Annotated in this window: 46 protein-coding genes and 1 riboswitch (2 of these 47 cut by a window edge); of the genes, 17 read left to right on the forward strand and 29 right to left on the reverse strand. The window is 72.2% G+C overall.

Translation table 11 applies throughout. From position 1 onward, the window contains the following. Positions 1–643, forward strand: the 3' portion of a protein-coding gene (locus MXD95_RS00425) for a DUF1003 domain-containing protein (protein ID WP_250638466.1). The gene continues 377 nt to the left of window position 1, outside the view; only the last 643 of its 1,020 coding nucleotides appear in the window; its start codon lies beyond the left edge, outside the window; the stop codon is at positions 641–643. Between the two features lie 44 nt (positions 644–687). Next, a complete protein-coding gene (locus tag MXD95_RS00430) occupies positions 688–2,424 on the forward strand; it encodes a D-alanyl-D-alanine carboxypeptidase family protein (protein WP_250638467.1) in 1,737 nt (578 codons plus the stop codon). 12 nt (positions 2,425–2,436) lie between these two features. Here MXD95_RS00430 and MXD95_RS00435 read toward each other — a convergent pair whose 3' ends face one another. Beyond that, positions 2,437–3,159 carry a 2'-5' RNA ligase family protein gene (locus MXD95_RS00435; RefSeq protein ID WP_250638468.1) on the reverse strand — a complete coding sequence of 241 codons (723 nt, stop codon included), beginning with the start codon at positions 3,157–3,159 and terminating at the stop codon, positions 2,437–2,439. 387 nt (positions 3,160–3,546) lie between these two features. Further along, a complete protein-coding gene (locus tag MXD95_RS00440) occupies positions 3,547–4,425 on the reverse strand; it encodes a serine hydrolase domain-containing protein (protein WP_250638622.1) in 879 nt (292 codons plus the stop codon). A 216-nt stretch (positions 4,426–4,641) separates the two neighbouring features. Between MXD95_RS00440 and MXD95_RS00445 the strand changes: the two genes are divergently transcribed. After that, entirely contained in the window at positions 4,642–5,883 is a 1,242-nt protein-coding gene (locus tag MXD95_RS00445; RefSeq protein WP_250638469.1) for an NAD(P)/FAD-dependent oxidoreductase, read from the forward strand. A 74-nt stretch (positions 5,884–5,957) separates the two neighbouring features. On the opposite strand, the gene MXD95_RS28775 is transcribed toward MXD95_RS00445, so the two are convergent. Then, entirely contained in the window at positions 5,958–6,722 is a 765-nt protein-coding gene (locus MXD95_RS28775) for a DUF3017 domain-containing protein (protein ID WP_250638470.1), read from the reverse strand. A 449-nt stretch (positions 6,723–7,171) separates the two neighbouring features. Between MXD95_RS28775 and MXD95_RS28360 the strand changes: the two genes are divergently transcribed. Both MXD95_RS28360 and MXD95_RS00460 read left to right on the forward strand, forming a co-directional pair. Next, positions 7,172–7,798 (forward strand): FHA domain-containing protein, encoded by a 627-nt coding sequence (locus MXD95_RS28360; RefSeq protein WP_250638471.1) that lies wholly within the window; start codon positions 7,172–7,174, stop codon positions 7,796–7,798. A gap of 258 nt (positions 7,799–8,056) precedes the next feature. Then, positions 8,057–8,383, forward strand: coding sequence for a hypothetical protein (locus MXD95_RS00460; protein WP_250638472.1), 327 nt, complete (start codon positions 8,057–8,059; stop codon positions 8,381–8,383). Positions 8,384–8,537: 154 nt separating this feature from the next. On the opposite strand, the gene purH is transcribed toward MXD95_RS00460, so the two are convergent. From purH to MXD95_RS00500, 8 genes are all read right to left on the reverse strand, one after another. After that, positions 8,538–10,223: a bifunctional phosphoribosylaminoimidazolecarboxamide formyltransferase/IMP cyclohydrolase gene (purH, locus tag MXD95_RS00465; protein ID WP_250638473.1), complete on the reverse strand. Its 1,686-nt coding sequence runs from the start codon at positions 10,221–10,223 to the stop codon at positions 8,538–8,540. After that, on the reverse strand, positions 10,220–10,834 hold the full coding sequence (gene purN, locus MXD95_RS00470) for a phosphoribosylglycinamide formyltransferase (RefSeq protein WP_250638474.1): 615 nt from the start codon (positions 10,832–10,834) through the stop codon (positions 10,220–10,222). The genes purH and purN overlap by 4 nt, the downstream gene beginning before the upstream one ends. 348 nt (positions 10,835–11,182) lie before the next feature. Then, the gene (locus tag MXD95_RS00475; RefSeq protein WP_250638475.1) at positions 11,183–11,713 is read right to left on the reverse strand and encodes a helix-turn-helix domain-containing protein; all 531 of its coding nucleotides are present in this window, start codon (positions 11,711–11,713) and stop codon (positions 11,183–11,185) included. Between the two features lie 72 nt (positions 11,714–11,785). After that, positions 11,786–13,294, reverse strand: a complete 1,509-nt coding sequence (locus MXD95_RS00480; RefSeq protein ID WP_250638476.1) for a cell division protein PerM — start codon at positions 13,292–13,294, stop codon at positions 11,786–11,788. 191 nt (positions 13,295–13,485) lie between these two features. Further along, on the reverse strand, positions 13,486–14,406 hold the full coding sequence (locus tag MXD95_RS00485; protein WP_250638477.1) for a single stranded DNA-binding domain-containing protein: 921 nt from the start codon (positions 14,404–14,406) through the stop codon (positions 13,486–13,488). 183 nt (positions 14,407–14,589) lie between these two features. Then, on the reverse strand, positions 14,590–15,462 hold the full coding sequence (gene sucD, locus MXD95_RS00490; protein ID WP_250638478.1) for a succinate--CoA ligase subunit alpha: 873 nt from the start codon (positions 15,460–15,462) through the stop codon (positions 14,590–14,592). Positions 15,463–15,486: 24 nt separating this feature from the next. Next, entirely contained in the window at positions 15,487–16,653 is a 1,167-nt protein-coding gene (sucC, locus tag MXD95_RS00495; RefSeq protein ID WP_250638479.1) for an ADP-forming succinate--CoA ligase subunit beta, read from the reverse strand. A 469-nt stretch (positions 16,654–17,122) separates the two neighbouring features. Continuing rightward, positions 17,123–19,552: a protein kinase domain-containing protein gene (locus MXD95_RS00500; RefSeq protein ID WP_250638480.1), complete on the reverse strand. Its 2,430-nt coding sequence runs from the start codon at positions 19,550–19,552 to the stop codon at positions 17,123–17,125. A gap of 272 nt (positions 19,553–19,824) precedes the next feature. Here MXD95_RS00500 and MXD95_RS00505 point away from each other — a divergent pair, with 272 nt between their 5' ends. Both MXD95_RS00505 and MXD95_RS00510 read left to right on the forward strand, forming a co-directional pair. Then, a complete protein-coding gene (locus MXD95_RS00505) occupies positions 19,825–21,300 on the forward strand; it encodes a carboxyl transferase domain-containing protein (RefSeq protein ID WP_250638481.1) in 1,476 nt (491 codons plus the stop codon). A gap of 334 nt (positions 21,301–21,634) precedes the next feature. Continuing rightward, on the forward strand, positions 21,635–22,543 hold the full coding sequence (locus MXD95_RS00510; RefSeq protein WP_250638482.1) for an esterase/lipase family protein: 909 nt from the start codon (positions 21,635–21,637) through the stop codon (positions 22,541–22,543). A gap of 24 nt (positions 22,544–22,567) precedes the next feature. On the opposite strand, the gene pcrA is transcribed toward MXD95_RS00510, so the two are convergent. From pcrA to guaA, 3 genes are all read right to left on the reverse strand, one after another. Beyond that, positions 22,568–25,189: a DNA helicase PcrA gene (gene pcrA / locus MXD95_RS00515; protein ID WP_250638483.1), complete on the reverse strand. Its 2,622-nt coding sequence runs from the start codon at positions 25,187–25,189 to the stop codon at positions 22,568–22,570. Positions 25,190–25,243: 54 nt separating this feature from the next. Next, complete coding sequence (locus tag MXD95_RS00520) at positions 25,244–26,368, reverse strand: pyridoxal-phosphate dependent enzyme (protein ID WP_374121927.1); 1,125 nt, start codon at positions 26,366–26,368, stop codon at positions 25,244–25,246. A gap of 373 nt (positions 26,369–26,741) precedes the next feature. Beyond that, positions 26,742–28,322 carry a glutamine-hydrolyzing GMP synthase gene (gene guaA / locus MXD95_RS00525; protein ID WP_250638624.1) on the reverse strand — a complete coding sequence of 527 codons (1,581 nt, stop codon included), beginning with the start codon at positions 28,320–28,322 and terminating at the stop codon, positions 26,742–26,744. A 700-nt stretch (positions 28,323–29,022) separates the two neighbouring features. On the opposite strand from guaA, the gene MXD95_RS28365 reads away from it, so the two are divergent. From MXD95_RS28365 to MXD95_RS00550, 4 genes are read left to right on the forward strand one after another with little or no spacing between them, the layout of a single operon-like run. After that, positions 29,023–32,757: a sensor histidine kinase gene (locus tag MXD95_RS28365; RefSeq protein WP_285223465.1), complete on the forward strand. Its 3,735-nt coding sequence runs from the start codon at positions 29,023–29,025 to the stop codon at positions 32,755–32,757. Between the two features lie 51 nt (positions 32,758–32,808). Further along, complete coding sequence (locus tag MXD95_RS00540; protein WP_248820579.1) at positions 32,809–33,231, forward strand: roadblock/LC7 domain-containing protein; 423 nt, start codon at positions 32,809–32,811, stop codon at positions 33,229–33,231. A 25-nt stretch (positions 33,232–33,256) separates the two neighbouring features. Then, complete coding sequence (locus MXD95_RS00545; protein ID WP_250638484.1) at positions 33,257–33,616, forward strand: DUF742 domain-containing protein; 360 nt, start codon at positions 33,257–33,259, stop codon at positions 33,614–33,616. Continuing rightward, complete coding sequence (locus MXD95_RS00550; protein ID WP_250638485.1) at positions 33,597–34,193, forward strand: GTP-binding protein; 597 nt, start codon at positions 33,597–33,599, stop codon at positions 34,191–34,193. Before MXD95_RS00545 ends, MXD95_RS00550 begins: the two co-directional genes overlap by 20 nt. Before the next feature lie 130 nt (positions 34,194–34,323). Here MXD95_RS00550 and MXD95_RS00555 read toward each other — a convergent pair whose 3' ends face one another. From MXD95_RS00555 to MXD95_RS00565, 3 genes are all read right to left on the reverse strand, one after another. After that, complete coding sequence (locus MXD95_RS00555; RefSeq protein WP_250638486.1) at positions 34,324–35,730, reverse strand: ABC transporter substrate-binding protein; 1,407 nt, start codon at positions 35,728–35,730, stop codon at positions 34,324–34,326. Between the two features lie 134 nt (positions 35,731–35,864). Beyond that, the gene (locus tag MXD95_RS00560; RefSeq protein WP_250638487.1) at positions 35,865–36,674 is read right to left on the reverse strand and encodes a hypothetical protein; all 810 of its coding nucleotides are present in this window, start codon (positions 36,672–36,674) and stop codon (positions 35,865–35,867) included. A 2,422-nt stretch (positions 36,675–39,096) separates the two neighbouring features. After that, positions 39,097–40,377 carry a hypothetical protein gene (locus MXD95_RS00565; RefSeq protein ID WP_250638488.1) on the reverse strand — a complete coding sequence of 427 codons (1,281 nt, stop codon included), beginning with the start codon at positions 40,375–40,377 and terminating at the stop codon, positions 39,097–39,099. A gap of 52 nt (positions 40,378–40,429) precedes the next feature. Here MXD95_RS00565 and MXD95_RS00570 point away from each other — a divergent pair, with 52 nt between their 5' ends. Further along, a complete protein-coding gene (locus MXD95_RS00570; RefSeq protein WP_250638489.1) occupies positions 40,430–40,630 on the forward strand; it encodes a hypothetical protein in 201 nt (66 codons plus the stop codon). Positions 40,631–40,817: 187 nt separating this feature from the next. On the opposite strand, the gene MXD95_RS00575 is transcribed toward MXD95_RS00570, so the two are convergent. Then, a complete protein-coding gene (locus MXD95_RS00575; protein ID WP_250638490.1) occupies positions 40,818–41,969 on the reverse strand; it encodes a GuaB3 family IMP dehydrogenase-related protein in 1,152 nt (383 codons plus the stop codon). 270 nt (positions 41,970–42,239) lie between these two features. Next, a complete protein-coding gene (guaB, locus tag MXD95_RS00580) occupies positions 42,240–43,727 on the reverse strand; it encodes an IMP dehydrogenase (protein WP_250638625.1) in 1,488 nt (495 codons plus the stop codon). A 510-nt stretch (positions 43,728–44,237) separates the two neighbouring features. On the opposite strand from guaB, the gene MXD95_RS00585 reads away from it, so the two are divergent. Together MXD95_RS00585 and MXD95_RS00590 are read left to right on the forward strand one after the other, a co-directional pair. Next, on the forward strand, positions 44,238–44,645 hold the full coding sequence (locus MXD95_RS00585; protein WP_250638491.1) for a DUF5319 domain-containing protein: 408 nt from the start codon (positions 44,238–44,240) through the stop codon (positions 44,643–44,645). Between the two features lie 1,242 nt (positions 44,646–45,887). Then, positions 45,888–46,220: a WhiB family transcriptional regulator gene (locus MXD95_RS00590; protein WP_250638492.1), complete on the forward strand. Its 333-nt coding sequence runs from the start codon at positions 45,888–45,890 to the stop codon at positions 46,218–46,220. A 470-nt stretch (positions 46,221–46,690) separates the two neighbouring features. On the opposite strand, the gene groL is transcribed toward MXD95_RS00590, so the two are convergent. Next, on the reverse strand, positions 46,691–48,337 hold the full coding sequence (groL, locus tag MXD95_RS00595) for a chaperonin GroEL (protein ID WP_250638493.1): 1,647 nt from the start codon (positions 48,335–48,337) through the stop codon (positions 46,691–46,693). A 128-nt stretch (positions 48,338–48,465) separates the two neighbouring features. Beyond that, positions 48,466–48,771: a co-chaperone GroES gene (groES, locus tag MXD95_RS00600; protein ID WP_009740479.1), complete on the reverse strand. Its 306-nt coding sequence runs from the start codon at positions 48,769–48,771 to the stop codon at positions 48,466–48,468. Between the two features lie 386 nt (positions 48,772–49,157). On the opposite strand from groES, the gene MXD95_RS00605 reads away from it, so the two are divergent. After that, positions 49,158–49,508 (forward strand): hypothetical protein, encoded by a 351-nt coding sequence (locus tag MXD95_RS00605; RefSeq protein WP_250638494.1) that lies wholly within the window; start codon positions 49,158–49,160, stop codon positions 49,506–49,508. Between the two features lie 103 nt (positions 49,509–49,611). On the opposite strand, the gene MXD95_RS00610 is transcribed toward MXD95_RS00605, so the two are convergent. Then, positions 49,612–49,989, reverse strand: a complete 378-nt coding sequence (locus tag MXD95_RS00610; RefSeq protein ID WP_308301421.1) for a MarR family winged helix-turn-helix transcriptional regulator — start codon at positions 49,987–49,989, stop codon at positions 49,612–49,614. Positions 49,990–50,030: 41 nt separating this feature from the next. Here MXD95_RS00610 and MXD95_RS00615 point away from each other — a divergent pair, with 41 nt between their 5' ends. Beyond that, positions 50,031–50,495, forward strand: a complete 465-nt coding sequence (locus MXD95_RS00615; RefSeq protein ID WP_250638496.1) for an FMN-dependent NADH-azoreductase — start codon at positions 50,031–50,033, stop codon at positions 50,493–50,495. On the opposite strand, the gene rimI is transcribed toward MXD95_RS00615, so the two are convergent. The 5 genes from rimI to glyA form a co-directional block, all read right to left on the reverse strand. Continuing rightward, on the reverse strand, positions 50,419–51,114 hold the full coding sequence (gene rimI, locus MXD95_RS00620) for a ribosomal protein S18-alanine N-acetyltransferase (protein ID WP_250638497.1): 696 nt from the start codon (positions 51,112–51,114) through the stop codon (positions 50,419–50,421). The two genes, MXD95_RS00615 and rimI, sit on opposite strands and share 77 nt — an antisense overlap. Beyond that, complete coding sequence (gene tsaB, locus MXD95_RS00625) at positions 51,111–51,917, reverse strand: tRNA (adenosine(37)-N6)-threonylcarbamoyltransferase complex dimerization subunit type 1 TsaB (protein ID WP_250638498.1); 807 nt, start codon at positions 51,915–51,917, stop codon at positions 51,111–51,113. The genes rimI and tsaB overlap by 4 nt, the downstream gene beginning before the upstream one ends. 92 nt (positions 51,918–52,009) lie before the next feature. After that, positions 52,010–52,453, reverse strand: a complete 444-nt coding sequence (gene tsaE / locus MXD95_RS00630) for a tRNA (adenosine(37)-N6)-threonylcarbamoyltransferase complex ATPase subunit type 1 TsaE (protein ID WP_250638626.1) — start codon at positions 52,451–52,453, stop codon at positions 52,010–52,012. A 157-nt stretch (positions 52,454–52,610) separates the two neighbouring features. Next, positions 52,611–53,780, reverse strand: a complete 1,170-nt coding sequence (locus MXD95_RS00635) for an alpha/beta fold hydrolase (RefSeq protein ID WP_250638499.1) — start codon at positions 53,778–53,780, stop codon at positions 52,611–52,613. A gap of 185 nt (positions 53,781–53,965) precedes the next feature. Further along, on the reverse strand, positions 53,966–55,228 hold the full coding sequence (gene glyA / locus MXD95_RS00640; RefSeq protein WP_250638627.1) for a serine hydroxymethyltransferase: 1,263 nt from the start codon (positions 55,226–55,228) through the stop codon (positions 53,966–53,968). 27 nt (positions 55,229–55,255) lie between these two features. Further along, a riboswitch (ZMP/ZTP riboswitch) is annotated at positions 55,256–55,342 on the reverse strand. 138 nt (positions 55,343–55,480) lie between these two features. Here glyA and MXD95_RS00645 point away from each other — a divergent pair. After that, entirely contained in the window at positions 55,481–55,858 is a 378-nt protein-coding gene (locus tag MXD95_RS00645) for a hypothetical protein (RefSeq protein WP_250638500.1), read from the forward strand. Between the two features lie 97 nt (positions 55,859–55,955). Here MXD95_RS00645 and alr read toward each other — a convergent pair whose 3' ends face one another. Together alr and MXD95_RS00655 are read right to left on the reverse strand one after the other, a co-directional pair. Beyond that, a complete protein-coding gene (alr, locus tag MXD95_RS00650; protein WP_250638501.1) occupies positions 55,956–57,110 on the reverse strand; it encodes an alanine racemase in 1,155 nt (384 codons plus the stop codon). 236 nt (positions 57,111–57,346) lie between these two features. After that, on the reverse strand, positions 57,347–57,671 hold the 3' end of the coding sequence (locus tag MXD95_RS00655; protein WP_250638502.1) for an NAD(P)H-hydrate dehydratase. It continues 1,361 nt past the right edge of the window; 325 of the gene's 1,686 nt are visible here — the last part of the coding sequence; the start codon falls outside the window, past its right edge; the stop codon is at positions 57,347–57,349.

Raw genomic sequence — 57,671 nt, forward strand, 5'->3', positions numbered from 1 at the left:
CGACGACACCGAGTTCCTCACCCGCGAGGTCGCGGGACTTCGGCTCGCGCAGAGCGAGGCCGCCACCCGCCAGTACCTCCGTGGGGAACTCGCCGGACAGCTCGAGGCGTTCCGCCGCGATGTCGAGCATCTGCTGCTCGCCCATCTGCCCCCCGCGCCGGTGGCCTCGCGGACGACAGCACCGGCGGCTTCGCGCGTGCCCGCCGACCCCGCGCCGGCCCACGCTGATTCTGCCGACGCGATGCGGGCCGAGCCCACGCCGGGCGACAACCTGCCAGCCGACGCACCACCAGCCGACGCGTTTCCGGCCGATGCACCACCACCCGACGCGGTACCGCCAGGAACGCCCGGCCCGCGAGCGACGGACGATGGCATTCCGCTGTCCGAGGGCACCCGGACGGATGACGGCGAGACGGGCGACGATGCCGCCTCGGCGACCTGCCCACCCCCCGTTGAGGCCACCCGGACCGGGAATCCTGGTGCCATTCCGGCGGCGCGGGTCCCCGCCCGTGCGAGTGCCCGGACGACGACGGGGCGGGCGCACCATAGGTCGGCCTCGTTGTCCGGGGCTACCCGAAGGGTGGCGGAACGTCCGAAAACAGCGGATTCTCCGCCGGTGGACACCCGGACGCGACACGTGTGAGGACCGACCGCTGCGGGCCGGCCCAAGCCAGTAGCGTTCGGTAGGTGCATGCCGCCCGGTCGTGTCATTCTCGTCCTGCCCCGTCCCGGGCGGCCCGGACGGGCCGCGGGCTGCGGGGCCTCCTCCGCGGGCGGCGTCGGCGCGTCCTGGCGCTGCTCGCCGCCGGCGCCCTGATCACGTTGGCCCGGACCGTCCCCGCTCAGGCCGCGCCCACGCCTGCGCCAGCCCCACCTGCGGCGACGCCTCAGGGCGCGGCCGACGCGAACACGGCCCCGCCCGCGAACCTGACGGCCAAGGACTGGGTGATCGCGGACGCCGACAGCGGGGCGATCCTCGCCGCCTCCCACCTGCACGATCAGGACATGCCGGCGAGCACCATGAAGATCCTCACCGCGTTGACGATCTTGCCGAGTCTTCCGGAGAACCAGACCGTCACCGTCGGCGAGGATGCGTCCAGGGTGGACGGTACGAAGGTGGGGCTGGTGCCGGGCATCGGCTACTCGGTGCACGACCTCGCCACGGCGATGCTGATCTCCAGCGGCAACGACGCGACGGTTGCGCTCGTCGACGCCAGCGGCGGCGCGGCGGCGGTACTGCACCGGATGGGCGCCCTGGCCACCTCGCTCGGTGCGCGCGACACGGTGGCCGGCGACCCGACCGGCCTGGACAGCCCCGGCCAGTTGACCAGCGTGCACGACCTGGCGGTCTTCGGCCGCGCCGCCATCCACGAGCCAACCGTGCGCCAGTATCTGACGATTCGACGGGCATCGCTGCCCGGGCGCGGCAACCAGCGTTTCGAGATCCAGAACCACAACCTGCTGCTCGCCCGGTACGCGGGCACCATTGGCGTGAAAAACGGCTACACCGTCGCCGCCGGCGCCACCTTCGTCGGCGCCGCCACCCGCGGCGGGCGCACCCTCGTCGTTGCCCTGCTTCGTACGGCACCCGAGTTCGACCTCGATGCCCGCGCCCTGCTCGACTGGGGATTCGCCCACGACGGCCAGATCACCCCGGTCGGGTATCTGCCGCACTCCGCCGCCAGCCCGGCGGTCGGTCCGTACCAGGACACCGCACGGCCGGACGGGGCGGTGCGCCCGACCCCCAGGGCCGCCGCCCTGCCCACGCCGCGGGCGGGCGAGCACGGTGGCATCCTCACTCACATTGGCCCGACGACCTGGATCGCTGTCGCCCTGACCGCCGTCGCCTGTCTGGTCACCGTGGCCACCGGGCGGGCGGGACGGCGAGCCCGACGGGCTCGGCAGGCCCGCTACGCGGCGACGCACACACGGCTGGCCGCGATGAGCTCCGACCGGGCTGAACGAGCCGCACGGGAGCCACCGTCGCGGGACCGCCGACCGTCCGGGCCGGACCACCGGCCCGGCTATCCACCCCGGCAGCACCCGACCCTGGATAGCCGGTCGCCGGGCGGGCCCGGCGACCGGCGACCGGTCCCGCGTGGCGACCATCGGCCGGGCACGCCCGGCGATCCGCCCACGGCCCCGGTCCGTCGCCTGCCGATCCGCCCGGGCCCAGCCTGGGACGGCGCCTCCGAGTACGGCCCGCCGGCCCGATTCGGGCACGACCCCCGGACCGCCGGACGGCACGGCGACGGCGTCGCCAGCGGGCCCGGCCCCGCGGACGGACACGACGACGGGTACCGACACGATGATGGGTACGGGCATGACGACCGCGAGAAGTACCCCGAGGAGTTCGCGGACGAGGGCACCGGCGAGCTGTTCTTCGAAACGTCCTACAAGGCCCCGCGCCGCGGACGGTCCTGACCCACGGTCCGGCTACCAGGGACGGCTGGCCTCCGCCGTCCGACCGCCGTCACCCGTGGTCCGCGTGCGGTTCCCCGCCGTGCCGAACGGGAAGAATCGCAGTTCCCGCCAGCGCAGGTCGATGTCTCGCTGATACAAACCGAATCCTCGGACCTCAAACCGGGCCTGGTAGTCGGCGAGCTCGGCATAGGCCCGATCGAGGCCGTCCTCGGAAATATCGTGCGCAACCGTGACGTGTGGGTGGTAGGCGAACGCCAGGGGCCGCTCCAGCGGCCCGGAACGCACCGCCGCAGCCAGCGCCGCGCAGGGCGCCGCCCCCGCGACCAGCGCGACGAACACCACGGGCGACAGCGGACGAAACGTCCCCGATCCATGTAGCCAGATCGCGAACGGGTCGTGCGGCGCGGCGGCGCGGGACAGATGATTTTCGATTGCCGGCAGATCCGCCAGGCGCACCGTGGTCGGGCCGAGCAGTGTCACGTGCGGAACGATCAGGGCCGCGTTTGGATCCCCCAGCCGTTCCCGCCAGTCCTGCAACTGGCCCCGGTACGGCTCCGGAATCCCGATCGCCACGCCGATGTCCGCAAGATCGGCCCCACCGGCAGTCCGCCACGGATCCGCCGCCCGGGCATGGGCCGTCACCGCGGCCCGACCCGCGAACGTGACGTCCGCGCCGTAGGTAGGCACCCCGCCCGGGACTTCAGCGCCATCGGACGGTGTCGGGTATCCGTTCATCCGTTCATCCATGCCTGACCGCATGCCTGGCCACCTGCGCCGGCATGGCTGCGGACCTGGTCGCCCCGGGCACCATCGGTCGCCCCGGGAACGTCCGGTGCCGCGCCACCCACGCTCCCGGCTAGCCCACCGAGAGTCGTCACCCTCCGTATATTTGCGCACGCCCACCCAGGGGCGGCGACCGGGCGTCGGGATCGGTGTCGGCAAGGATGCATGCCGACATCATGGCCCACCAGGGCCGTCCGTCACCCGCGGACCGCCAGACCGAGGATTCCACCTGTGCGGATCACCCGAAAGGGGACAACCATTCCATCCCGAACCGGACGGACGCGCGGGACGTCCGGAACGTACCGCCGAAGAAGCTCCGCGCACGGCCTGCGCGGCTGGTCACACCGCCGGATCCCCCGCCGGGAGCCGCCCTGCCGCGACGACGTCATCCGACAGCGACGGCCACACCTCACGGGCCCAGTCCCCGAAATCGCGATCACATAGAGTGATGCAACTGAGCTGGGCGACGGGGTCCACCCACAGAAACGAACCGGCCTGACCGAAGTGGCCGAACGTCTGCGGCGCGTTGGTGTGTCCCGTCCAGTGCGGCTGCTTGTGGCCGCGGATCTCGAACCCCAGACCCCAGTCGTTCGGGTCCTGGCGGCCGAAACCGGGCAGGACACCGGAGAGACCGGCAAAGGCGACCGATGTTGCCGTGGCGACCATCTCCGGGGACAGCAGGGTGGGCGCCAGCAGCTCCGCCGCAAAACGGCGCAGGTCGTCCAGGGTGGCGGTGACCCCGTGGGCGGGCGAGCCGACCAGACGGGCACCGGTCATCCCCAGCGGGGCGAACACGGCCTCGGCGAGATAGTCAGCGAACGCGATCCCGGTTGCCTCGGCGACCACCGCACCCAGCCGCTCGATGCCGGTGTTGGAGTAGATCCGGCGCGTGCCCGGCGCCGCGAACACCCGGTCACCGCTGAACTCGAGCCCGGAGGCGTGAGCAAGCAGGTGTGCCACGGTCGACGACGGCGGGCCGGCCGGGTCGTCCAGGCCGATCGCCCCCTCCTCCACGGCGATGAGCGCCGCGTAGGCGGCCAACGGCTTCGACACCGACGCCAGCCGGAAGGGATGATCTGCCGGCCCCACCCGTCCGAGCTCCCGTACGCCGCCTCCGTCGCCGTCGCCGCCCCCGCGGCCACCGGCGGTCTCACGACGGAGCACGCAGGCCGCCACCGTGTCGACCGGCCATCGCGTCACCTGTTCCAGTGCGTCCACGTACCGCACTGTACGAATTTCTCCGGCCGCGGCCTCGTTCCTCCAGTCGCGGCCCTGCCGCCCGGACGCACGAACCGGCACCGCAGGGCGCTCGCAGGTGATCCTGGTACCGACTGCAAGACTGAGGACGTGCAGATCCCGCCGTCACCGTCAGGCCCATCCCACTCCGCACGCCCCGTCCCGGCGGGGCCGGCGAAGGATGCCGACACAATCACCATGGCCACGCCGATCGTGCGCGTCGACGAGCCCGAGAACGTCCCCGGCGGGACCATCGACGTTCTCGTCGTCGGCGGCGGCCCGGCCGGATGCGCGGCGGCGCTCGCAGCCCTGCGAGAACGTCCGGACGCAACCGTCGTCATTGCCGACGCCGCCGCCTTTCCTCGAGACAAGACGTGTGGGGACGGCATCGCGCCGCACGGGCTCGACGTCCTGCGCGATCTGGGCGTGACTGACGCGGTGGCCGGCTACCGCCCGGTCGATCGGATGCGCCTGCGCACCCCGGGCGGCGCCGAGGTCGCCACGCCCTCCATCCGGGCAAGCTACGTCGTGCCCCGGCAGGTCTTCGACGCACGGCTGGTGGACGCGGCGAGAGGACGGGGAGCCCAGCTGATCCGCCGGCGGGTCCGCACGCTGGAGCTCACCGACCGCCCGCGGGCCGGTGGCCGCGGACGCGAACCGGTCGTCGTCATCAACGGAGCGCTGTGCGCCCGCGTCGTCATCGGCGCCGACGGCGCGAACTCGGCCGTGCGGCGCGGCCTCGGAATCGCGGCCAACCCACCGGAGGCGATGGCGATCGCCGTACGCGCCTATGCCGATCTTCCGGACACCGGGGGTCCGTCCGAGCAGTTCATCCACATGACCGACGAAGGCTGGCCGGCCTACGCCTGGTCGTTCCCGATCGGGGACGGGCGGGCGAACATCGGCTTTGGCATGCTGCGCTCGCGGCTCGCCGCCGCGGACGACGGGGCCAGCGCGAAGCAGGTGCTGCACCGCACGCTGGAACGGATGCTCCCCCATACCCCGGCTGACCCCAGCACGCTGCGGGCGCACCATCTGCCCCTGTCGACCCACCGGCCGCGGCAGCCGAACGGCCCGATGCTGCTCGCCGGCGACGCCGCATCCCTGATCAACCCGCTGACCGGGGAGGGGATCTACTACGCGGTGCTGTCCGGGATGCTCGCCGGGCAGGCGGCGGCGCGCGCGACCCAACCGGCCGGTGCCGGACGGCTCTACCGGCGTTCCCTGGACGCCGAACTCGGCCGCCATCTGCGGCACACCACCCTGCTCGCCGGCCTCGCCGGACGTAGCCGGACGATGATGGACGCCGCGGTGCGGGCCGCGCGGACCCGTACCGAGCTGTACGACACACTCGTCGAGATCGGTCTGGGGCGGGGCACGATCCCGGCCAGTGCCCTCACCCGGCTGGCCCTGCGGCGCGCGATGACCGGCCTGCGCTGAGCCACGGGCGTCCGCCTCGGCTCAGCTGCCGGGGGCCGGGAGCTCGGGGACCCTCGGGCGCCCCGTCGGGACGTTCAGGGAGCTGGAGCCGGGTACGGCACGGCGGTGGTGAGCGCGATCACCGCCGCCCCCAGAGCCAGCAGCAACAGGGTGTCGAACACCCGGCCCCGGACCGCGAGCAGACCCATCCGCCGGGTCGGCACAGCCAGTCGGGTCAGGCCCGCCAGCACCAGCGTGGCCCCGATCAGCAACAGACCTCGCCGCCACCGGTTCTGCGAGATGAGCAGAAACCCACCGCCGACCCCCAGCAGCACTGCGGCGAAAACCGCCTCCCGGCGCAGCCAGGCCACGAGTGCCGTGCGCTGTCCACGGCGCCGATGTGGCCGGGCGGCGCCCGAAGCCGGACCTTTCGGACTCACCTGATCCGTCAGGTCAGCCGGAGCGATCTGCTCTGACCGGCTCACCTGACCCGCCGCCCCGGCGCTCTTGGCCGGCCGGGAGCCACCGGAGCCTGGGCGGGCGACCGTCCGGGGATGGGTGGCCGTGTCGTCCGCGCCACGCGGCCCGGCCGGATCCGCACCGACCGGCGGATGGCCCGCCGAGGACTCGACGCCGCGGGACTCGGCTGTGCCGCTGGTTCGAGGATAGGGGTCGGGGTGGCGCGACGGTGCTTGCCGCGGCCGCGAGGTGCGCACCGGCTCCGTCGGGCCGCCCTCGGCGTCCTCGCCGTCCCGAGCGTGCGGCGTCCACCGTGGCGAGCGGTCGCGCGCAGCCCGCCCGCCGGGAACACCCCGACCGGCGCCATAACCACTGGGATCGGCGTGGCCACCAGGATCCACCGCACCCACCTCCGGCGCCGGTCATGATCGGCACGAACTGTCCCGTCGGGCCGACAGGAAAACCACCGCTCACTTTCGCCCCGACGCGGCCGGATGGTCGCCGGCCGCGACGTTGCCGATCGGGACGGCAGCCGGACGGAGCCGCGCCCCGCGCGACCCGGGGCGCTACCTATCCAACCAGCATGACCGGTAGCGCGGTCACACGGTACGCGGACGTAGATCCGCCCAAGGCCGCTCCCCGACTGCAGGCAGATCATCCGCAATTCGCGTGTTACCAGCCTTCGACCGGGGATCACGAAGCGAAGACGGGGCAGGCACCCTCTCCCGGGCCCGCCCACCCGCTCGGACAGGCCCAGAAGACTCGGACCGGCCCGGGAGAACGGTATGTGCCCCGGGGTTGCTGGCGCGGACAGCAACCTTCCCACCAGGCGAGAGCGAGGTCGCAGAACGTGGACGGGCCGAGTCTTCGGATTGAGGTCACCGGCGAGGTTTTTCCCCTGCGCGCAGAGGTCACTACAGTGGGCCGCGGGCCGGGTGTCGACGTGCTCCTCGTCGACCCCAGTGTCTCCCGGCTGCACGCCGAGATCATCCGGCGCGGTCCGTACCTCTACGTGTGGGATCACGGCCTCTCCCGCAACGGCACCAGAGTCAATGGCCGGCCGGCCGGGCGGCACATCCTGCGCGACGGCGACGTCGTCCGGTTCGGCGCCGCGGGCGCGCGAATCCAGGACACCCGGCCACTGATCGAGTTCACCATCGAGACGGGCATGGCTCTGGCGGACCGCGAACATACCGCCGAGCTCGCCATGCCCGATCCGCCGGACCTGACCAGGCGTGAATGGGACGTCCTGCGGGCGCTGTCGCGCTCGGCCGGCGCTCCGGGAGCGTTCGTCATCCCACTGTCGACCCGGCAGATGGCGCAGGTTCTGGTCGTCACCGAGGGCGCTGTCAAACAGCATCTGCTGCGGCTCTACCGCAAGTTTGACATCGCGCCCGGGACGAACCGGCGAGGCCGGCTCGCCAACGAGGTGATCCGTCTCGGGCTCGTGCGCCCGGAACCGGTCGACTCCGTGTGACCCGCGTTCAAGTGACCTGCGCTCGACGGTCAGCGGTCGGCCATGACGCACCGTGACTTCCGCCTCGGATGGCCCCTCATCAGGGGCGGAGTCAGGGCAAAGCGGGCGGGCATCCCCCCTATCACATGTCCGCGATCCGATCTGTCACTGCCCCAGGCGAACCCATCGGGCGCACAATCCCGGACACCCCCACCTGTGGGTGCCCAGTGCCCTTAGGGCAGACTTCCGGCCGCGGTGCCCATTCGGGAGGAGCTCGACGTGGCAGAAGAATCGCCTCACAGCAAGAAGCTGCAGGAACTGATGTTCCGCGCCTGGGAAACCTTCGGTGACGCCCGGCATCTGGACAGCGACGACCGCGTGTTTGTCCAGGCGCTGGCCCGCCAGACGGCCGACCGGATCTCGGTCCTGTACGGCGCGAGCTGGCGGGACGCGCTGGACTGGGTCGCTCAGCGCTATGTGCCGACGACCGACACGCCCGGGGGGCCGGCCGCCGCGACGACCAGCCCGCCGGCAACCACCGCCAACGGGAGCAGCTCGGGTGGCCGACGGGGTTCGGCAGCCGCCGAGGCGAACGCCGGCGCCTGACCGCGCGACGCGGCGCATTTCGGAGGGGGCGGGTAGTCGCCACGCCCCCTCCGCGGGTCACATCGTCATGCCGGCCGCACGGCGCGGGCCACCAGGCGGTGGCCCCTGCTCAGGGGGGCGCCGTCCAGTGAGGCCCTGTTCAGTGAGGCGCTGTTCAGTGAGCGAAGTGGCGTACCCCGCTGAAGTACAGGGTGACGCCGGCGTCCCTCGCGGCCGCGATGACCTGTTCGTCGCGCACCGATCCGCCCGGTTCGACGACGGCCCGCACCCCCGCCTCGGCCAGCACCTCAAATCCGTCGGGGAACGGGAAGTAGGCGTCACTGGCCGCTACCGCGCCCTTGGCCCGGTCGGCCGCCCGAGTGACCGCCAGACGGGCAGCATCGACCCGGTTGACCTGGCCCATCCCGACACCGACGGTCGCTCCATCGCTGGCGAGCAGGATCGCGTTGGACTTCACCGACCGGACTGCCCGCCAGGCGAACCGCAGATCGGCGAGCAGCGCCGCGTCGGCGGGCGCACCGGCCTCCAGCGTCCAGCCGGACGGCTCGTCGCCCGGCTCCTCGACAGCGTCCCGCGACTGCAGCAACAGCCCACCGCTGATCGGGCGCAGCTCGATGCCGCGCTGATGCGGCGGGGCGGGGGACTCGAGCAGGCGGATCGACGGTTTACGGGCGAGGATCTCCACCGCGCCGGGCTCGTAACCGGGAGCCACCACGACCTCCGTGAAGATCTCGGTGATCTGCTCGGCGAGTTCGACGGTGACCGGCCGGTTCGTGGCGATCACCCCGCCGAAAGCCGACACCGGGTCGCACGCGTTCGCCTTGCGATGGGCCTCGGCGATCGTCACGCCGACGGCGAGGCCGCACGGGTTCGCATGCTTGATCACGGCGACCGCGGGCTCGGCGAAGTCGTACACGGCCCGGCGGGCGGCATCGGTGTCCGTGTAGTTGTTATAGGACATCTGCTTGCCGTGCAGCTGGCGGGCGGTGGCCAGCCCCCCGCCGGTCCCGTCGTGCCCGGCCTCGACGTAGAGGGCGGCCCGCTGGTGCGGGTTCTCCCCGTAGCGCAGCACGTCGGACCGGTGCCACTGGGCCGAGAGCACGTCCGGCCAGCCGGTCTCCCGGGCGACCTCGTCGGGCGCCACGACGCTGGCGAACCACGAGGACACCCCCACGTCGTAGGCGGCGGTGTGGGCGAACGCCCGCGCCGCGAGCCGGCGGCGGGCCGGCAGGTCGTAACCCCCGTCGCGCACTGCCTCGGCCAGGGCGGCGTAATCCTGCGGGGAGACGACGACAGCGACGGAGGCGTGGTTCTTCGCCGCCGCCCGGATCATCGCCGGACCGCCGATGTCGATCTGCTCGACGGCTTCGTCCTCGCTGGCCCCGCTGGCGACCGTCGCCGCGAACGGATAGAGGTTCACCACCACCAGGTCGAACGGCTCGATGTCGAGCTCAGCGAGTGCGGCGGCGTGCTCGGCGTTGCGCAGATCGGCGAGCAGGCCGGCGTGCACCCGGGGATGCAGGGTCTTCACCCGGCCGCCGAGCACCTCGGGGAAACCCGTCACCGTGCTCACCGGCGTCACCGCCAGCCCAAGGCGGGAAAGTACCTGGGCAGTCGAGCCGGTGGAGACGACCTCCACCCCTTCGGCCAGGAAGGCCTCGGCAAGCACATCCAGCCCGCTCTTGTCGTAGACGCTGACCAGCGCCCGGCGCAACGGTCGACGCCCGGTGGGAATCACCTCGGCCGATCCGCCTGAACCCGCGGCGGCCGGCCCCCCGTCCGGCCCGGGACCACCGGCCCCGCCGCTGCCCGCAACCACGTTCTCACCCGATGACGTCATGATTCCTCCTGACCATGAACCCCTGCCGCCGCTGCACCCGGCAGGTTTCCCGAACGCACGATCTCACCGATCGTCGCGACGAACAGGCCGCGTTCGACCTCCTGGATCCGAGCCCGCAACGACGCCTCCGTGTCTGTCGGATCCACCGGCACCGCCCGCTGGGCGATGATCGGACCGGTGTCGACTCCCTCGTCGACCCAGTGCACCGTCACCCCGCTCACCTTGACATCGGCGGCCAACGCGTCCCGCACGGCAGTGGCTCCGGGGAAGGCCGGCAGCAGCGACGGGTGGGTGTTGATCGTCGGAAACCGCTCGATGACCTGGCGGCCGAGGATCTTCATGTAACCGGCGAGCACCAGCAGGTCCGGGGCGAACGCGGCGATCCGCTCGGCGGTGGCCACGTTGAACGCCGCACGATCCTGATGATCTTCAAGCCGGACGGTGAACACCGGAACACCGACGGCCTCGGCACGCCGTTGGGCGCCGGTGTCGGGCCGGTCGGTGCCGACCGCCACGACCCGCGCGGCGAACCCGGGTTCTTCGGCCGCGTCGAGGATCGCCTGCAGGGTGGTTCCCGCACCCGAGGCGAGGACGACAAGGCGAGCTGCCACAACACACTCCGTAACGCAGACGGGACGGCGCCGAGAATCCCGCAGCCGCATGCAATCCACGGCCGCGCGCACTGCGGCCACCCCGAGAACCCGTGGCCGTCGACCACTCACGGACACCAGCAGGCCTGCGATACCCACGACCCGACGCCCGCCGCGAGCACACGCCGCCGCGCGCGGTATACCCGGATACCCACCCGCCACCTTCGTGGACGAACGGCGGACGAACGGCGACCGTCCGACTGTACTGACTCGGAGCGCTTTGGCGGGCCGCAATGCGTGGCCCGCTCGCTGGCTTTCGCGCAAACCGGCGGCTCTCCGCTTCGCCCGGCCCCGTGGGCCGTCCCGCCGTCAGGCCGCCGGCACCCACCCGGAGACCAGGCCGGCCAGCAACGCCTCGATCGACGCCGTCGTCGGCAGGTCGCCCTCCTCGCCCCGGGCCAGCGCGACCGCCACGGGAAGCAGCCCGACGCAGACGTCACCGCTGGCCTCGGCACCGGCCTGCGTCACACCGGCCGCCCGCGCGTCGAGATCACCGAAATCAGGGCCGTCCAGCAGCTCGCCGGGCCGGCACCGATACAGCTCGGCCAGCCGCCACAATGTGACGGCCGACGGCGCGCGGCCGCCCTTACCCGGCCAGCTCTCCCAGTACGACCAGGCCTTGCCCGTCTTGACCGGGCCGGAGCCGGGCCAGCGCTCGTTCCAGCGGCGGGCGGCATCCTCCTGCGTCCACCCGTGGGCGAGGCGATAGGCCACCAGTGGGCGTAGCCCGTGCCGCGCCTGCAGGCGCGACGCGATTCGGCGAAATGACCAGCCGAACGCCCGCAGTTGGCGGGCCTCGGCGCGAACGTGGGCAGTCGTGACCGGCACGAAGACCTCCATGGCGCTGATCCACTGGAGGTGGACGATAGCCGAGGGGACCGACAGTCCCGGCCGCCGCGACACCCGGATCGGTCAGTCCGGACGGCGCGACGTCCATGTCGCCGGCCGCGAACGCACCGGAGCAAGCCGGCGCCGCCAGAACGACGGCTCGGCGTCCCGGGCCAGAAACGGCCGCTCCGCCCGCCGAACCGCAAGATCGATACCACCCACCAGCACCAGGCCGACCAGCGCGATCTCGCCGCCGGCCAGCAGGCCGCACACCCAGGCAGCGGCCGGCCCGTACTGACCGGCGCCGCCGACCTGCCCGCCCGACTCGCTTCCGGCCAGCCCGCACAACAGCCCGCAGACCAGCCCCGCGAGCAGCACCGTGCCGAGCCTGTCCCGCGAGCGCCACCCGGCGGTCGCCCGGTGCATCATCATCGCACTCACCGCTCCGGCAACGAGCGGCACCAGCAGCAGCAGCGGCCATCCCACCCGGGGCAGGGCACTCGGCGGCAGGGATGCGAGCACCGGCAGATCCGGCGCCCTCGTGACGTGCACCATGTCCGCGCGCACCAGACCGGACCCGACATGGAATCCCGGGCCGAGCGCGTACGACAGCGCCCACACCACCAGATTGGGAATCAGGGCAAGCTGGGTCGCAGCCAGGCCCACTCCACCGAGAACACCTACGTCGAGCTCCCGTTCCGCACCGGCGACCTCGGGCAGGGTGGCGGCGATCACCAGGGCCACGCCGAAGGCCGCGGCCGCGATCAGCGACGCGAAGGCCGCTGTGCCGCACGCCAGCGGCGTCCGCAGCCACCGGGGCAACCGCCGCCAGGCGGTCCGCAGCCGATGACGGCCGGCCAACGCGCCGACCAGCGCCGCGGGCAGGGCCAGCACGATCGTGCCCAGCACTGCCGAGAGCAACGTCGGACGAGCCGGCCCGGACCGCACCGCCAGCGCTACCAGCACGACGAACAATGTCTGGGCGACGACGACCTCCACGACGTCCACCGCGATCCGACGCCAGGGCACCGGCACCGGGGCCGCTGCCCGCCGGACCCCTTCCTGGGGATCGCCCACGGCCGCGCCCGCCCCCGGCCCGCTGGGGCTGCCTGTTCCACCGGCCCCACCCCCACCTGCGCTGGCAGACCTGGCCGCGCCGCCGCGGCCGGCACCGGAGGTCACCGCAGCGCGGTCACCGTTCGTCGCCTGGACGGCGTGGTCGGCGAAGCGCCCGGGCGCGCGCGCGGCGCGGGGGCCGGGCCAGGGCGAGAGGCCTGCCTGCCGATGGGCCGCGCTCAGGGCCGCGAGCAGCGGGAACGGCACAAGCCCGAGCGGACGCAGGGCGATCGCCCCGTCCGAGAGGCGCAGGGTGGCGCCGTGGGCGACAAGCCACAGATCCGCGCCGACCCGCAGTGCCGCGCCCGGGCTGGTCGACGAGCCGGTGTCGGCCCCCCACACCACCAGGACGACGACCTCGATGAAGATCAGGCCTGCCGCCGACGCGGCGACCGCGGCGACCGCCGGCCGGCCGATCCGCAGCCACAGGTGATCGAGACCCGGTCGAAGGGACCCTGACGGGTGGGAGGCGGGCACGTCAGGACGCTCGCATGCGATCAGTCGTCAACCGGTCCAACACGCCGTCCACGACCCGACAAAATGCGGTACGCCCCCCAGGTCCGGATCGAGCCGTCGACCGACGTCCTGGCCGCGGCGGCGAGAGGTGCCCGGTGCCGCCGATGGCGCGGGTGTGAACCGCCGCGCCATCGGTGACCCGCGGCCTGGGCTCAGCGGTCCGAGGAGGGCGGCTGGCCGTAGCCGCCGGCGGGCGGCTGCTGACCCTGCTGACCATAGCCAGGCGGCTGCTGCTGGCCATACCCACCCGCGGGGGGCTGCTGACCGTAGCCGGGCTGCTGGCCGTACCCCGGCTGCTGCTGGCCGTACCCGCCGCCGGTCGGCGGCGCACCGTACCCGCCCTGCTGGGGCTGCTGACCGTACGGCGGCTGACTCGGGCCGCCACTGGCCGGGGGTGCACCGTATCCGCCCTGCTGAGGCTGCTGGCCATAGCCGCCACCCGCGGGCGGCTGACCGTAACCCGCCGGCGGCGGACCATAGCCCTGCGGCGACTGGCCATAGCCCGGCTGCTGCTGGCCGTAGGCGCCGGGAGTCGGCTGCTGGCCGTAGGGCTGGCCGTAGGGCTGGTTGGGCGAGGACTGCCACTGACCCTGCCCCCCGGCTCCACTGCCGGGACGGCCGGGCAGGGGGACCCCGCTGGCCAGCGCGGCCAGCACACCGAACACGCCCTGCACCAGGGAGGCGACGAGCGCGAGGTAGAAGCCGACGCTGGGGCCCGCGTCCACCCCGGAGGGCACGTCGGGAAAGCGGATCCACCGGATGATCAACAGCAGGAAGGCCAGCGCCGAGGCAGCTGGCAGGACCCAGAGGATCGACACCGGGCCGACATCGGGCACCCGCAGGCCCGCGAACAGCCTGGCCGCGAGAACACCGGCGACGGCGAGGACCAGCAACACCGGGAACCACGAGTTGAAACCGAGCCCCCACCCGTTCTCGTGGCCGGTCTGCGTGGTCCCGAAAAACGAGAACTTCGCCGAGTACCACGGCAGAAAGCTCACGATGAACATGACCGCCCCAGCGGCGATCACCCCGATGTCGTTGGTCGCGATCTCGCGACCGCCGATTCGTGCCACGACGGAAACCCCACTTCGTCAGGTCGGTCGGTGTACGGCGTGGTACGCCGAGGCACCGCTCTGGAGTCTCGCAGCAGTGCGGGGATGAGGGAAGCGGTGTGCCTCCCTCATCCCCGTCAACCAGGCGACTCCTCGACCGTCCGACGATGGGTACCGCACGCGGAACCCATCAGACGGTCTGATCTACAACGACCGCATGATGTCAGCCATCAGGCGGGCGGTCTCGGACGGGGTCTTACCCACCCGCACACCGGCCTTCTCCAGGGCTTCCTTCTTCGCCTGGGCCGTACCGGACGAACCGGACACGATGGCGCCCGCGTGGCCCATCGTCTTGCCCTCGGGCGCGGTGAAGCCGGCGACGTAGCCGACGACCGGCTTGCTCACGTGCGCCTCGATGTGCGCCGCCGCGCGCTCCTCGGCGTCACCGCCGATCTCACCGATCATGACGATCGCGTCGGTGCCCGGGTCGGCCTGGAAGGCGTCGAGGGCATCGATGTGGGTGGTGCCGATGACCGGGTCACCGCCGATGCCCACGCAGGTGGAGAAGCCGAACTCGCGCAGCTCGTACATCATCTGATAGGTCAGCGTGCCGCTCTTGCTGACCAGGCCGATGCGCCCGCCCGGGGTGATGTCGGCCGGGATGATGCCGGCGTTGGAGACGCCGGGGCTCGCGATGCCGGGACAGTTCGGCCCGATGATCCGGGTCGTGCCCTTCGACTGGCTGTACGCGAAGAACTCGGTGGTGTCGTGGATCGGCACGCCCTCGGTGATGACCACCGCGAGCGGGATCGCGGCGTCCACCGCCTCGATCGCCGCGTCCTTGGTGAACTTCGGCGGCACGAAGATCACCGAGACGTTCGCACCGGTCTGCGCGATCGCGTCGGTGACGGAGCCGAACACCGGCACGTCGTCGACCTTCTGGCCGGCCTTGCGAGCGTTGACGCCCGCGACGACCTTCGCGCCGGATGCGAGCATCCGCCTGGTGTGCTTGGTGCCCTCCGAGCCGGTGATGCCCTGCACCACGATCCGGCTGTTCTCGTCAAGCCAGATAGCCATCGGTTCGCAATCCCTTCGCGCTCGTCAGGCCGCGGCCGCGGCGAGCTGGGCGGCGAGCTTCGCCGCGCCGTCCATCGTGTCGACCGGCTTGACCACCGGCAGGTTCGCCTCCGCGAGGATGCGGCGGCCCTCCTCGGCGTTGTTGCCGTCCAGGCGGACCACCAGCGGGGTGGTGACGTTCCCGACGATGTCGAGGGCCTGGATGATGCCGTTGGCCACCGCGTCACAGGCGGTGATGCCACCGAAGATGTTGACGAAGACGCTCTTCACCGACGGGTCACCCAGAATGATGGACAGACCGTTCGCCATCACCTCGGCGGAGGCGCCGCCACCGATGTCGAGGAAGTTCGCCGGCCGCTTGCCGCCGAACTCCTCGCCGGCGTAGGTGACCACGTCCAACGTCGACATGACCAGGCCGGCTCCGTTTCCGATGATCCCGACCTCGCCCTCGAGCTTGACGTAGTTGAGGCCCTTCTCCTTGGCCTTCTGCTCGAGCGGGTCGACCGCGGAGACGTCGACGAACGCCTCGTGCTCGGGGTGGCGGAAGTCGGCGTTCTCATCCAGGCTGACCTTGCCGTCGAGCGCGACGACCCGGCCGTCCGCGGTCAGGATGAGGGGATTGACCTCGACCAGGGTGGCGTCCGACTTCACGAAGACGGTCCACAGCTTGGCGAGCAGCTCGGTCGCGCCCTCGATCGCGGCCTCGGGAAGCTTCGCGGCCACCGCGATCTCCCGTGCCTTGGCCGCGTCGACGCCGGCCAGTGGGTCGATGAGGATGCGGGCCAGCGCCTCGGGCTTGGTGGCGGCCACTTCCTCGATCTCCATGCCACCCTCGCGGGAGGCCATGGCGAGGAAGGTGCGGTTGGCCCGGTCCAGCAGGAAGGAGGCGTAGTACTCCTCCGCGATGTTGCTGGCCTCCTCGACGAGCACCGAGTGGACCGTGTGGCCCTTGATGTCCATCCCGAGAATCGCCGTCGCCTTCGCGAAGGCGTCGTCCGGTCCGTCGGCCACCTTGACGCCGCCGGCCTTGCCTCGGCCGCCGGCCTTGACCTGTGCCTTGACGACCACCTTGCCGCCGAGCTCGGTGGCGATCGCGCGAGCCTCCTCGGGAGTGGTCGCGGTCTTCCCGGTGGGTACCGGAACGCCATGTTCGGCGAACAACTTCTTCGCCTGGTATTCGAAAAGATCCACGGTCCGTCCAGTCGGATGCGGTCGTTACGGGGTGGGTTGCGTAGGGCTGCGTAGGGCTGCGTAGGGCTGCACAGAACGCCTGCGAGCCTACTGACGAGCTGGTTGGGGCGCGCGTCACGCGCTGCGTTGCCGCCACCGCCACGACGGCTCCACCACGCACGGCCGGCCGGTCCGGGCGGCTGACCACGATCGGGCCAGTTCCACGGCCTGGCCGGCTCCGAGTCCACGTCAGACCCCGCGATACGGGACAAATGAGAGGAGAGCCTGACGCCGACGGCCCGGCCGGCGCCCGCTCCCCGGCCCGGCCCGGCCCTGATTTCGCGACGCTCAGCGTGACCAGCGGGCACGCGAGGGCGATTCCTGGTGTCGGAGATCACGACACTACGCGGATGTGATATGCCAGAAATCACAGTAGAACAACACCGATCGTGGTCGGCCTCGAACGTTTCCGCGCGACGCTCAAGGCAATTCAGCGCAGGGCGAGAACGACCAGCAGACTGGTCGCCGTCAGCCCGATTCCGGTCCAGCCCAGTCCGATCCCGACGGTGGCGAGTCGCTGCCCCCGCTGGTTGTGCTGGCGGATCTGCGCTCGGGCCACCCGGCCGAGGACGACCGCGGCCACGCTGCCCAACCCGAACAGCCAGCCCAGGGCGAGCACCACCGAGAGCAGGGCACGGCCGTTGAGCCCCCGCTCGGCCGGCTTCGTGGGTGGAAACCGCCGCTGCGCCCCACCCGCTGTCCCGGCATCGGGGCGATCATGGTGCGGGCTCGGCCCGCCGGCTCGGACCTCACCGGATCGGAGGTCAACGAGCGGGCTGGCGCCGGCCGTCGGGACCGGGTGCGGCGTCTGGCCCTGGGACGGGTGGACCGGTGGCGCCGGCAACGACGCCCGTACCGGCGGTGCTGGCAGTGGCAACGGCACCGGTGTTGGCAACCACGCCGAAGACGGTCTCGACGGCACTGCTCGGATCTCCCCTGGCGGCGGGATCCGAGCCGGTACCGGAGCTCGTGCGGGCGCCCGGACCGGCAGCCGCGGGGGCAGCTGACTCGACCGGGGCTGGGCCGGCTGGATCGAAGAGGGCTGGCCAGGCTCGTCCGACGGATGAGGAGCCGGTCCGTCCAGCGGCAGGCTGGGCGGCGGCGAGGGCGTCAGGTCGGAGGGCTGGCCAACCGCTGGCGTCGAGCCCGAGGAGGCGGTCTCCGACGGCCCAGCGGGCGTCGCGAACCTGCCGGACGCCCCGGATTCGCCGAACTCCGTTGGGCGCGGCGGACGCGACCGTGGGGTGGGATCGGGCGGGCGGATCGTCTCCTCGGACCGGGCCGCCGCCGGCCGGCCGCGCGGACGCCGTTCTCGTTCCTCCAGCCAGGCGTCCTCACCCGCGATGGGGCTGCGCTGCGGCGCGGGCCGGGCACGCACCGGCGCCCGCGGATCCGGATCGTCCTCGTCGTAGGTCCATGGCGACACCACAGGTGGCGACGGCGGCGACGGCGAACGGGATGAGGACGACGGCCGCTGTGGCGACCGCGGCGTGTGCGGCGACCGGGATGGCGCCGCCGGGCCACCGCCGCCGCCTGCGACCGACCCGGCCCCCGCCGGCCCCAGGGATCCCGGCCCGACAGCGCCGGATCGAGACGGCGGCAGCGGGCGGGGCGGAGCCGGCGCGACCGGGGGCAGCGGAGTCAGGCGGAAGCTGGGCAGCGGCGGCGGGATAGGCGGTGGCACGGAGGGACGGAACGCCGAGGCCGGGGGGGGCGCACCGACCGGCCACGGCCCCGGCAGGGGAGCGGCACCCGCCGCCGGCGGCGACCAGCCGGAGACCTGCCGGTCTGGAGTTACGCCGCGACCGCCCCTGGCCGCACCGGAGCGTTCCCGCCCCGCCCCGTGCCCGCCCGAGTCCTGCCCGCCCGAGTCCTGCCCGACCGCGCCGACCGCGCCGACCGCGCCGGGAGCCGGGCCGCCGGGCCGGGCACCGGTGGCGGCACCGGCGCCGGGCAGCACGGTGACGCTCTCACCGGGTACCTGGCCGGTCCCGGTCCAGGTTCGTTCGAGGAAGTCACCGGCCACCGCGTCGGCCTCGGTGACACCCTCCACCGAGGTGCGCCCGACCAGCGCCGCGAGCAACGCGGATGCGGTCGGCCGCCGTGCGGGGTCCTTCGACAGCGATCGGTCGACCACGGTGTGCAGGTAGGCCGGCAGTGCGTCAAGATCCGGGCGGTCCCGCTGGACCCGCAGGGCGAGCTTGTCGGGCGAGTCGGCGTGGAAAGGATGCCGTCCGGTAGCCGCGTACGTCACGCAGTTCGCCCAGGCGAAGACATCCGACGACGGTCCGGATGACTCCCCGCGCATCTGCTCGGGCGACATCCAGGCCAACGTCCCGATCACGTGGCCGGTGCGGGTCAGCGTGCTGCTGTCGGTCAGGTGGGCGACCCCGAAGTCGATCACCTTCGGGCCGTCCCAGGCCAGCAGGATGTTGGACGGCTTGAGGTCACGGTGCACGACGCCCGCGGAATGAATGGCGACCAGCGCGTCGGCGAGCCCCACGGCAAGCCCCCGGACCAGATGGTTCTCCAGCCGCCCGCGGGCACGGACGGCCTGCGCGAGACTGATGCCCTCGACGTACTCGGTGACCATCCACGGTGCCGCCGCCTCGGTGTCGGCGTCGAGCACGGCCGCCACCGCGCTGCCCCGCACACGCAGTGCAGCGTGCACCTCCCGTTCGAACCGGCTGCGGAACTCGGCGTCCTCGGCAAGGTCCTCGGAGGCCACCTTGACGGCCACGGCCCGCTGGTCCGGGGTGAAACCGAGATAGACCGTCCCCATCCCACCGGCCCCGATCCGGTTCTGCAGCCGGTACGGCCCCACCTGGCGGGGATCATCCTCCAGCAGCGGTGTGAGCATCGCTCTCCTCACTCCGCCGCAGCCGGGGTAACCGGGGCCGGGACCACCACGGGAGAGCCCGCCCGCGCAGGGGACTGTGAGCCACAGCGTATGTGGATCGCCGTTCGGCGACGGTACGCACAGTACGTCACATTCGTCCCCTTCCATCCGTCATCACGGATCACTCGAGCATCACCCGCGATGCCTGTCGTGAGCGACCCGCTGCGGCGTGTCCTCTGACACCGCGGCTTGCCCACGGGCCGCCGCGCCCCGGCGAACCGCAAGATGCGGACATGGACAGTACGAGCGGAGCCACCCCACCCACGCCCCCCGACTGGCGGACCGCCCTGCTCACCGGGATCACCTTGAGCCCGGCGCCCGCCGGTTCGACCAACCGCCTGGGCTGGCCGGACTACGACGGACGGCCGGCGCTTAGGTGGGGAACCGGCCCGATCGCGGGGGTCGAGGCGGTCGTGGCCGTGTGGGACTTCGCGGTGCACGGCGGAAGCTTCGGGGCGGCCGACGCGGCAGGTTTCGCCGCCGCGGCGAGCGCTGCGCTCAAGGCCCGCCGTCCGCTGGTGTCGTTCCTGCGCAGCGGTGGCACCCGCCTGCAGGAGGGCGTCGCGGGCCTCGTCGGCCTGCCCCGGGTGGCACTGGCACTGGCGGCTCTGGACGAGGCCGGGGTCGGGCACGTCGCGGTGGCGGACCAGCCGACGACGGGCGGGGTCTGGGTCACCATCGGCGCACGCAGCGACCTGCGCCTCGCGGTGCACGGCGCGACCGTCGGCTTCTCCGGCCCTCGGGTGGTCGCGGCCATGACCGGCGAGCCGATCCCGCAGGACAGCCACACCGCCACCGCCGCGGCCGCGGCCGGCCTGGTCGACGCGGCCCTGCTCCCCGAGGCGGTCACCGACTGGCTGCGCCGAGCCCTGACCGCACTGTCACCCCCGTACTCGCCCCCGCCCCCGTCCCCGTCCTCGCCGGGTTCGGCGCGCCCCACCGTGGAGGTAGCCCATCGCGCGACGGCGACCGGCACCGTGGCGGCAACCCGATCGGGCTGGGAACAGGTGCTGGCGACGAGAACCGCCCCGCGCCCGCACGGCACCGAGCTGCTGCACGCGTTCGTGCCGGACGGCGTCGACCTGACCTGCGCCGATCGCCTGGTCACCGCCCGAACCGGCCTGCTGGCCGCAGGCGGGCGGCGCGCGGTGGTCGTGGCACTGGGGACCAGCCGTGGAAGCTCACCAGGACCGGATGGATACCGTCTGTTGTCACGCGCGGCGCGGCTCGCGGACAAGCTCGGCGTCGGTCTGATCACCCTGGTCGACACCCCGGGTGCGGCCAGCGGGCCGCGGGCAGAGTCCGCCGGCATCGCCGCGGCCATCGGGGACGCGATGGCCGCGATGCTGGGCTGTGCCTCGCCGACCGTGGCCATCGTCCACGGCGAGGGAGGTTCCGGCGGGGCACTCGCCGCGACCGTCGCCGACACGGTCGTCATGACACCACTGAGCTATTTCACGGCGCTATTCCCCGAAGGTGCCGCCGCGACCCTGCGGATCCCGGCCGAGCAGGCGGCCAACGCCGCCGGGCTGCGTCCCTCCGAGCTGGTGCGGCTCGGCTTCGCCGATCACCTGCTCGCCGACACCGACCCGGAGACGCTCACCCGGGCTGCCACCGCCCTGCTCACAAGCCTGCACGGGCAGGAACCCACCGCCCGCCGCCAGCTCCGATGGGCCCGCTGGTCGACAGAACTACGTAACAGTCTGTAATCTCTCTGCGTTTCTCGGAACGGGTCGGACGAGTGCGGACGATGCCGGACGCTCGTCCGACATCGGCACAAGCCGGTAGTCCGGCGGTGGACCGCCGTGTTCGCCGTGCCCGCCGTGCCCGCCGCGTCCGCCCGGCGGTGGGCCCGTCCGACCGCTCCGGCGACCAGAACCCGCCGCCGAAGAGGCCGCGAAGCAGGGAGAGTGATCAGCCATCAACGCCCCGTCCCCCGCTGTGCCCGGTCCTTCCACCCCGACCTGGCCGTCGCCAGCGCGCCTGGCTCCCGGGCGCCCGACACCGGTATCGGCAGCACCTGCACAAGCGGGCCAGACCGCAGTGATCCGGACGGGAGGCAGCACCCTGGCTGGGGCGGAGCCGGACCCGGGCTCGTCCCGGTTGCCAGGACGCCGCCTGGCGATCACCGCGAACCTGCTCGCGACCAGCGCGGGCACCGGCGCCCGCGGGCTCGCCGTCGAGGCCGCCTGCCTGATGACCCACCTGGCGCTGTACCCGACGGGTGTGCTGCGCGGGCGCCGCGACACCGACCTGGACGGCGGCTACGCCCTCCAGCGACTCGCGCCGCTGGAACGCGGCCTATGGGTGCATGCACCCGACGCCGCCACCACACCCGTGCTCCTGGTCCACGGGCTGATCGACAACCGATCGGTTTTCGCGAGGCTGCGGCGCCACCTGTGTCGCCGGGGCTTTCGCCGGGTGGTGCCGGTCCAGCTACCCCTGCGCACCGCATCCGTCGAGGACGGCGCGCGGGTGCTGGCGCGGATGGTGGCCCGGATCGCCGGCGACGACGGACACGTCAACGTGATCGCCCACTCGCTGGGCGGCCTGATCGCCCGGTACTACGTCCAGCGGATGGGCGGCGACCGTCAGGTCGACACCCTGATCACCCTCGCGAGCCCGCACGGCGGCACTCGGCTGGCCGAGCTGGTGCCACGGCCGCTGCCATATCCGCTGCTGCGCCAGCTCCGGCCGGACTCGTCGCTGATCGCGGAGCTCGCCGAGCCCGCACCCGGCTGCCGGACGAGGATCATCGCCGTCGCGGCCGCACTCGACACGGTGGTCCGGCCGGCGCAGGCGACCGTGCATCATCCCGATCTTGATGTCGTGAACCTCACCGTGCCCGGCCTTGGCCACCAGTCCCTCGCCTTCAGCGGCGCGGTGGCCCATCAGGTCACCACCTGGCTCGCCGAATCCGCACCCGACGCGCCCGCTCCCACCGCGCGCTGATGCCCCCGGCGCGGGCAGGCGCGGTCAGAGCTTCTCGACGGGGGCGTAGCGCAGCAGGAGCCGCTTCGTTCCGACCTCGGCGCCGAAGTCGATGGTCGCCTCGATCGAGTCGCCGATCCCGGCGAGGGAGACCACCAGGCCGAGACCGAAGCTGTCGTGCGTCACCCGATCTCCCTGGTGCAGTTCGACGACGGGACGCGCGGCCGGACGGGAACGGTTGTTGAACGGCGAGTTCGGCAGCGACCGGCGGGGCGCCGCCGTCCCGCCACCGGCGCCCATGCCACCGCCGGTGCCCCCGGCCGCACCGGATCCACCACCGAGAGCGCTGCCCCCCGAACCCGCGCCCCAGGTACGGGTGGCCGGCGGCGGAGCCGCTTCGGCAAGGCGGCGCCAGTCGATGAGCGCGTCCGGCACCTCGCCGAGGAAGCGGGACGGCGGATTGTAGGCCGGCTGCCCCCATGCGCTGCGGACCACCGAGCGGGTCAGATAGAGCCGCTCCCGGGCTCGGGTGACCCCGACGTAAGCGAGGCGGCGCTCCTCCTCCATCTGGGTGGGATCACCGAGGGTGCGCAGATGTGGGAAGACCCCGTCCTCGAGGCCGGTGAGGAAGACGACGGGGAATTCGAGGCCCTTCGCGCTGTGCAGGGTCATGAGGGTGACGACGCCGTCGGACCCGTCGTCGGTGGGGACCTGGTCGGCATCCGCGACCAGGGAGACCTGCTCGAGGAACCCCGCCAGGGTGCCCTCGGGGTCGCGCGCCACGAACTCCTGCACGACACCGACGAACTCCTGCAGGTTCTCCACCCGGCCCTGAGACTCGACGGTGTCCTCGGTGAGCAGTTCGGACAGGTAGCCGGTGCGCTCCAGCACCGCCTCGACCAGCGCGACCGGGCCCTCGGCCTGCATCGCCCGCAGGCCGGCAAGCAGCGCGACGAACTCGCGCACCGCCTTCGCCGAGCGGGCCGCGATGCCCGGGATCTCGGTCACCCGCTCGAGGGCCGCGCCGAAGCCGATCCGCTCGACCTCGGCGAAACCGGCCAGCGCCGCCTCCGCCCGATCCCCGATCCCGCGGCGCGGGACGTTCAGGATCCGCCGCAGGTTGACCGTGTCCGCCGGGTTGGCCAGCACCCGCAGGTAGGCCAGCAGGTCCCGGATCTCGCGCCGCTCGTAGAAGCGCACCCCGCCGACCACCCGGTAGGGCAGCCCGACCCGGACGAAGATTTCCTCGAAGACGCGGCTCTGCGCGTTGGTCCGATAGAACACCGCCGTGTCCGCCGGACGGGCGAGCCCGGCGTCGGTGAGCCGGTCGACCTCCTCGGCAACGAAGGCTGCCTCGTCATGCTCGTTGTCGGCGACGAAACCGACGATCTTCTCCCCGTCACCGGCCTCGGACCACAGCCGCTTGGCCTTGCGCTGACCGTTGCGGGCGATCACCGCGTTGGCGGCGGACAGAATGGTCTGGGTCGACCGGTAGTTCTGCTCCAGCAGGATCACCGCGGCGTCGGGGAAGTCCTCCTCGAACTCCACGATGTTGCGGATGTTCGCCCCACGGAAGGCGTAGATCGACTGGTCGGCGTCGCCGACCACGCACAGCTCGCCTGGCGGCACCGCCCCGGAGGGCCAGGTGACCGTCCCGCCCGCCGCGTCACCGTCGCCGTCCGAAGGTCCGTCGCCGTCCGAAGTTCTGTCCGGGCCGGCGCCGCGGGCCGAGCCGCTGCCCTGCGCGAGGCCGAAGGCCGCGTCTGCCCGCCGGTCGGACGCGGGGTCGTGGGCCCGCTGGCCGACGAGTTCGCGCACCAGGACGTACTGGGCATGGTTGGTGTCCTGGTATTCGTCCACCAGGACGTGCCGGAAGCGGCGCCGGTAGTGCTCGGCGACGTCGGGGAACGCCTGCAGCAGGTTCACCGTCGTCATGATGAGATCGTCGAAGTCGAGGGCGTTCGCCTGCACGAGGCGCTGCTGGTAGGCGGCGTACACCTCGGCCACGGTGCGCTCGGGGTGGCTCGTCGCCCGGTCGCGGGCCACCTCCCAGTCGATCAGCTCGTTTTTGAGGTTGCTGATCTGTGCTGCCAGGCCGCGGGCCGGATGCCGCTTGGGGTCGAGGTCGAGATCCCGGGTGACCAGGGCGATCAGGCGCTGCGCGTCGGCGGCGTCATAGATGGAGAACGAGGAGCCGAAGCCCAGCCGCTTCGCCTCCGAGCGCAGGATGCGCACGCAGGCCGAGTGGAACGTGCTCACCCACATCGCCCGGGCCCGCGGGCCGACGAGCGCGCTGACCCGCTCGCGCATCTCGGCGGCGGCCTTGTTCGTGAACGTGATCGCCAGGATCTCCCCCGGCCGTACGCCGCGGGCCGCCAACAGGTAGGCGATCCGGTGCGTGAGCACCCGGGTCTTCCCAGAGCCCGCACCAGCGACCACCAGCAGCGGCGCGCCGATGTGGACCACCGCGGCCCGCTGCTGCGGGTTGAGGCCGTCCAGCAGTCCCTCCGCGTCGAGGCGGGGCGACCCGCCCCACCCGCCGGGGGACTCCTCACCGGCTGCCGGGGCGAGTACCGCGGGGCCGAACAGGTCGTAGGGCACGCCTGCGGCCGCACCGGGGGGACCGCCGGCCTCCGCACCACGGGGCTCACCGAACAGAGTGCTCATGCAACCTCGATCATCCGTTCGACCTCGAACCGGGCGGCACGCGGCACCATCCCGTCAGACCACCCTATGGGGGTGACGATCCGGCCTCACCCGGCGGGCCGTCCCGGCAGTGGTCCGCGTTCTGCCGGGCGTCGCGGCCAGCGTCTCCACCCGGGCGGCCACGGCCGGATCGATATTGCCACCGGACAGGACCGCCACCGTAGTCCCCTCGGCCAGCTCGCCGTGCCGCAGCAGCGCCGCGACCGCGGCTGCCCCGGCGGGCTCCACCACAAGCCCGGACCGGTACAGCCGCACCATCGCCGACCAGAACGCGTCCTCGTCGACAGTCACCACGTCGTCCACCAGACTACGGGCGTCCACCAGGCTGAGCGCGAGCGCGAGCGGGAGGCGGCCCGGCTCCCGCACCGCCATACCGTCGGCGATCGTGCGCAGGTCCGTGGTGGGTGGCCGGCGCCCCGTGCGCAGGGCGGTGGCGAAGGCGGGAGCCAGCTCCGACTGGACGCCGATCACCCGGATGCCCGGCCGACGCGCCCGCAGCGCCACGGCAAGCCCGCTGACCAGTCCGCCACCGCCGACCCCGACCAGAACGGTGCGCACATCCGGCACCTGGTCGAGCAGTTCCAGGCCGATCGTGCCCTGCCCGGCGATCACCGACGGATCGTCGAAGGGATGCACGAGCAGCCGGCCCCCCTCGGCGGCGAACCGCGCGGCGGCGGCCAACGCCGCCTCCACCCCGCCCGGGACCTCCTCGACCCGCGCCCCCAGCCGGCGGGTCCGGGCGACCTTGACCGGGTTGGCTCCCGCCGGTACGAAGATCGTCGCCGGCACGCCGAAGGCTGCCGCCGCGTACGCCACCCCCTGGGCGTGGTTACCGGCGCTGGCCGCGACGACCCCGCGTGCCCGCGCCCGCGAGTCGGCGAGCGCCACCCGGTGGTAGGCGCCGCGCAGCTTGAACGAGCCGGTGTGCTGCTCCTGCTCGCACTTGAGCCAGACCGGCACGCCGAGCTCGGCGGACAGATCGGCATCACGCACGACCCGCGTGCGTGCGGCGACACCGCCCAGCACCCGGGCCGCGGCCTCGACCTCGGAGGCCAGACGCGCCACGTCGGCTACGGTCGGTCCCCGCACCTCGGCCGCGGGCGGCAGCGTGGCCGCCTCAACCGCGCGAGGGCGAGTCACTGCCTGGCCCTCGCGCGGCGGAGCCACCGCACGCCCGGCCCCAGCCGCCCGCAGCCCCGCACGGCAGCCACGCGGCGGGGGCGCTGACCGGGGTGTGGACCGGGTGGGTGACGGGACGGTGGAGGCTGGCTCGTCGTCGGCGGCTGGTGCGGTCATGGCGGCCTCTCCGGTGGCGATGCGGCCACCTCACCGTGGCCGCGGCAACAAAAAAGCCCCCCGCCGAAAGACGGAAGGGCTTGGCGCGCGGACCCGGTACTCGGGTGCGCGCCTACGTAATGGCCATCTGCTGCACGGTCACCTTCCCAGGGTGCTCGCCGGAGGCCGGGACGTCAAACGGAGTCCCGGCTCCCGACGGACGATCCAGACGGCGGCGTCACTCCCACTCGATGGTGCCTGGCGGCTTCGACGTGATGTCGTAGACAACCCGGTTGACCTGGGCGACCTCGTTGACGATCCGGTTGGAGATCCGCTCGAGCAGGTTGTACGGCAGCCGGGCCCAGTCTGCGGTCATCGCGTCCTCGCTGGTCACGGCGCGCAGCACGACGGGATGGCCGTAGGTGCGCTCGTCGCCCTGCACGCCGACGGAGCGCACGTCAGCGAGCAGCACCGCGAAGACCTGCCAGATCTCCCGGTCGAGGCCGGCACGACGGATCTCGTCCCGGACCACCGCATCGGCGGCGCGGACGATGTCCAGGCGCTCGGGGGTGACCTCGCCGATGATGCGCACGGCGAGCCCCGGCCCGGGGAACGGTTGGCGCCAGACAATCTCCTCGGGCAGGCCGAGCTCCTCCCCGAGGTGGCGGACCTCGTCCTTGAACAGGGCACGCAGCGGCTCCACCAGGCCAAACTGTAGATCATCCGGCAGGCCGCCGACGTTGTGGTGAGACTTGATCTTAGCGGCGGTAGCCGAGCCCGACTCGATCACGTCGGGATACAGCGTGCCCTGGACGAGATAGTCGATCGTCTCGCCCTCGGCCTCGGCTCGGGCCTCGAGCTCGCGGGCCGCCGCCTCGAAGACCCGGATGAACTCCCGACCGATGATCTTCCGCTTCTGTTCGGGTTCGGTGACCCCGGCGAGCGCGGCGGCGAACCGGTCCGCCGCCTTGACGTGGACGAGCTCCACCCCCGTCGAGGCGACGAACTCCCGCTCGACCTGTTCGGCCTCCCCCTCCCGCAACAGGCCGTGATCGACGAACACACAGGTCAGGGCATCACCGACGGCCCGGTGCACGACGGCCGCGGCCACCGCGGAGTCCACTCCGCCGGACAGGCCGCAGATCAGCCGGCTGGTGCCGACCCGGGTCCGCACGGCCGCCACCGCCTCGTCGACGATGTTGACCATCGTCCAGGTCGGTCGACATCCGGCGCCCGTGTGCAGGAAGTGCCGCAGCACGTCCAGGCCACGCTCGCTGTGCAGGACCTCCGGGTGGAACTGGACGCCGTACAGGCGCCGTTCGGGGTCCTCGAACGCGGCGACCGGGGTCGACGGGGTCGACGCCGTCACCCGGAAGCCAGGGGGCGCCTCGGTCACCGAGTCACTGTGGGACATCCACACCTGCTGCTCGACGGGCAGGCCGTCGAACAGGACACCGGGCTCGGTCACCGTCAGGCGGGTCGATCCGTACTCGGCGGTTCCGGTCCGGGCCACAGAGCCCGCGAGGGTCTGGGCCATCACCTGATGGCCATAGCAGATACCGAGGATGGGCAGCCCGGTCGCAAACAGCGCCGGGTCGACCCGGGGCGCGCCGGGCGAGTACACCGATCGCGGCCCACCAGAAAGGATCAGTGCGGACGGTCTGCGCGCGAGAAGTTCCTCGACCGGCATGTGCCACGGCACGATCTCTGAGTACACATGACATTCTCGGACCCGCCGGGCGATCAGCTGGGCGTACTGCGCACCAAAATCGATCACCAGGACCGTGTCGTACCCCGGACGCCCGGCGCCCGGACGCACCGGGGCCGGCCCGCGGGCGGGTACGCCACTCGCCACCGCATCGGCATGCCGCGGTCTCACGCTGTGACCAGCGTCGTCGCGCTGTATCTCGCTCACCGCGCCAGCCTACGGATGCGCGTCCACCTTCGGGGGGCGCGGGCCAAGGGGCCCGACGGGGCGCCCGATCGTGCCCACAACCACCCAAGAGTGCCAATACCCCAAAGGTGCAATGCCCTGCGGGCAAGCCCGAACACCGGAACAGCCGGTGTCGTAGATGCCTGAGATGCCGGATTTTCCACTGTTGGCTCCTCTGTCCAGTACAAGCCTCTCGGCCCGATGGCGTACGTTGTTGCGTCGTACGCCTGGTTACCGGGACGGTCACGGCGCGCACTCCAGTTACAACGGACACCCGGCCACGAACGGGCTTACGGTGGGCACCTTTCGGATGACGACTTCGTACCGCTATGGTGCTTGACAAGGGACATCCGGGCCCGATACCGAGCCCTCCGGCACGACGTGTTCCGGGGGGCTGGCGGAGAGGTTGCGAAGGTACGTGCGCAGACAACCGATGGCCAGCAGCACGGGCATCGCCGCAGACTCAGAGCCGTCCTCGGCCCAGGGTCTACCCGTGGACAGCGAGGACGGCGCGGCAGGGCCGCATGACGATCGCCCTCCGACATCACCAGGGCCCGCGGGGTCGAGCTTCGGCCGGCTTCGCCACATGGCCACCACCCCCACGAACTGGCGAGTTCGGACGAAGCTGATCGCGATCCTGATCGTTCCGGTCGTCGCGATCGTGGCCTACTCCTCCATCGCGGCCGGTTCGGTGCTGACCAACACCCGCGATGTCAACCGGATCTCCAACCTCACCCGGATCAGCAAGTCCGCGATCACTCTCGTCCAGGCGCTCCAGATGGAGCGGACGTACACCACCGGATTCGTCGCAAGTGGTGACATCGGTTCTCGCAACTCGGACGCGCTCCCCGCACGCAAGGCAGCAGTAAATGATGCCTATCAGGCATACAAGTCGGTGGCTGACGGACGGCGCGGCTCGTTCGGAACCACGACCCGTAACGCGCTTGACGATGTGCGCAACCGGATGGACGCGCTTCCAGCCAAGCGGCAGACGATCCAGGGCCTGGTCGACCCGCGAGCCGTCGGAACCGCATATCAACCGATCATCGACTCACTGCTCCAGCTGCTCCAGCTGATCCCGCAAGGGAATGACGACCAGCAACTCAACGACGGCGTCAGGGCGGCATATCTACAGATCTCCGCGACCGAACTACTGGCGGAGCAGCAGGCGCTCGTACTGCGGCTGATCCAGCAGAGTGACACGCCGTTCCTCGAGTCGGATTTCCGTGAGTTCCTGTCGGCCGAGACCCAGCGTTCCCGCGACCACGACGGCATCGAGGACATCAGGAGCTCCACCCTGCTTGCCCTCTACGAACCGACGGTTGACGCGGACAGCGACGGCGACATCAACAAGACTGAAAACTACGTCGAGCAAATCCTCAACGCGCCCATCGGCCAGGCCCTGAACATCGCGTCGGAGAGCTGGAACCGCTCCAGTCAGGAATCCATCGACATCAGCATCGACGCGACGAGCAGGATGCTCGACGTGGTCGACAGCCGGGTCGACACCCTGCGCGGCACCATCCAGCGTCGGGCGCTGCTGGCCGGCCTGCTGGTCGTGCTCATCCTGGCGGCCGCGCTGCTGGCCGCGCTGATCGTGGCGCGTTCGCTGGTACGACCGCTGCTGGCACTGCGGACCGCCGCGCTCGACGTCGCCGACCGCCGCCTGCCCGACGCCGTGCGCCGACTGCGCGACTCCACCGACCAGAACTTCGACGACGCCATCGAACCCGTCGGTATCGACACCGACGAGGAGGTAGGTGACGTCGCCCGGGCCTTCGACGAGGTCCACCGCGAAGCGGTCCGGCTGGCCTCCGAACAGGCATCGCTGCGAAACAACGTGAACGCGATGTTCGTGAACCTGTCCCGACGCAGCCAGGGGCTGGTGGAACGCCAGCTTCGCCTGATCGACGACCTGGAGAATCGCGAACAGGATCCCGACCAGCTGTCCAACCTGTTCAAACTCGACCACCTCGCCACCCGAATGCGGCGAAACAACGAAAGCCTGCTGGTGCTCGCCGGCACCGACACCGCGCGGCGCTGGACGCACCCCGTTCCGCTCAACGAGGTGGTACTCGCGGCCATCTCCGAGGTGGAGCAGTACACCCGGGTGAAGCAGACCTCGGCCGCGCCGGTCTCCATCGCCGGCAACGGTGTCAGCGACGTGGTGCACCTGGTCGCGGAGCTGCTGGAGAACGCCACCTCGTACTCGCCACCGGTGACCGAGGTACGGGTGACGAGCCACTCGCTCGGGCCAGGCGCCGGCGCGATGATCGAGATCGAGGACCAGGGCATCGGCATGCCCGCCAAGGAGCTTGAACGGGTCAACGAACGGCTGGCCAACCCGCCGGTCGTTGACGTGTCGGTCTCCCGGACGATGGGCCTTTTCGCCGTCGGTCGGCTGGCCGGCCGGCACGGCATTCGCGTGCAGCTGCGCGAATCCTCCTCCGGCGGGATCACGGCGGTGGTGCGACTTCCCGCCCGGCTCGTCACCGGGGACGGTGCCGGCGGCGCTGGAGGCCGGATACCGGCGCTCAACCGGCCCGCCACGGTCCCAGCCATCGCCGCGGGCGACGACGCCGGCCGGCCGGGCATCGACCCGGCCGCCACAGGTCCCGGCACGATCGCGTTGCCAGCCGGAACCGGGGGAACAGCCAATGGGGCGGGCAACGGCCGGCACACTCCGGCCGTTGCCCCCACCGGATCGCAAAGCCTGTTCGACGACACCAGCGGGACGCACCGGTTCCCGAAGACTGGCCCGTTCCCGCTCACCGGACCGTTGGCGATTCCGCCCGGCTCCGACCGCACTGGCCCACACCCGCTGCCGAGCCGTCCAGGCCTCGGGCTCGAGGAGTTCGGCACCACAACGGACGAGCGGCCGGCCCGCGAGCGCGGCATCGAGGATGTTCGCGACCGCGCGACCGGTGCCACCCGCGGGACCGGCGGGCCCGGCCGCACCGGGCCTGGGCACACCGGGCCCGGCTTCACCGCTCCTGAGCTCACAGGTCCTGGCCCTGCTGCCGGTCCCGGACTCACCGGACCTCGCACTGTCCCCACCGACAGGACACCCACCGGACCGACCGTGCCCGGTTTCACCGGGAACGACGAGGATCAGCGTGGGATCATCGACCGCGGTGGGCCTGATGGCCGACCCGATCCGGACGGGCTGACACCCGACACCGAGACGATCGAACGGCGTGGACTGCCCCGGCGTGAGCCGGGCTCGAACGAACCGAGAGATCAGACGCCCTTCAGGGACAGCCGCTGGTCGACCCGCCCCAGAGCGGACGATCTCGACCCGGGGCCGGGTGCGTTCGAGCGACGGTCCGTCCGCGAGCGGCCGGATGCCGCGAACCTCACCACGGGTGTGCGGGGCGCCGAGAGGGCCGAGCGAACCAGCACGGCCGAGGCACCTGACATCCCGCGTGGGCCCGAGCGCCAAGAGGCACCTACCGGCCCACGAACCGGACCGCATCGCATCCCGGCCGAGGAGGATCAGGAAGCGCCAGTGGCGGCCACCGCGGAAGCGGGTGGCGAGATCGATGACGTCGAGACGTCGCCGATCTTCGATTCGGTGTCGGCCTGTTACCCGCGCCGCAGCCCGGTTCCGCCCGCCGCCGGGGCCGCGGCGGCGGGCAGGCCTGGCCATAGCGTGACCCGCCCGGTCACGACGGGCCCGGTCGTGACCGCCGCGGGGGCGGCGTCGGCCGTACCCACCGCGGTCACGGCAGCCACCGCCCCGACCGGTCCGACAGCGGTTCCGGCGCCTCCCATCCCGGCACCGCAGATCCCGGACCAGGCGCCGGAGCCCCTTGCGGCCAGTGCTCCCCTCCCCCGACCGGGTATCGGCGGTGCCTTCGGGCACCGAGTTCCGATGCGTCCGGCCAGCGACCCGCTCACCGGGCCCCGTCCAGCCCCCGTGGACGACCCCGTGGTGGAGGCGCCGCGTACCCCCCGCCCGTGCGCCCCAGAGCCAGCCGCAACCCGCGGTGGCGGCGCAGGCCGCGTCCGGGGCATACCAGGCGGGTGGGCCGCCGACAGGTCCCCAGCACGTGGGGGCACAGCCGGCGCAGCCCGCAGGCCGGGAGGACTGGAGTTCCCCCGGCGACGCCGGTTGGCAGGCAGCCGAGGCGTTGCGCCGACCGACCTCCGGTGGCGTGACCCGCTCGGGCCTACCGGTGCGAGTTCCCATGACCCATCTCGTGCCCGGCAGCGCCGAATCCGCGCCAAGCCGGCGTCCCACCGAGACCTCGTCTCGGTCCCCGGAAGCCGTCGGTGGCCGGCTGGCCAGCTTCTACCAGGGCGTCCGGCAGGGACGTGATGTCGGTGTCGACACCGCGAGGAGCCCCCGTCGTGATGCGCAGGAGGAACGGTGACACCCGTGAGTTCTGATGCCCAGAACCTCAACTGGTTGATCAACAATTTTGTCGACCGCGTGCCGGGTGTCGCCCACACCGTGGTGGTGTCCGCGGACGGCCTGCTGCTGGCCGTCTCGGACGGCTTTCCCCGGGACCGGGCCGACCAGCTCGCCGCGGTCGCCTCAGGGCTGGTCAGCCTGACCCAGGGCGCCGCCCGGGTGTTCGAGGCCGGGGCGGTGACGCAGACAGTCGTCGAGATGGAGCACGGTTTCCTGTTCATCATGGCGATCAGCGATGGGGCGAGCATGGCAGTGCTCGCCGCGCCGTCCTGCGACATCGGGCTGGTCGGCTACGAGATGGCCCTGCTGGTCAGCCGGGCGAAGGATGTCCTGACCCCGGCGCTGCGTGCCGAGCTGCAGGGAACGCTTCCGCGGTGAACGAGCGGAAGCACGGGGAGTCAGGGTGAGTATCGATCCCGACAGCGCGCCGGGTCCGGTCGTCCGGCCCTACGCGAGGACTGGCGGGCGAACACGGTCACGTTATGAGCTCGCCATTGAGGCACTCGTCATCACGACGTCTCTCGGCGAGGAACGGGCCGTCAGCCTCAACATCGAGCAACAGACCATCGCCGCCATGTGCCGGCAGGTGCGATCCATCGCGGAGATCGCCGCCGGGCTCCGGGTGCCTCTGGGAGTGGCCCGCGTGCTGGTCGGCGATATGGCAGACGAGCGCATAGTCCGCGTGTACCAGCAGCCTGACCGCGACGAGGCACCGGATCTCGCGCTGCTCGAAAGGGTTCTCAGTGGCCTTCGAAAGCTCTGACAACAGGAGGATCAACTCCTCCGTCGCCACGACCTCGGTCAAGATCGTGGTCGCGGGCGGCTTCGGTGCCGGGAAGACCACCTTCGTGGGCTCGGTGTCGGAGATCGTCCCGCTGCGCACCGAGGCCGTCATGACCGAGGCCGGTGCGCATGTCGATGACCTGACCCACCTGGCGGACAAGACGACGACCACGGTCGCGATGGACTTCGGCCGTGTCTCGCTCGACGAGGACCTGATCCTCTATCTGTTCGGGACACCCGGGCAGTACCGCTTCTGGTTCATGTGGGACGACATCGTCCGCGGTGCCATCGGGGCCATCGTCCTGGCCGACACCCGCCGGCTCGCCGACTGCTTCGCCGCCGTCGACTACTTCGAGCAGCGCCAGCTGCCGTTCGTCGTCGGGGTCAACTGCTTTGACGGCATCCTGCGGCACTCCATCGAGGACGTCCGGGAGGCGCTGCAGATCAGCCCGACCGTGCCGATCATCACCTGCGACGCCCGTAACCGTGACTCGACGAAGAGTGCGCTGATCGCGGTGGTGGAGCACACGATGTCACGAGCGGCCGCGCGGGCCTGAGCCGGGGCTGGCGGCTGGGGGCAGCGAGCGGCTCCCAGCCGCCAGCGACGTTTCAAGCCCCGATGCCACCACGGAAGGCTCGGCCGCAGCCCCAAGCCCGCCGGTGAGCGGGGCCCGGCCCGCCGTCCGCTCAGGCCAGCCCGGACGGCAGGTCCTGCAACTGCCCGTCGGCCGGAACCCGGCTGTTGCGGCTGTTGTTCACGACCCGGAGGGTGAGTTCGTTGTTGATCTGCGCCCACTGACCACCGACCGCGGCGACCCGCGCGACGTTCTTCGGCACGTTCGACGGGGTTCCGAACGCCACCGGGCCGACGATCGTCTGAGCGTCGACCTCACGGATCGCCGCGACGATAGCCTCCCGCTCCAGCGACTCGGCGCTGCCCAGCGCTTTGACGGCGACCTCGAACAACGCGTTGACGAAACCGAGCACCGGCGTCCACCCGAGACCGGTGGTGCGGATGAACTCGTTCGCCAGGTCCTTGGCGGAGCGGTTCTCCAGGGAGCTGCGGTATGGATGGCTCGGGGACCAACCGATCTCCGTGGTGAGCCCGTTACCGGTGGACCCGAACTTCAGCACGTCCTCCGGGAAGTCGAGGGCCTTGGAGAAGGTCAGCGCCTTCGGGCTGAAGCCGTCGGTGCGGACCGCGCGCTGGAAGTTGTAGAAGTCCGTCGTCCGCAGGATTCCGGAGACAGCCTCGACCCCCTTGGACACGAAGGCCGAGCGGTACTGGCCGAAGTCCGACGTACCACTCACGAAGCCGTTGCCCGGCGAGACCACCTCGAAACCGTAGTCCTGGGCCCGCGGAATGCCAAAGTCCTTGTTGGCGAAGGCACGACCATCATCGTCGTCGGTGTACACCAACCCCACTTTGGTGATGCCCAGCTGGCTCCACATCGCCACGTAGGCGGCAACGATGTCGTCCACACCGGGATAAAAGTGGTAGGTCCAGTGGAAGGGCATGTTGGTATTGCCGCCACGGCCGTACCACCACGCCTGCCAGGGGACGACACTTGAGATGCAGGGAACCTGGTTGATCTCGCACTGGTCGGCGACCGGAATCGCCGTGTCGGAGGTGCCGCCGACGAGGACCACATCGACGTTGTCCTTGTAGATCAGGTCGGTCGTCGCGATGCCGGCCTGATGCCGGTCCGACTGGGAGTCACGCACGACGATATCGACCGGGTACGTACGGCCGCCGACCTTAATACCATCGGCGAGCACTGTGCGCATCCGTTGGACGACGAACGCGTCGACGGAGCTGTAGGCATCGAGCTCGCCGGTACGGGGCAGCACATAGCCGATCCGGATATGGCGGGCACCGCCCGAAGACGACGACGAGCCGCCGCAGGCGGCAAGCAGCCCCGCGGCCGGTGCGGCCACGGCGGCGGTCCCGGCCCAGCGCAGCAGGCGGCGCCGGTCGAGGGAGGGGATCTCCGGCGCACGTGCCGGGCCCGCAGACATCTCTCCAGGCATGGCCGTCCGGTCAACGGATCCGGAGCCGCGATCGCCATCCTTACCACGGTCAGAGCTGAGCATGAGCCGATCCTGCCGCACCCCCGTTTAAACCCGACAACCGGGGTCCGGTGTCACGAGGGCCGCCCGATCACTCTAATCGGGTGTAACCGACATACTGTCGCCTTTGCTTACGGTCAGCGTAGGGTCGAATGTTCTCAGTTCACGCCGCAGAATCGGTGCGGCGCCGATCCACTCGCCTTGAGATCCAGCGTGCCCTGCGCCCTGCCTCCGATTCCTCCGCCCGGCTTGGCGATGTGCGTGGCCTGGAGATCCTTAAGCGGGCCGCTGGTGAACTTCACCTCGCCGATCACGTTCGCGCCGTCGTTGCCCGACACCGCGGTAATCGTGTACTGGCCGGCCTGTCCGCCCCAGCTGTAGGCGCCGGCGGTCCGCTCCACCCGCAGGACCCCGACCACCGTGTCGGACAGCTTCAGCGGCGTCGTACCCGTAACCAGCCGACACTGCCAGTCTCCGTCGATCATGGCCTTGCCGGTGAGCGCATCGGGGTTGGTGGGCACAACCGGGGCGGCGCTGGCCGACGGGCCGGCCGCTGTGCCCCCGCTGCCCCCGTCCCCGCGCAGCACGACATATCCGCCGACCGCGAGCAGAGCGACGACCAGGGCGACCGCCAGCGGGCCGATCCACCCCTGCCGAAGCCAGGCCAGCCGGTCATCGGGTCCCAGCTCGTCGTCGAGGTCCACCGAGGCGGGATCCAGCTGGTCCGCCGGTTCGTACGGACCGGACGGGGCCGCATCCCGACCTGCGCGCCGCCGCGGTCCGGTCTGGCCGCCGGTGGTGTCGCCCGGCAGCCGTGCGGCCCGGCGCCCTCCGGGGCCGGTTGCCGCGTGAGCCGCACCCGAGGCCCGCCGACGTCGCTCGCCGGTATCGGCCTGGCGGCGCGCTCCGGTCCGTTCCTCCGATGCCTCGTTGGCACGTTCGCCACTGCCGGACGCAACCGGCTGCAAGCTGTTCGTATCGGTCACCGGGTTGGGTGTGCGCCGGCGATCCGCCGGCACACTGCGGCCGGTGGGTTTACGCACGGATCGGGACGGCTGCCACCCGCTGTCCTCACCACTGGACTGTTCCCCAGCGCCCGACCGACCCCGGCCACTCGAACCGGCACGCCGCGTGACCAGAGACGTCATCTCGGCAGGTGTCTCGGGCCGACGCCCGGCTCGTCCGGGAACGGGTGTCGGTGCCGGACGTGCCGGCACGGGCATCGGACCGGAACGGCCCGGTACAGGTGTCGGACCGGAACGGCCCGGTACAGGTGTCGGACCGGAACGGCCTGGGGCAGCGGATGGTCCGGTGCCCGCTGGTCCGGCTGGGCCTGGCAGGTGGGTCTCGCCGGGCGGCGCCCCGCCCGGCCGGTAGAGCGGCCGGGCCGACAGCATCGTCTCCTCGACCCGCCGCGGCGCCACCGCGGCTGGCCGTGCCATCGGGGCGCCAGTCCCGCCGGCGCCCGGTATCGGGGACATCCCATCAGGTCGCGGTACGTCGCGCGGCACCGGGCCGCCGCGTGTGGGGGACGCCGGATGGTCACCCGAGACAGGCCCGGTCGGCACGCGCCATCCCGGGCCAGCACCACCCGTCCGGCCAGCGTCACCCGTCCGGCCAGCACCGTCCGTCCGGCCGACAGCACCCGCGCTGCGCGGCGCCGCGGCGGGCAGCGGTCCGGACAGCGGATCCTCCCGGCCGGCGGCCGGACCGAGCAGCAGGCCCGGGGGCGGCAGAGGACGGACGAAACTGCCTGTATCCGTCAGCGGGTTGCGCCAGGCGGATTCGTGCTGACCCGATCGCCATGCTCCCGTGTGCGCGGGCCCCGCCAACGGGTCCGCGCCGCGGCTGGCCCCGCCATGACCGTTGACCCCGCCATGACTGTGATCACCAGATGCCGGTCCCCGGCCTAGCGGGTCATCGGATGCCGACAGATCGCCCGGAACACCGTCGGCGGGCTGATTCCGGCGGGACATCGCGCCGGACAACGCCGACGCCGCGCCCCCACGCATCGGAGCACCGCGAGCCGCGCCCTCCGACGGCGAGCCCTGTTCCACGTCGGGGGACACCGCCGACGGTCCGTGCAGTCGGGTCGACAGCGGATCCGGCGCCCGCCACTGCCCCGCGCCGCTCTCCCGCGTGGGGCGGGGGGCCGCGTAGCTCTCAGGGCCGAATCCGCGCGGCGGGGTGGACGGGTAGGCCGGCGGCGAATCCTCGACCGGGGCGCCGGGCGAACGGGTGTCCGCGGCTCCGCCGGAGAGTGGCCGCCATCGTGGCGAACTGTGGCCGTTCCAGGGATCGGTCTGACGTTGGGCACCGGTGCCACCGGCCGGCGCATAGTGCCCTTCCGATGGCTCAGGCGAGACACCCCGAGCACCCGTCGGGTCGAAGGAGCCGGCCGTTGGCGAGGCGCCGGGTGCCCGCCCCGGTGCCTCGTGGAGATGCGCGGCCGGCTGGCCCTGCGCCGGTGCCGGAACCTGCCCGGCCGACCCACCACGGCCCATGGCCGCCGGGACGGGACGGGCCGAGATCGGGAATCCGCCGGTGAACGGGTCGGAGTAGCCGGATCCTGACCGCCCTGCCCCTGACTCCGGGGCGAGCGGACGATCCGGTGCCATCGCAGCGGCCGGTCCGCCGGGGGACACCGCCGGCAGATACGGCATGGCCGCTGGCGGCCGAGGCGCTGGCGGCGGGGCGACCGAAATCGCCGAGGAAGACGGCGGCGCGGAGGGCACGCCGTCCCTGGAGCTGGTGACATCGAACGGGTCCGCGTTGCGACGGGCCCCGTTCGCCGCGCCCGTCCCACCGGTGGGTTCCCCTGCCGGCGGTATGGCGATCGAACCTGGCGACCCGGGGTCGGCGGGGGACGGCGCGGTGGGAGGCCACGGGGTCGGGCCCCAGTGCGGCGCCGTGGCGGGCCGTGGCTCGGGCTCACCGACCCGCTCGACCGCGAAGAAGTCGTCGTCGCGACGAGCGGAGACCGGCCGGTTGAGGTCGGCGTCGTGTGTCGTCACCGGACGATCACCTGCCGCCCCGTGCCGGGCGAGCGGATCGTGGGCGTGCGGACAGACTCATGCGCAGGTGCCGCCGAACGACTCGTGCGACTCGTGCGACCTACCACACTGGCGCGCGCGCCGGTGGACGGCGGCGCAGTGTGGTCTGACGAAGGGCTCTGCGGCACAGGCCGTTGCGCCACGGCGCGGCGGCGCGCAGAATTGCACGCGCGGTGACGGGACGTGGCGTGGCGATACATCATCATCGGGCGGCATCTCCTGCCCCCCACATCAGCAAGAAGATCGGGACTGTCGTCACAGTATCTGGCAGGGCGCCAGAGGCAGCGCAGGAAGACTGTGCCAGCGATGGCGTCGGGCCACTGTACCTGGGGATCGGTCATCGCTTGTCGCGGCAGGCGGCATAGATCTCCTGCACGATCCGCTGGGACGACTGGGACTGCACGCTGGCGCTGAACCGCTCGTACTCCTCCTGGGTGTACTTGGCCTCCAGCTTGGTCAGTGTGCAGGTGCAGTAGCTCTCATTGCCGTTACTGACATCGAGGCAGGAGCCTAGGTAGGCGTCACGGACGTTCTTGGCGTACTGGCCGCGCCCGGCGGTGGCGGCGGTGGTGGTGCTCGGCGACTGACTGTCGCCCGAGCCGCCGCCCAGGGCCAGCAGGGCGACCACGCCCAGCCCGACACAGACCAGCACGACCGAGGCGAGAATCAGCAGAGTCGGACGGCGTCGCGCCGCGCGGGCGACCGCGGACACCCGGCCGGGCAGCCCCCCACCGCCGCCTGGCTGCGGGGATCGCTCGGCCGCACGCCCCCGGGATGGCGCCCAGCCCGGCCAGCCGGCGACACCTGGCTCACCGCCCGGCGAGAGATCAACGTCGTCGTCGTCCCAGTTGACGACACCCGCCGACCGCAGCGGCGTCGCGCCGCTGCGCCCGGGTGTACTGCCGGGGCGGCGGATCTCCCCCGTCTCGTCGCCGGGAGGCTGCATCGCCCCCGTCGGGCTACCTGGACGGCGAATCTCCCCCGTCTGCTCGCCGACGGCTCTCCCGAGGCTTGGAGCCCGGGTACCGTCGCGCCCGAACGGGCCGGTCTGCGCCTCGTCGACCGGCCGGGCGCCGGTCGGGTTCGCCTGCGGATGCGGGGGCGCGAGCGACCCGGTCGCGGTCCACGCGATGTGCGGCCCGGCGCCTCGCACCCCGAACTCGTCGGTGGCCGGCGCACTGTCCGCCGTCGCGCCGTCGGCAGGTACCTGGCCGACCAGGCCACCACCGTGCACGCCGCCGCCTGGTTCTGTGCCGCTCGGCAGGACAGGGGGCGTGGGCTGGGCGGTCGCCGTCCCACCAGCCTGGGTCGACCCGCCACCCTGCGTCGACCCACCGACCTGTGCCGACCCACCGACCTGTGCCGACCCACCGACCTGTGCCGAGCCACCGACCTGTGCCGTCCTGCCGGTCAGCACCGTGCCGCCGGCCGTCCCTTCCGGCGCGGCCGGGCCGGGCGCGGGCGTCTGCTCGCCGGTCAGCGCCCAGCGGCCGAACCGCGCGGCGCTGCCGTACGCCGGCAGCAGGCCCGTGCCTGCCTCGACCGGGCTCCCGGCGCCTGTGCCCGCGGCCCCGCCCACCCCGGCCGGGTCGGGTGCCGCCACGCCGGGTCCACCCACGCCGGGGACCCTCGGATCGGGATACCCCCCGCCCGATGGTGCTACCGCACTCATGCCAGCCTGGCCGGTCGATCCGCCGTCCGACGGCATCCCCCTGGCCGCGTCCGGTGTGGCCGGGGCGCTGGTGGACGAGACGCCGGTAGGCGAGGCGGGCGACGCCGCGGCGCCCGGCCACGAGGGCGCGGCGACGGAGCCTGCTGGCGGTACGGAGGATGCCGGCTGCCAGGTCTGGGCGGCCTCATCCCAGACGTAGGCGCCGTCATCACTGACCCAGCGGCCGTGCTCGTCGAGGCGCATCGGTCGTCCTTCGTGCCGGAGACGGACAACCCCAGGGTGCCATGCCCGCGTCCGACCGGAATCGGCCGGGGTGTCGCGGTAGCCCCGCGGGCTCCTGTGTCGTGTGCCCGTGGGATCGTCCCGCGAGATGATCCGTGCTGCGCCTACAGACCGGGCCAGCGCCCGGCAGTCACCATGATCTCCGCCTTCTGAAACTCCTTGAGCGTCGCGTAGCCCGTGGTCGCCATGGCGGCGCGCAGGCCACCGGCAAGGTTCGCCGAGGTGGAACCGCCGGGTGCACCGGATCCGGTGACGATCTGCTCGAGGGTCGCCGGCGCCGCCGACGTCTCGACCGGAGCCCAGCCGCCGCCGGGCAGATTGGCGGAAAGCACGTTCATCGGCCAGATCCCGCCCTGCCCCGGAGCGTCCTGGGCGCCCGCGAGCACCGCGTCGACCATCACCGCGTCAGCGCCGCAGGCGATCGCCTTGGCGACGTCCCCGCCGGTCCGCAGATCCCCGTACCCGACCACGTGGACGTAGCGGCCGCCCGACTCGTCAAGGTAACGCATCCGTGCCCCGGCGGCGTCCGCGATCGCGGTGGCCAGTGGAACGCCGACACCGAGGGTCTCGCGGGTCCGGTCACCGAGTCCGGAGCCGACGCCGACGATGACCCCCGCCGCACCGGTGCGCATCAGATGCAGCGCCGTGGAGAACGACGCACAGCCACCGACCAGCACCGGGATGTCGAGTTCGCCGATGAACCGCTTGAGGTTCAGTGGCTCGGTCTGGCGCGACTGGTGCTCGGCGGAGACGGCGGTGCCGTGGATGACCAGCAGATCGGCCCCGGCGGCCAGCACATGCGGGCACAGCGCGCGCACCTTCTGCGGGCGCAGCGCCGCGGCGACGGTCACCCCGGCCTCACGCAGCTCGCTCAGCCGGCGGCCAATGAGCTCGGGATCGACCGGTACGGCGTACAGCTCGCGCAGCCGCGCGCTCGCCGCCGCGGGCCCCTTCACATCGCCGAGCTCGGTGAGCTCCGCGATGAGCGGGGCAGGCTCCTCATACCGCGTCCACAGCCCCTCGACGTGCACGACGCCCAGGCCACCGAGGCGCCCCAGCGCGATCGCGGTCGCCGGCGAGGTGACCGCGTCCGCCGCCGCGGCCACCAGCGGCAGCTCGAATCGGTAGGCGTCGATCTCCCAGGCGAGCGACACGTCCCGCGGGTCCCGCGTCCGGCGGGACGGGACGATGCCGACGGCGTCGAGACCGTACGCGACCCGCGCGTTCCTGCCGATGCCGATCTCGACCTCTGCCACGCTGGCAGCCTCCTGACTGGGCCGGCGGCCTCGCACCGGCAATGCGAACGACATGCGGACAGCAACATGCGGATGGCACGGCACGCGGCACCGCCGGCCCGCTCGCTCAGCGTACGGAGTCGCTGCGCGCAACCGGGCCCGGTCAGCGGCAACGAGCGGGCCAGTGGAACCGGGCGAGTCGGCGGCACCGCTGTCGCCCGGCGGAACCAGCCCGTCCGCCGGCACCAGGCCGCGCGGCCGACCGGGCTGTCGCGGGTGGAGCCGCCGCGCTCAGTGGACCGAGTTGTAGTTCGGCGCCTCGACGGTCATCTGGACGTCGTGGGGGTGGCTCTCGACCAGACCGGCGGAGGTGATCCGGATCAGCTGGGCGTCGTCCTGCAGCCGGCGGATGGTCGGCGAGCCGCTGTAGCCCATCGCTGCCCGAAGTCCCCCGACCAACTGGTGAGCGACGGCGGCGAGCGACCCCCGGTAGGGCACCTGGCCCTCGACGCCCTCGGGGACAAGCTTGTCGTCGGAGAGCACGTCGTCCTGGAAGTACCGGTCCTTGGAGTACGAGCGGGCCGCGCCGCGGCTGCGCATCGCGGCCAGCGAGCCCATGCCCCGGTAGGCCTTGTACTGCTTGCCGTTGAAGAAGATCATCTCGCCCGGGCTCTCGTCGACACCGGCGAGCAGGCTGCCGAGCATGACGGTGTCGGCGCCGACCGCGATCGCCTTCGCGATGTCGCCGGAGTACTGCAGGCCGCCGTCGCCGATGACGGGCACACCGTGGCGCCGGGCCACCTGGGCGGCCTCGTAGATCGCCGTCACCTGCGGGACGCCGACGCCGGAGACGACCCGGGTCGTGCAGATCGAGCCGGGCCCCACGCCGACCTTGATCGCATCCGCGCCGGCCTCGATGAGCGCCGCCGCACCCGCGCCGGTCGCGACGTTGCCGCCGATGATGTCCAGCGGACGGCCGCTGGGACCGCTCGGGATGTCGGCCTTGAGCCGGCGGACCATGTCGGGCACGGCCCGCTGGTGGCCGTGGGCGGTGTCCACGATGAGGAAGTCCACCCCGGCGGCGACGAGCACCTGGGCCCGCTTGTAGGCGTCCTCGCCGACGCCGACGGCCGCGCCGACGACGAGCCGGCCGTCGGCGTCCTTGGTGGCGTGCGGGTACTGCTCGCGCTTGGTGAAGTCCTTGACGGTGATCAGACCACGCAGCCTGCCATCGTCATCGACGATCGGCAGCTTCTCGATCTTGTGCCGGCGCAGCAGGTCCAAGGCGTCATCCGCGGACACCCCGACCGGCGCGGTGATCAGCGGCATCCGGGTCATGACATCCTGCACCCGGCGGGAGTAGTCGCGCTCGAACCGGATGTCACGATTGGTGACGATGCCCACCAGCCGGCCGTCCGGCTCGGTCACCGGCACACCCGAGATGCGGTAGCGCGCCATGAGCACGTTCGCGTCCTCGAGCGTGGCCTCGGGACCACAGATCACCGGCGCGGTGATCATCCCGGACTCGGACCGCTTTACCATGTCGACCTGCTGGGCCTGCTCGTCGATCGACAGGTTGCGGTGCAGCACGCCGACCCCGCCCTGACGGGCCATCGCGATCGCCATCCGCGCCTCGGTGACCGTGTCCATCGCCGACGACACCAGCGGCACCGCCAGGTTGATCGACCGGGACAGCCTGGTCGAGGTGTCGGCCTCGGAGGGCACCAGGTCCGACGCGGCCGGCAACAGCAGGACGTCGTCGAACGTCAGGCCGAGCATCGCGAGCTTCGGCGGGACCGGGGCGGCGTCGGCGCCCAGCAGGTCAGCCCGGGTATCGACGTGGCCGCCCACCGACGTGGATGGGCCGGCGGCGACAGGAACGTTCATGGCACCTTCCGTTCCGGAGTGACCGGTGCCGCGGCGCTGCGGATCCGCCCGACGGCCACGGCCCCGTCGGGTGCCTGGGGGTCCGGCCCGGCCACCTGGTCGACAGGGCGGGAAGCGCGGACCCCGATGGGCCCGGCCCGCCCCCGGCCGACCGGCCGCCGGTTCTCGGCACTCCTCCATCGTAGAGGGCGATGGCACCAGTGGGCCGGCGCCGCGTGACCGAGATCGCGGCCGGCCCACAACGAGGCGTCACCATCCGCCCCGTGCGCGGGGATGGCCCGTGACCACCGGCGACGGCCCGGTCGGCGGTGCGGGGTCGCGCCACTCACAAGCGCCGCACAACGGTGCCGAGACTCCGGATCGGGACCACTAAGCAGTCCGGGCAAGCGTAGCGTTGTCCTCGTGAGCGACGAGCCTGTCGACCCCTTCGCGGGTGACCCCGAGGATCCGGCCGCCGAGCTCGCGCGCCTCGACTCCGTCGACGATCTCCACCTGCTCGAACCGCTCTCCCTGCACGAGCGGGAGGAGGTCCTCGCCGAGCTGGGAGACCTCGATGTCTTCCGCACGCTGCTCGAGCCGCGCGGCTACCGCGGGCTCGTCGTCGACTGCGAAGGCTGCGCTGAGCCGCACTACTTTGACTGGGAGCTGCTGGCCGGCAATCTGCGCAACCTCCTCAACGAGGGACGGACCCGGGTGCACGAGCCGGCCTTCGCCCCAGACCCGTCGTGCTACGTGAGCTGGGAGTACGCCCGCGGATTCACGGACGGCGTCTACGAGGCGTCCGCCGCCTCGGAGGCCGACTCCCGCTGATTCCCGGCGGTCAGTGGGTCCCAGCGGTGGCTAGGTCCCTGCGGTGGCCAGGTCCCTGCGGTCCGCGGGTACCGGCGAGTGGCGGGTCCCGGCGAGCGGTCTCATCGGGCGGTGCTCCTCGCGCTTCGATGCCCCCTCGCGCTTCGATGCCGCCCCCCGCGGCCAGGTCCGGCCGGCCGCTCGACCGCGGGTTTCATCGCGTCAGACTTCTCAACGCTGCGCAGCCCCACGGCTGCGGAAAGCGTGAATCATGCGCGGTAGCCAACCTTCGTCGCTGATCGAACAGCGGGGCCCCGCCGGGTCGAGGGCAGCCATCCACTCGCGACTCGATCGCGTGGAGTCCCCGTTCGGTCGACCGCGGTAGAACTTTCGGGCCAATGGGCGCGATGCGTGTCCGAACACACTGGCCGAGCACATCCACCCCGGTTTCCGACACCATCCGTCACGGTAACGACCCCGGCCCCCCGCCATCTCCCCACGGACCCCACGGCAGCCACGCCTACCCACGGACCCCACGGACGCCTGTTTGTGGCGTCTGTGGGGTCCGTGGCGTCGGTGCACGGCTCGCACGGAGCCGAGGCCACGGTCTGTGACGGGGATCCCATGGAGAAGATCCGATCAGGTCGCCATGGGCGCGTTCGTGTCCGATATGCCCCCCACGACGACCTACATAGCCGGATCATGCTCGGCAGATCACTGCAGGATGTGACGATCAGCCGCCTCGGCCCTTCCCGCAGGACCCGGTCTGCGCTGTCGCCGGCGGGACCCGGCCAGGACGCCGCCCAGGTCCTGGTCCGTGTGACCAGGGCATGTCCTGGGTAGGCGATGCATCGTCCACGAAAGTTGTCCGCCGGTTCGACAGATCCGACAGGTCCGACACCACGCCCGATCCGCCTGTGACCGGCCAGGATCGGCCGGCATCGGCCGGTCTGGCAGGTGGAAACGGTCGGCCAGGTAGGAAACGGCCGGCCGGCTACGGAAACTCTCGGACCGGCCATCCGGACCGGCGCCGTACCCGGCCAGGTCGGTGCCGCCCTCCGGCAGGCCCGCCGAGCACGGGACCGGTCCGGGCACACCGACAATACGGCCGCCGGCGGAGACGACGGCACGACGGGATGGCACAACCGATCGCAACTGACGCCGGGTTCCCTGGGTGAAATTTTCAAGATCACCCAGAGGGTGACCGGTACTACGGTGAGCCCGCGGCAGTCGCCGCTCAGGTCGAAAGGGGGGCTCAGGCCGATGACCGACGTCCGACGACTTCCCGGCCCCGGCGCGGAGAAGTGGGAGTGGCAGCTTCACGGCGCCTGTCGGGGAGAGAGTACCGAGTTGTTCTTCCATCCGGAAGGAGAACGTGGGCCCGCTCGGGCGGCCCGCGAAGCCGCGGCGAAGGCGATCTGCGCCCGCTGCCCGGTCGTCCGCGCGTGCGGCGAGTACGCGTTGACCGCCCGTGAGCCCTACGGCGTGTGGGGCGGTCTCAGCGAGTCCGAACGCGAGGCGATCCTGACCGGTCGCTCGCGGCGCGGGATGACCCGGCGGGTACCGGCACGGCCCGGACTCGCGCCCGCCTGCTGACACTCGGCGTCGGGCGCGGGGCTGGCGCCGCGGGGATCCGGCCCCGCCCCCCGTGTCGCGCCTGGGCCCCACACCTGGGGTCTGGGAGCTGGGGGTCTGGGGGTCTGGGGGTCTGGGAAGCGGGGCCGGTGCATCGGGCTGGATATGGCGGACTTCCCGGCCCCCGCATTCCGATCACCCGGGACGGGTGAGGGCCCTCATGGCGGTCACCCGTCCCGGGTGGCCCGCCGCACCGCACTGGACGGGTGCCACCCGCGCCCGCCCACGATGACAGCCGCTGGCGACGAGATCCCGAAAGGACGACACCCGGAAACGACGACGCGGCCCGGCCGAACCCCCGGTGGGGGCCGGCCGGGCCGCGTCGTCATGGACGGAGCGGCTCGGGTCACTCAGAACCCACCCGGCTCAGGAACCTGGTGGGTCAGACGCCGTGTCAACGCGGAATCCGAGTCGCCCGAGAGCGGGTGGGCTCAGAAACCAGGGCCGTGCGGGTGGCTGTGCCCGTGGCCATGGCTGTGGTCGTGCCCGTGCTCCCCCTGCGGCTTCGCCGGCTTCTCGACGACGAGGCCCTCGGTGGTGATGAGCAGCGCGGCGATCGACGCGGCGTTCGTCACCGCCGAGCGGGTGACCTTGACCGGGTCGACGACCCCGGCCTCGATCAGGTCGACGAACTCGCCACTCGCCGCGTTGTAGCCGCGGCGAGACTCGAGGCCCTTGACCTTGGAGACGATGACCGCGCCCTCCTGGCCCGCGTTGCGCGCGATCCAGGCCAGGGGCGCGTCGAGGGCCGAGGCGACGATCCGCACGCCGGCAAGCTCGTCGCCGGTGCGGCCGAGGCCGTCGTCCAGCACCGTGGTGACGTGCGCGAGGGCGGAGCCGCCGCCAGCGACGATGCCCTCCTCGATGGCCGCCCGGGTCGCCGAGACGGCGTCCTCGAGCCGGTGCTTCTTCTCCTTGAGCTCCACCTCGGTGGCGGCGCCCACGCGGATGACGGCGACTCCGCCGGCGAGCTTGGCCAGACGCTCCTGGAGCTTCTCGCGATCCCAGTCGGACTCGCTGGCCTCGATCTCGCCCTTGAGGTTGCGAACCCGCTCGGCGACCGCGTCCGCGTCACCGGCACCGTCGACGAGGGTGGTGTTGCCCGCGTCGACGACCACGCGCCGCACCCGGCCGAGGTCGGCCAGCGTCGCCGCGTCCAGGGACAGGCCGACCTCGGAGGCGATGACCTGACCGCCGGTCAGCACGGCGATGTCCTGCAGCAGGGCCTTGCGACGATCCCCGAAGCCGGGCGCCTTCACCGCGACGACCTGGAAGGTCTTGCGGATCGTGTTCACGACCAGCGTGGACAGCGCCTCGCCTTCGACGTCCTCGGCGATGATCAGCAGCGGCTTGCGCTCCTGCACGACCTGCTCGAGCAGCGGCAGGACCTCGGTGAGCGCCGCGATCTTGCCCGGGTAGAGCAGGACGTAGGCGTCCTCGAGCACCGCCTCCTGGGAGTCGGCGTCGGTGACGAAGTACGGCGAGATGTAGCCCTTGTCGAACTGCATCCCCTCGGTCAGCTCGAGGTCCAGACCCAGGGTCTGGCTCTCCTCGACCGTGATGACGCCGTCCTTGCCGATCTTGTCGATAGCCTCGGCGATCAGCTCGCCGACCCGGAGGTCCTGCGCGGAGATCGCCGCCACCTGGGCGATGGTCTCCTTCGAGCTGACCTCGATGGCCTGCTCGAGCAGCGCCGCCGAGACGGCCTCGACGGCAGCCTCGATGCCGGCCTTGAGGGACAGCGGAGCGGCGCCCGCGGTGACCTGCTTGAGGCCGAAGCGGACCATCTCCTGTGCGAGCACGGTCGCCGTGGTGGTGCCGTCGCCGGCGACGTCGTTGGTCTTGGTGGCGACCTCCTTGGCGAGCTGGGCGCCAAGGTTCTGGTACGGGTCGTCCAGCTCGACCTCACGCGCGATGGTCACGCCGTCGTTGGTGATCGTCGGCGCGCCATAGCTCTTGTCGATGACGACGTTGCGCCCGCGCGGGCCGATCGTCACCTTCACCGCGTCGGCGAGTGCGTTGACCCCGCGCTCGAGCGCGTGCCGGGCGTCTTCGTTGAACGTGAGAATTTTCGGCATACCTGAGATGTCCTCCCGACACCGATGGCCGACCACACAACGCCGAGGCGCGCCCTGCCGATGCACCCGGCAGACACCGGGCGGCCACCAGCAGGGCGCGCCCCCTTGCGTTGCTACCGGCGCGCGGCCTACTTCTCGATGATCGCGAGCACGTCACGGGCGGAGAGCACGAGGTACTCCTCGCCCGAGTACTTGACCTCGGTGCCGCCGTACTTGCTGTACAGCACCACGTCGCCGACCTTGACGTCGAGCGGGACGCGCTTGCCGTCCTCGAACCGGCCCGGCCCGACCGCGAGAACAGTCCCCTCCTGGGGCTTCTCCTTGGCCGTGTCCGGAATCACGATGCCTGACGCGGTGGTCTGCTCCGCGTCCGACGGCTGCACGACGATGCGGTCCTCAAGAGGCTTAATAGCAACCTTGGTGGCGGTCGTCACGATCGACCTCCCCCTTCCTGCGCTGGATGAGAGAGCGACCCTGGCGGCCTGCCGTCGCGGGTGAACAGGCGCCTGTCGTCGCTGGCACTCTCATGTGCCGAGTGCCAACCTAGCACCCGCAGAACGCACGTCAACCAAGAAGGTCGGATCTGTCAAGGCTCAGGCGCGGCACCCAGCCGGAGACGTACCCCGCAATCCCTGGCCAATGCCAGCATCGCGCTCCACCGCGCATGCGGGGCGAAGCGCTCTTCAGTGCCCCCGCCCGCTACGCCGATACCCTGCCCAGGCGCCGTCGCCACCCGTCGACCTGCGCGACAACACCTGACCCAGCCAGGAACGGCCCCGACGGGGACGAGGCACGGCACGGACCGGACGGGAGCTTGATCATGATCTGGATGTGGGAGGCCACGGCCGCCGCGGGCCAGCTCCCCGCACTGCGGGATTGGGCGATCCACGCCCTGTCTGGACGAAAAGGTGAGGTGTATCTCAGTCATCAGGCAGCCGGTGATCTGATCATCGTGATCGTTCGCTCGCCCTGGACCGGATCCGGCGGCGGAAGTGATCAGGATTCCATCCCTGAGGATCCCGCGGAGGTGCCGATGCCCGCGCCGCCCTCCGGGCTCACCGCGGGACCCCCACGGGCCTGGCCGTTCGAACAGATCCACCCGGTGGTGGACGGCGGTCCGCCCGCGGCCGGCGCCCGCGGATCCACCCGCGAGGAGCCACCGAACCGGTGACGGCGACACCGGCCCGGCACCAGGCAAGGACCCAACGCCCCGCGACGGCTCCCCGACCGCTACGGCCTTTCAGGTAGGCGGAGCCCAGCCGAGGGCCCCCTCCTCATGTCGTCGGCGTCGGCGCCGTGCCGTCGGCAGCCGCGCCCCCCGCGGCGGCCGCCCGTTCGGCGTCCTCGTGCGACTCGATCTGCTGGCGGGCGGCCTCGCAGGCGGCGGCGCCATGGGTCGGATCCACGTCGAGCAGACGGACGACGATCCTGCGCAGCAGCCGAACGAACTCCTGACGCTCGGCGGGCTCCAGGTTCCCCAGGACGTGCTGGTCGACAAGGAGTTGTTCCTGCTGCGCGATCGCGCAGAGCTCGGCGCCCCGATCCGTGGCGGTGATGATGCGCGCTCGCCGGTCGGCCGGATCCGGCTGGCGGCGGACGAGGCCGTCCCGCTCCAGCTCGTCGACCAGGCGGACCATGACCGTGCGGTCGATCCCGAACCTTCACCGATAACCTTGGCGACAAAGGACGGACGATGTCCCATCTGCTGCATGTCGACGCGAGCCTGGCCCGTGAGGGCTCAACCTCCCGGGCCCTCGGCACAGCCTTCGTCGAGGCCTGGCGGGCCGCCCACCCCGGTGGCACCGTCACCTACCGGGACCTGGCGCTCACCCCGCCGCCGCACCTGGACTGGGACGCCCTCGCCGCGGCCGGCCTGCCGCCCGAGCAGCACACTCCCGCGCAGGCCGAGGCCGTCAAGCGGCGCGAGGAGCTCATAGTCGAGCTCGAGGCCGCGGACGAACTCCTGCTGTCCGTACCGCCGCAAAGCCGGCGAGCAGGCCCTGCGCGCCCGTGCGGCCGCCTGATCCCGCCCGGCCCTCACCCCGCGCGCCGGCTGCGCGGCCTTCCCGCCTCGGCCGGCCTCAGGAAGCCAGGCGGGCGTGTCCCGGCAGGTCGCGCTCCAGGCCGTCCAGGAAGGCACCGTAGCCGACCGTGTTGATCGGCCGGGCCCGCATGACGAAGGCGTCTCCACCCGACGGCTGGTAGTAGCCACGCCGCGTACCGATGTCGACGAAGCCGAGCCGGTGGTAGAGGGCTCGGGCCGTATGGTTGTCGGTGCGTACCTCCAGCCCGCACGAACGAGCGCCCGTCTCGCGGGCCCGGCGCAACAACGCGATCATCAGCCGCGCACCGATCCCCCGGCCCCGCGCTGCCGGCACGACCCCGACCGTCTGGACGTAGGCCCCGTCGTCGGAGATCGCCAGGCCCGCGTAGCCGACGATCGACTCCAGGTCATGCGTGGCGGTGCCGCGGGGATGCGCCATGGCAGTCAGGTAGTACCGCTGATCGCCCTGCGCGAGCTCCGACCAGAACAGCTCGGCGCTCCAGGCATCGGTGACGAAGACGGTCCGCTCCAGCCGCGCGATGGTCTCGATGTGCCACCACCGCGTCGGCACCAGCACGAGGTCGGCCTCGGGCAGCCGTCCCAGCGCAGGCCGGTTCGCCGCGGACGGCTCGACCGGCAGTCCCGCCTCAGATCCTGGTCCCGCCTGTGCCTGCGGCCCCATGGCAGACAGGCCGTCAGCAGACGGCCGGGGAGTGCTGTCCGGCTCGGTCACGCCCGGACTGGCTTCGGGGCGTGCGGTTCGGTGGCGTCCGGCCGTCGCAGGTAGAGCGGGACCAGCGGCGCCGGGAGACGCCCGGCCAGCAGGTCGGCACCGGCGAGGCCGGCGAGCAGTTCCGGGCGCGGATAGCCGGCCTCCGGCACGGTGGCGTCCCCGCCCGCGGCCGGCATCTCAAGCTCGGCGAAGTCGGCGAACATGCCCGCGTACATCGCGCGGCCCGGGCCGACGACCGCTGCCACGCCCTGCGCACGCAGCGCCTCGGCGACCTCGATCGGGCGGCCGACCCGAGGATCACCCATCCGCACGCCGTCCTCATACCGGGCCCAGTACACCTCCCGCCGACGGGCGTCGGTGACGACCGCGGTCGCCCCGGTCGTGGCCGCACCGATCCCGTCCAGCGAGCAGACGCCGTGCACCGGAATCTCCAGGGCATCGGCGAACGCCGCCGCCGTCACCATCCCGACCCGCAGGCTCGTGAACGGCCCGGGCCCGGCTCCGACAACGATCGCCGCCAGGTCAGACGGATGTACGTCCGCCTCGTCCAGCACCGAGCGCATCGACGGGGCAAGTAGTTCGCCGTGCCGGCGGGCGTCCACGGTGACGACGCTGCCCCGCGGCCAGACCCGCACCGCGCTCCCGTCCCCCGATCCATCCGACGATTGCGCCGGATCACTCGAAGAACCCGGCGCATCCGGGGCACTCGTACCGCCCGGCTCCGGGACGGGTTCGGCAGCCGTCAGTTCGGCGAGGGCCACAGCACAAGCAGCCGTGGACGTGTCAAGGGCCAGCACCAACACCCCTTCAGCCTACGGACGCACCCTGAGCACCTCCGCCGCGCCCCAGCGCAGCCTCCTCCGAGAGGTGGGCGGGCGGGTCAGGGGGTGGCGGGTCAGGGGGTGGCGGTGGAGAAGGCGCGCAGGCGGTCGGTCCAGGAGGGCCCGTAGGCATGCAGCCGCACGGTCCGCGTCTCGCCGGACTCGACGGCGGTGGGCCTGGCCACCACGATCTCGAGATGATCCTGGGCGAGGCCTTCGACCAGGCCCGCTCCCCATTCGACGACCGTCACCGAGCTCTCGGCATCGGCGTCAAGGTCGAGGTCGTCCGCCTCGGCCGCGCCGCCGAGACGGTAGGCGTCCACGTGGACGAGGGGGATGCGGCCGTCCAGGTACACCCGGGCGATCACGAACGTCGGTGAGGTGACGGTCTCCCGAACACCGAGACCGGCGGCGATGCCCTGCGCGAGCACCGTCTTGCCGGCACCGAGCGGGCCGGAGAGCACCACCAGGTCACCGGGACGCAGCAATTCGGCCAGCCGCGCACCGAGCTCCCGCATCCGCCCCGCGGTCGCAACCTCGGCGGTCGGGACGGCGGTGCGGGCCACCGCACCGGCCTCGGCGCCGCGCGCCGCGTTCACGCTCATGGCTCCCATTGTCGTCGCTCGGTCCGTCAGCGCCCGTCGACGCCCAGTCAGCGCGCCTCCGCGCCGACGGCTACGCGGCGCTCCCGCCCGCGTCCCGCTCGCCCGCGGCGACCTGACCGGTCATGCCGGCGTCCAGGAACTGGGCGGCCCCGGTCCGGGGCCGGGGCAGGGCGACCTCGGCGAGAGCACGCCCCACCAGCCGTCGGATCGCCTCGTTCACCACCGCGGGACGCTCCAACATGATCGCGTGCCCGGCGTCGGCCTCGACGACGAGCTCCGCCTCGGGCAGGGCGGCGGCAATGGCCCGGCTGTGGCCGACGGGGGTCATCAGGTCCACGTCACCGACGACGATCACCGTGGGGGTCGCGGTGAGCCGGTCGACGGCGGCGAGCCGGTCGACGTCGAGCAGGGCCGGCAGGAAGGCCGCGATGACCTCGACCGGGGTGTCGGAGACCATGTTCTCCAGGAACGTCACGACAGCGGGCGGCAGGTCGGTGGCGCCGAAGGCGATCCGGCGAGTCACCTCCCAGGACAGATCGCTGCCACGGCCACGCAGGTGTTCCAGGATCCCGGAGGTCCGTCGCATGCCGACGGAGACGCCGGGCACGACCCGGCGCACGACGCCGGTCAGCAGGGCCGCGGGGCCGAGCGCTGCCCGGGCAAGCTCCGAGGCGCTGGTCGACAGCAGCGCCACGCCGATGATCCGGTCGGCGAACAGCTCGGGGTGGACCTCGGCGAGACCCAGCACCGCCATGCCGCCCATCGAATGGCCGATCAGCACGATCGGCCCGTCGGGCACGCGCTCGCGGATCACCCGGTACAGGTCGTCGGCGAGCACGTCGATCGTGCAGTTGCCGGCGGCGGACGGACCGGAGCGACCGTGGGCGCGCTGGTCGAAGAACACCATGCGCCCGAGGTCGGCCAGGTCCCGCTGCTGGAGGACCCAGCTGTCGGCCCGCACGCAGAACCCGTGTACGAACAGCAGCGTGAGCGGCGCGTCGACCGGTCCGGTCTCCTCGACGTGCAGCGGCACCCCGTCACCGGCGATCACCGTGGTCACCCGGCCGCCGATCGGCCCGAGCGCGATCGGCTCCACGCCGTCAGCCCGGGTACGACGCCGGTGGATCGCCCGGCGTTCGGCGACGAGCCCGGCGACGGCGGCCGCCCCGAAGACCCCGAGCGAGCCCGCCATGGCCCGGGCTGCCCGGGATCCCGCCACCGCGCCGACCGACCTGCCCATTCCCGCCTCCGTCCACCGCGTGGCCCGGCTCCTCCGGGCTGCACTGAACCGATGATGCCTCGCACATCGGGCACAGGCAGGGCTGATGGGACCTACCTGCGCAGGGGTAGCGCCCAGGCCGCGCCGTGACCATCGGCCATCGGCGAACGAGCCGCCGGGGGCGCCGGCGAACGTATACCGACGGATCAGGCGAAGCCGGGCATTGGGAAACCGCCGACCAGCTCAGTGACCTGCGCGCGGACCCGCTCGATCGTCGCGGTGTCGTCGGCTCCGGCAGCCTTGACGACATCGTCGATCCAGCCGGCGAGCAGCGGCATGTGGGCCGTGGTGAGGCCGCGCGTGGTGATGGCGGCAGTGCCGAGCCGGATGCCGGACGGGTCGAACGGCTTGCGCTTGTCGAACGGCACGGCGTTGTAGTTCAGCTCGATACCGGCGGCGTCGAGCGCCTTCGCCGCAGGCTTGCCGCCGATGTTCTTGCTGGTCAGGTCGATGAGGATCAGATGGTTGTCGGTGCCGCCGGTGACCAGGTCGAAGCCACGCTCCACGAGCGCCTCGGCGAGGGCACGGGCGTTGGCGACCACGGCCTGCGCGTACTCGCGGAACGACGGGGTCGACGCCTCCCGCAGGGCGACGGCGATCGCCGCGGTGGTGTGGTTGTGCGGGCCGCCCTGCAGGCCGGGGAAGACCGCCTTGTCCAGCGCCGCGGCGTGCTCGGCGTCGGACATCAGCATCGCCCCCCGTGGGCCGCGCAGCGTCTTGTGGGTGGTGGTGGAGATGACGGACGCGTGGCCGACGGGCGACGGGTGCGCGCCGCCGGCGATCAGGCCGGCGATGTGCGCGATGTCCGCGACCAGCACTGCATCGACCTCGCGGGCGATCTCGGCGAAGGCCGGGAAGTCGATCGTGCGCGGGATCGCCGTGCCGCCGCAGAAAATGACCTTCGGACGCTCGGCCCGGGCGAGGTCACGCACCTCGTCCAGGTCGATCCGGCCGGTGTCGGCCCGCACCCCATAACGAACGCTGCGGAACCACCTGCCGGTCGCCGACACACTCCAGCCGTGGGTCAGATGCCCACCCATCGGCAGCGCCAGACCCATGATCGTGTCACCCGGCTGCGCGAAGGCCAGATAGACGGCCAGGTTCGCCGGCGAGCCCGAGTACGGCTGGACGTTGGCGTGCTCGACACCGAACAGCGCCTTCGCCCGGTCGACCGCGAGCGCCTCGATCGGGTCGATGAGCTGCTGACCCTCGTAGTAGCGGCGGCCGATGTAGCCCTCGGAGTACTTGTTGGTCAGCACCGAGCCGGACGCCTCGAGCACCGCGGTGGAGACGTAGTTCTCCGAGGCGATCAGCCTGATGGAACCGTGCTGCCGGGCTGCCTCGGCCTCGACGAGGCTCGCGATCTCCGGGTCGGCGACGGTGAGTTCGGGAAGAGGGGGATTGTGCATACTGACCTCCGGCACGTCTCATTCGGCCGGAGGCACCCAGACGCGCGGCACCGATCCGCTTCATCGCTCCCCGGTGGTCGATTCCACCTCTGTGCGCCAGTCGCGATCGCATCCCGATCCTAGTCGCCGGACGACACCGGCCGCACGGCCGCCCGGCAGGGTCACATCCGGGCCGGGACGCCCGGCCAAGAAGGGCGATGTCCTCTACCGTAGAGAGGACCGGCCCATCGATGGTCATCCGGAGGCGGATTCATGAAGCTGTCGTGGCGCAGGCGTACGGACGACGCTGCGGGGAGCCCGGGTCGCGGGCTCACCGGGCCGGCGCGGGCCGCCGCGCTGGGCGTGGCCGATAGTCCAGACGTCGAAGCGGATCTCGAGCCTGGTTTCGAGTCGGAGCCCGCCGCCGTGGGCGCCGCCCTGAGCGCGACGCCGGCTGTCACGGTGCCCGCGTCGCCCGGTCCGAACCCGCCGGCCGGGTCGAAGCCGGTCATGCTGACCCTGACCACCCGGGCGCGCATCGAGGAGACCGAGCGGGAGGCCGCCCAGCCGGTGCGGCGCCGGATGGAACGCGGCATGTTCGGTGGCAGCGCCCCCACTGGCGGCGGCTGCTCCTCCGGCGGCTGCGGCTGACCTCCAAGTCCCGGCAGGCCGGCTCCGCACCCGACGCCGCCGTGGGCACGGCCTCGTCCCGTCCCGCCTCGTCCCGCTTGGCCGTGGTCGCCGGCGGTCAGCGGTACACGCGGGGTACGCGGGCGCCGATCCGGCTGACGATCTCGTAGTTGATCGTGCCGATGGCTGCGGCCCAGTCGTCCGCGGTCGGCTCGCCGCGGTCACCTGGGCCGAACAGCACCACCTCGTCGCCGACGGCCACCTTGTCGTCCCCGACGTCGAGGACGAACTGGTCCATGCACACCGTCCCGGCGATACGTCGTCGGCGCCCGCCCAACAGCACCTCGCCGACGTTCGTCGCCGCCCTGGGGATGCCGTCGGCGTAGCCCAGGGGGACCAGGGCCAGCGTGGTCGTCCGGTCGGTGGTGTACCGGTGCGCGTAGGACACGCCGGTGCCCGCCGGCACCCGCTTGACCAGGGCGGCGTGGCTGACCAGCGTCATCGCCGGGCGCAGGCCGAAGCGGGCCGGGGGGCCGACCTCTGGTCCCGGGGACAGGCCGTACACCGCCACGCCCGGCCGGACCAGGTCGAAGTGCGTCTGCGGGCTGACCAGCGTGGCCGCCGAGTTCGCGAGGTGGCGCACGGTCGGCGCGAGCCCTGCTTTCTCCGCCAGGTCGACGGCGTCGCGAAACGCCTCGATCTGGCCCTGCACCATCGGGTGCCCAGGGACGTCGGCGAAGGCCAGGTGGCTCCACACGCCGTACGCCTCGAGGACCCCCTGCGCCTGCAGTGCCGCCGCGGTGTCGCACAGGTCGGGCCAGTCCGCCGGCGCCGCCCCGGCCCGGCCAAGCCCGGTGTCGACCTTGAGATGGACCCGCGCCCGCCGGCCCACCCGCCGAGCAGCCTCGGCGATCCGCCGCAGCGCCCAGGGCGCCGACGCCGACAGGTCCACGTCGGCCGCGATCGCCGCGTCAACCCCCTCGCCGGGCGTGGCGAGCCAGCACAGCACTGGCACGGTGATGCCGGCCGCGCGCAGCGCCAAGGCCTCCTCGAGGAACGCGGTGCCGAGCCAGCTCGCCCCGCCGTCCAGCGCGGCCCGGGCGCAGGGAACCAGGCCGTGGCCGTAGCCGTCGGCCTTGACAACGGCCATGGTCGCCGCGGGCCCGGCCCGAGCGGCCAGCGCCGCGACCGACTCACGCACCGCGTCCAGCTCGATGACCGCGTGGGTGCGGCTGGCCGGCCCGCCCGGCGCCTCGGTCCGCTGTTCGTTCACCGGGACAACGCTACCGGCCGTGACGGCACCGCCGACCGCGGCGAGCAAGATCCAGCTGCACAGGTCACCGGGAGGGCAAATCGGACACGAATACCCCCACGGCGACCTGTTTGGATCTTGATCCTGCCCGGCCCCGACATCTCCGTTACAGAATGTGACACTGACCGTCTGGTGGGAGGGCGCCGGTCCCGAACTGACCAGCCCGGTCGACGGGGCCCGCGCCTCGGCTGACATCGTCAATCGGCCGCCGTCATCAGCAATGCTGTGATGGTCTCGGCCAGCAGGTCGGGCAGGTCGTGGGCCGCGAGCGGGAGCCGGCCACGCACGGCGGCCCGCTGCGCCGCACGCCCGTGCAGGTGGGCGCCCACCGCCCCGGCCAGCCCGACGGGAAGACCCGCGGCGGCCAGTGAGCCGGTCAGGCCGGTGAGGACATCCCCGCTTCCGGCCGTGCCGAGCCAGGCCGAGCCGGTCGCGTTCACCCAGGCCGCACCGGACGGCTCGACCACCAGGGTGCGCGCGCCCTTGAGCAGCACCACCGCACCGGTCTCGGCCGCGGCCCGG

The organism is Frankia sp. AiPa1, assembly GCF_023243075.1.
In the GTDB taxonomy this organism is placed as follows: Bacteria; Actinomycetota; Actinomycetes; order Frankiales; family Frankiaceae; genus Frankia.

Coding starts and splice junctions, on each gene's coding strand:
- MXD95_RS00435 (WP_250638468.1), bottom strand. CDS start 3,159: ATGAACGGATACCCGACACCGTCCGATGGCGCTGAAGTCCCGGGCGGG.
- MXD95_RS00445 (WP_250638469.1), top strand. CDS start 4,642: ATGGCCACGCCGATCGTGCGCGTCGACGAGCCCGAGAACGTCCCCGGC.
- purH (WP_250638473.1), bottom strand. CDS start 10,223: ATGACGTCATCGGGTGAGAACGTGGTTGCGGGCAGCGGCGGGGCCGGT.
- MXD95_RS00475 (WP_250638475.1), bottom strand. CDS start 11,713: ATGGAGGTCTTCGTGCCGGTCACGACTGCCCACGTTCGCGCCGAGGCC.
- sucD (WP_250638478.1), bottom strand. CDS start 15,462: ATGGCTATCTGGCTTGACGAGAACAGCCGGATCGTGGTGCAGGGCATC.
- MXD95_RS00500 (WP_250638480.1), bottom strand. CDS start 19,552: ATGCTCACACCGCTGCTGGAGGATGATCCCCGCCAGGTGGGGCCGTAC.
- MXD95_RS00505 (WP_250638481.1), top strand. CDS start 19,825: ATGGACAGTACGAGCGGAGCCACCCCACCCACGCCCCCCGACTGGCGG.
- pcrA (WP_250638483.1), bottom strand. CDS start 25,189: ATGAGCACTCTGTTCGGTGAGCCCCGTGGTGCGGAGGCCGGCGGTCCC.
- MXD95_RS28365 (WP_285223465.1), top strand. CDS start 29,023: ATGGCCACCACCCCCACGAACTGGCGAGTTCGGACGAAGCTGATCGCG.
- MXD95_RS00555 (WP_250638486.1), bottom strand. CDS start 35,730: ATGCTCAGCTCTGACCGTGGTAAGGATGGCGATCGCGGCTCCGGATCC.
- MXD95_RS00570 (WP_250638489.1), top strand. CDS start 40,430: ATGCCAGCCTGGCCGGTCGATCCGCCGTCCGACGGCATCCCCCTGGCC.
- guaB (WP_250638625.1), bottom strand. CDS start 43,727: ATGCTCGGCCTGACGTTCGACGACGTCCTGCTGTTGCCGGCCGCGTCG.
- MXD95_RS00590 (WP_250638492.1), top strand. CDS start 45,888: ATGACCGACGTCCGACGACTTCCCGGCCCCGGCGCGGAGAAGTGGGAG.
- groL (WP_250638493.1), bottom strand. CDS start 48,337: ATGCCGAAAATTCTCACGTTCAACGAAGACGCCCGGCACGCGCTCGAG.
- MXD95_RS00605 (WP_250638494.1), top strand. CDS start 49,158: ATGATCTGGATGTGGGAGGCCACGGCCGCCGCGGGCCAGCTCCCCGCA.
- MXD95_RS00615 (WP_250638496.1), top strand. CDS start 50,031: ATGTCCCATCTGCTGCATGTCGACGCGAGCCTGGCCCGTGAGGGCTCA.
- tsaE (WP_250638626.1), bottom strand. CDS start 52,453: ATGCGGGAGCTCGGTGCGCGGCTGGCCGAATTGCTGCGTCCCGGTGAC.
- MXD95_RS00635 (WP_250638499.1), bottom strand. CDS start 53,780: ATGGGCAGGTCGGTCGGCGCGGTGGCGGGATCCCGGGCAGCCCGGGCC.
- glyA (WP_250638627.1), bottom strand. CDS start 55,228: ATGCACAATCCCCCTCTTCCCGAACTCACCGTCGCCGACCCGGAGATC.
- MXD95_RS00645 (WP_250638500.1), top strand. CDS start 55,481: ATGAAGCTGTCGTGGCGCAGGCGTACGGACGACGCTGCGGGGAGCCCG.